This is a genomic window from Stenotrophomonas maltophilia (assembly GCF_013464485.1).
Classification (GTDB): domain Bacteria; phylum Pseudomonadota; class Gammaproteobacteria; order Xanthomonadales; family Xanthomonadaceae; genus Stenotrophomonas; species Stenotrophomonas maltophilia_AW.
On record NZ_RAUX01000052.1, the window covers coordinates 1 to 41479 of the forward strand.

Annotated in this window: 40 protein-coding genes; 17 read left to right on the forward strand and 23 right to left on the reverse strand. The window is 66.7% G+C overall.

Going from position 1 to position 41479, the window contains the following annotated elements; all coding sequences use genetic code 11:
* Positions 1-60 precede the first annotated feature (60 nt).
* From D7Y61_RS19845 to D7Y61_RS19860, 4 genes are all read left to right on the forward strand, one after another.
* Positions 61-909 (forward strand): MurR/RpiR family transcriptional regulator, encoded by an 849-nt coding sequence (locus tag D7Y61_RS19845; protein ID WP_180868787.1) that lies wholly within the window; start codon positions 61-63, stop codon positions 907-909.
* 13 nt (positions 910-922) lie between these two features.
* On the forward strand, positions 923-1702 hold the full coding sequence (locus D7Y61_RS19850; RefSeq protein WP_258010434.1) for a L,D-transpeptidase family protein: 780 nt from the start codon (positions 923-925) through the stop codon (positions 1700-1702).
* Complete coding sequence (locus D7Y61_RS19855) at positions 1699-3000, forward strand: APC family permease (RefSeq protein ID WP_180868789.1); 1302 nt, start codon at positions 1699-1701, stop codon at positions 2998-3000. The genes D7Y61_RS19850 and D7Y61_RS19855 overlap by 4 nt, the downstream gene beginning before the upstream one ends.
* Before the next feature lie 111 nt (positions 3001-3111).
* Positions 3112-3435: a hypothetical protein gene (locus D7Y61_RS19860; protein WP_180868791.1), complete on the forward strand. Its 324-nt coding sequence runs from the start codon at positions 3112-3114 to the stop codon at positions 3433-3435.
* Positions 3436-3537: 102 nt separating this feature from the next.
* Here D7Y61_RS19860 and yiaA read toward each other — a convergent pair whose 3' ends face one another.
* Positions 3538-3990, reverse strand: coding sequence for an inner membrane protein YiaA (gene yiaA, locus D7Y61_RS19865; protein WP_180868793.1), 453 nt, complete (start codon positions 3988-3990; stop codon positions 3538-3540).
* A 167-nt stretch (positions 3991-4157) separates the two neighbouring features.
* On the opposite strand from yiaA, the gene D7Y61_RS19870 reads away from it, so the two are divergent.
* Complete coding sequence (locus D7Y61_RS19870) at positions 4158-5327, forward strand: PQQ-dependent sugar dehydrogenase (protein ID WP_180868795.1); 1170 nt, start codon at positions 4158-4160, stop codon at positions 5325-5327.
* 46 nt (positions 5328-5373) lie between these two features.
* Here the strand turns inward: D7Y61_RS19870 and D7Y61_RS19875 are convergent, their stop codons facing one another.
* From D7Y61_RS19875 to folB, 4 genes are all read right to left on the reverse strand, one after another.
* Positions 5374-5907: a hypothetical protein gene (locus tag D7Y61_RS19875; RefSeq protein ID WP_180868797.1), complete on the reverse strand. Its 534-nt coding sequence runs from the start codon at positions 5905-5907 to the stop codon at positions 5374-5376.
* Positions 5908-6039: 132 nt separating this feature from the next.
* Entirely contained in the window at positions 6040-8214 is a 2175-nt protein-coding gene (locus D7Y61_RS19880) for a glycoside hydrolase family 3 N-terminal domain-containing protein (protein WP_180868799.1), read from the reverse strand.
* Between the two features lie 128 nt (positions 8215-8342).
* The gene (locus tag D7Y61_RS19885; protein ID WP_180868800.1) at positions 8343-9614 is read right to left on the reverse strand and encodes a mechanosensitive ion channel family protein; all 1272 of its coding nucleotides are present in this window, start codon (positions 9612-9614) and stop codon (positions 8343-8345) included.
* Between the two features lie 71 nt (positions 9615-9685).
* Positions 9686-10039: a dihydroneopterin aldolase gene (gene folB / locus D7Y61_RS19890; RefSeq protein WP_049426942.1), complete on the reverse strand. Its 354-nt coding sequence runs from the start codon at positions 10037-10039 to the stop codon at positions 9686-9688.
* A 365-nt stretch (positions 10040-10404) separates the two neighbouring features.
* Between folB and D7Y61_RS19895 the strand changes: the two genes are divergently transcribed.
* Positions 10405-11064: a hypothetical protein gene (locus tag D7Y61_RS19895; RefSeq protein ID WP_111111324.1), complete on the forward strand. Its 660-nt coding sequence runs from the start codon at positions 10405-10407 to the stop codon at positions 11062-11064.
* Positions 11065-11097: 33 nt separating this feature from the next.
* Here the strand turns inward: D7Y61_RS19895 and tsaD are convergent, their stop codons facing one another.
* Positions 11098-12123 (reverse strand): tRNA (adenosine(37)-N6)-threonylcarbamoyltransferase complex transferase subunit TsaD, encoded by a 1026-nt coding sequence (gene tsaD, locus D7Y61_RS19900; RefSeq protein ID WP_049444518.1) that lies wholly within the window; start codon positions 12121-12123, stop codon positions 11098-11100.
* 166 nt (positions 12124-12289) lie between these two features.
* On the opposite strand from tsaD, the gene rpsU reads away from it, so the two are divergent.
* Positions 12290-12505, forward strand: coding sequence for a 30S ribosomal protein S21 (rpsU, locus tag D7Y61_RS19905; protein WP_002808376.1), 216 nt, complete (start codon positions 12290-12292; stop codon positions 12503-12505).
* A gap of 133 nt (positions 12506-12638) precedes the next feature.
* Positions 12639-13085 (forward strand): GatB/YqeY domain-containing protein, encoded by a 447-nt coding sequence (locus tag D7Y61_RS19910; protein ID WP_180868802.1) that lies wholly within the window; start codon positions 12639-12641, stop codon positions 13083-13085.
* A 78-nt stretch (positions 13086-13163) separates the two neighbouring features.
* On the opposite strand, the gene D7Y61_RS19915 is transcribed toward D7Y61_RS19910, so the two are convergent.
* A complete protein-coding gene (locus D7Y61_RS19915) occupies positions 13164-14102 on the reverse strand; it encodes a hypothetical protein (RefSeq protein WP_258010435.1) in 939 nt (312 codons plus the stop codon).
* A gap of 213 nt (positions 14103-14315) precedes the next feature.
* Here D7Y61_RS19915 and D7Y61_RS19920 point away from each other — a divergent pair, with 213 nt between their 5' ends.
* Genes D7Y61_RS19920 through D7Y61_RS19935 form a run of 4 tightly spaced genes read left to right on the forward strand, consistent with a single transcriptional unit; the run spans position 14316 to position 18554 of the window.
* Entirely contained in the window at positions 14316-15227 is a 912-nt protein-coding gene (locus D7Y61_RS19920; RefSeq protein ID WP_180868804.1) for a YihY/virulence factor BrkB family protein, read from the forward strand.
* Positions 15228-15286: 59 nt separating this feature from the next.
* A complete protein-coding gene (gene dnaG, locus D7Y61_RS19925; protein ID WP_180868805.1) occupies positions 15287-17026 on the forward strand; it encodes a DNA primase in 1740 nt (579 codons plus the stop codon).
* 27 nt (positions 17027-17053) lie between these two features.
* Positions 17054-17554: a fused DSP-PTPase phosphatase/NAD kinase-like protein gene (locus D7Y61_RS19930; RefSeq protein ID WP_180868807.1), complete on the forward strand. Its 501-nt coding sequence runs from the start codon at positions 17054-17056 to the stop codon at positions 17552-17554.
* Between the two features lie 28 nt (positions 17555-17582).
* Positions 17583-18554 (forward strand): bile acid:sodium symporter family protein, encoded by a 972-nt coding sequence (locus tag D7Y61_RS19935; protein WP_180868809.1) that lies wholly within the window; start codon positions 17583-17585, stop codon positions 18552-18554.
* Between the two features lie 105 nt (positions 18555-18659).
* Here D7Y61_RS19935 and D7Y61_RS19940 read toward each other — a convergent pair whose 3' ends face one another.
* The 5 genes from D7Y61_RS19940 to D7Y61_RS19960 form a co-directional block, all read right to left on the reverse strand.
* A complete protein-coding gene (locus tag D7Y61_RS19940) occupies positions 18660-19481 on the reverse strand; it encodes a calcium-binding protein (RefSeq protein WP_180868810.1) in 822 nt (273 codons plus the stop codon).
* Between the two features lie 136 nt (positions 19482-19617).
* Entirely contained in the window at positions 19618-20511 is an 894-nt protein-coding gene (gene cyoE / locus D7Y61_RS19945) for a heme o synthase (protein WP_180868812.1), read from the reverse strand.
* Positions 20512-20515: 4 nt separating this feature from the next.
* Positions 20516-21679: a COX15/CtaA family protein gene (locus D7Y61_RS19950; RefSeq protein ID WP_180868814.1), complete on the reverse strand. Its 1164-nt coding sequence runs from the start codon at positions 21677-21679 to the stop codon at positions 20516-20518.
* Between the two features lie 10 nt (positions 21680-21689).
* The gene (locus D7Y61_RS19955; protein ID WP_180868816.1) at positions 21690-22259 is read right to left on the reverse strand and encodes a hypothetical protein; all 570 of its coding nucleotides are present in this window, start codon (positions 22257-22259) and stop codon (positions 21690-21692) included.
* 109 nt (positions 22260-22368) lie between these two features.
* A complete protein-coding gene (locus D7Y61_RS19960; protein WP_180868818.1) occupies positions 22369-23076 on the reverse strand; it encodes an SURF1 family protein in 708 nt (235 codons plus the stop codon).
* 57 nt (positions 23077-23133) lie between these two features.
* On the opposite strand from D7Y61_RS19960, the gene D7Y61_RS19965 reads away from it, so the two are divergent.
* Positions 23134-23352, forward strand: a complete 219-nt coding sequence (locus D7Y61_RS19965; RefSeq protein WP_099551637.1) for a twin transmembrane helix small protein — start codon at positions 23134-23136, stop codon at positions 23350-23352.
* Positions 23353-23372: 20 nt separating this feature from the next.
* Here D7Y61_RS19965 and D7Y61_RS19970 read toward each other — a convergent pair whose 3' ends face one another.
* The 6 genes from D7Y61_RS19970 to D7Y61_RS19995 all read right to left on the reverse strand — a co-directional run bounded on the left by D7Y61_RS19970 (position 23373) and on the right by D7Y61_RS19995 (position 28226).
* The gene (locus D7Y61_RS19970) at positions 23373-24248 is read right to left on the reverse strand and encodes a cytochrome c oxidase subunit 3 (protein ID WP_180868819.1); all 876 of its coding nucleotides are present in this window, start codon (positions 24246-24248) and stop codon (positions 23373-23375) included.
* Between the two features lie 13 nt (positions 24249-24261).
* A complete protein-coding gene (locus D7Y61_RS19975; protein ID WP_180868821.1) occupies positions 24262-24852 on the reverse strand; it encodes a cytochrome c oxidase assembly protein in 591 nt (196 codons plus the stop codon).
* The gene (locus tag D7Y61_RS22815) at positions 24849-25004 is read right to left on the reverse strand and encodes a hypothetical protein (RefSeq protein ID WP_258010436.1); all 156 of its coding nucleotides are present in this window, start codon (positions 25002-25004) and stop codon (positions 24849-24851) included. Before D7Y61_RS22815 ends, D7Y61_RS19975 begins: the two co-directional genes overlap by 4 nt.
* A 98-nt stretch (positions 25005-25102) precedes the next feature.
* A complete protein-coding gene (gene ctaD, locus D7Y61_RS19985; protein WP_057497455.1) occupies positions 25103-26710 on the reverse strand; it encodes a cytochrome c oxidase subunit I in 1608 nt (535 codons plus the stop codon).
* Positions 26711-26772: 62 nt separating this feature from the next.
* Positions 26773-27738 carry a cytochrome c oxidase subunit II gene (coxB, locus tag D7Y61_RS19990; protein WP_180868825.1) on the reverse strand — a complete coding sequence of 322 codons (966 nt, stop codon included), beginning with the start codon at positions 27736-27738 and terminating at the stop codon, positions 26773-26775.
* An 11-nt stretch (positions 27739-27749) separates the two neighbouring features.
* A complete protein-coding gene (locus tag D7Y61_RS19995; RefSeq protein WP_004153894.1) occupies positions 27750-28226 on the reverse strand; it encodes a DUF2244 domain-containing protein in 477 nt (158 codons plus the stop codon).
* Positions 28227-28500: 274 nt separating this feature from the next.
* On the opposite strand from D7Y61_RS19995, the gene putA reads away from it, so the two are divergent.
* On the forward strand, positions 28501-31719 hold the full coding sequence (putA, locus tag D7Y61_RS20000) for a bifunctional proline dehydrogenase/L-glutamate gamma-semialdehyde dehydrogenase PutA (RefSeq protein WP_180868827.1): 3219 nt from the start codon (positions 28501-28503) through the stop codon (positions 31717-31719).
* Positions 31720-31835: 116 nt separating this feature from the next.
* Here putA and D7Y61_RS20005 read toward each other — a convergent pair whose 3' ends face one another.
* From D7Y61_RS20005 to D7Y61_RS20015, 3 genes are all read right to left on the reverse strand, one after another.
* Entirely contained in the window at positions 31836-32909 is a 1074-nt protein-coding gene (locus D7Y61_RS20005) for an AAA family ATPase (protein ID WP_180868829.1), read from the reverse strand.
* Complete coding sequence (gene pnuC / locus D7Y61_RS20010) at positions 32896-33495, reverse strand: nicotinamide riboside transporter PnuC (protein WP_180868831.1); 600 nt, start codon at positions 33493-33495, stop codon at positions 32896-32898. Before pnuC ends, D7Y61_RS20005 begins: the two co-directional genes overlap by 14 nt.
* A gap of 111 nt (positions 33496-33606) precedes the next feature.
* Positions 33607-34956 (reverse strand): outer membrane protein transport protein, encoded by a 1350-nt coding sequence (locus tag D7Y61_RS20015; RefSeq protein WP_180868833.1) that lies wholly within the window; start codon positions 34954-34956, stop codon positions 33607-33609.
* A gap of 228 nt (positions 34957-35184) precedes the next feature.
* On the opposite strand from D7Y61_RS20015, the gene D7Y61_RS20020 reads away from it, so the two are divergent.
* Positions 35185-35877 carry a rhomboid family intramembrane serine protease gene (locus D7Y61_RS20020; RefSeq protein WP_004153881.1) on the forward strand — a complete coding sequence of 231 codons (693 nt, stop codon included), beginning with the start codon at positions 35185-35187 and terminating at the stop codon, positions 35875-35877.
* An 83-nt stretch (positions 35878-35960) separates the two neighbouring features.
* On the opposite strand, the gene D7Y61_RS20025 is transcribed toward D7Y61_RS20020, so the two are convergent.
* Both D7Y61_RS20025 and D7Y61_RS20030 read right to left on the reverse strand, forming a co-directional pair.
* Positions 35961-37409: a S41 family peptidase gene (locus D7Y61_RS20025; RefSeq protein WP_180868835.1), complete on the reverse strand. Its 1449-nt coding sequence runs from the start codon at positions 37407-37409 to the stop codon at positions 35961-35963.
* 108 nt (positions 37410-37517) lie between these two features.
* A complete protein-coding gene (locus tag D7Y61_RS20030) occupies positions 37518-38819 on the reverse strand; it encodes a peptidoglycan DD-metalloendopeptidase family protein (protein WP_180868837.1) in 1302 nt (433 codons plus the stop codon).
* 95 nt (positions 38820-38914) lie between these two features.
* On the opposite strand from D7Y61_RS20030, the gene D7Y61_RS20035 reads away from it, so the two are divergent.
* Complete coding sequence (locus tag D7Y61_RS20035) at positions 38915-39577, forward strand: hypothetical protein (RefSeq protein ID WP_180868838.1); 663 nt, start codon at positions 38915-38917, stop codon at positions 39575-39577.
* An 86-nt stretch (positions 39578-39663) separates the two neighbouring features.
* Positions 39664-41373 (forward strand): M28 family metallopeptidase, encoded by a 1710-nt coding sequence (locus D7Y61_RS20040; protein ID WP_180868840.1) that lies wholly within the window; start codon positions 39664-39666, stop codon positions 41371-41373.
* The last annotated feature ends 106 nt before the right edge of the window (positions 41374-41479 follow it).

Consider the following 41479-nt stretch of genomic DNA (forward strand, 5'->3'; position numbering starts at 1 on the left):
CCCCATAATTCGCTTTATGCGGCCAACCGCAACGCCTTTGCAGACCCCCGGACACCCCGCATGCCGCCCCTGCTGAAGATCCGCACCGAGCGCGGGCAGATGTCGGCCATCGAACGCCGCATTGCCGATTTCATCCTCGACAACGCCCACCTGCTGCGCGACTACTCCTCCCAGCAGCTGGCCAGCGCGCTGGGCATCAGCCAGTCCAGCGTGGTGAAGTTCAGCCAGAAGCTCGGCTTCAAGGGCTACCCGGACCTGAAGTATTCCATCGGCCAGGATGTCGCCCGCGCCGGTACCGATCCACAACAGGCACCCCGCGAACCCGACAGCGGCGATGATTACCTGCGCCTGGGCGACGCCCTGCGCCGCAGCAAGGCGCAGGCCGAAGAGGAAACCCGCCAGGCCAATCCGCGCGAAGAAATCGAGCGCATCGTGCAGCTGCTCGATGGCGCACCGAAACTGTTCGTCCATGGCCTGGGCGATGACGGCCTGTTCGCGCGCGAGTTCGCCATGCGGCTGTCGCTGCTCGGCCTGCTGGTGGTGCCGCATACTGACCCGATCCTGATGCTGGCCAACCTGTCGGCCGCGCGCCCGGGCGATGCGCTGCTGGTGTTCTCCGAGTTCGGCAACCTGCCACAGCTTTCGCAGCTGTCGCGCCAGTTCCAGGACATGGGGGGCAAGGTGATTTCCATCACCCGCCACACCGCCAACCCGCTGCGCGCGCATGCGGATGCGGCACTGGTGGTATGTGCGCACGATCGCACGCCGCAGGTGGCGCAGCTGCTGTACCGTAGCGCCATGCACGCCCTGCTCGATTTCCTGTTCGTGCTGCTCTGCCACACCAATCCGGATCGCCAGCAGCAGCTGGCGGTGAACCTGGAGCGGATCGACCACCTGCTGGATTCCTGACCGGAGCACCTGCATGAACCGCCTGTTCCATCGCGTCATCGCAGCCGGGCTGCTGGCCCTGCTGCCGCAGTTTCCAACCGCAGCCCTCAGTAAAAGGCTCCCTCCTCTGGTGCACAGCCAGCAGGTCGTGGTGGTGGTCACCGACAGCTGGGATGCCAGCCAAGGCAAGCTGCAGGCCTACACCCGGGACGCCAAGGGGTGGCAGCCGCACGGTCCGGCGTTCGACGTGGCGATCGGACGCACCGGCAGCGCCTGGGGGCTGGGGCTGACCGGCATGCCGGCGAACGGTCCGCAGAAGCGCGAAGGCGATGGCCGCAGCCCAGCCGGCGTCTTCGCGATCGGCAGCGCGTTCGGCTACGCAGGGAAGGCCGCCACCGGTCTGAACTACCAGCAGATGCAGCCCACACACTACTGCATGGACGTACCGGCCTCGCCGCAGTACAACCAGATTGTCGACGCACGCGAGGTCGGCGCTGAGGCAGTGAAGGGCTCCACTGAACCCATGCGGCTGGACCTGCACAACAAGGGGGATGTGCGCTACCGACAGGGTTTTGTGATCGCCCACAACGCCTTCAACGATCCAGGCTACGGCAGTTGCATCTTCGCCCATCTGTGGCGTCAGCCCGGTGAGGCCACCGCCGGCTGTACCGCCATGACCGCCGCTCACATGCGCACCCTGCTGGCCTGGCTGAGCGATGAAGCACAACCGCGGTTCGTGCTGCTGCCGCGCGCGCAGTACCACGAGTATCAGGGACCGTGGGAACTCCCCGAACTGACGGAAGCACTGCGTTGAGCACCCCGGACGAACCGCAGCTGCAGCGCGCGGTCAGCCGCTGGCAGATCGTCGGCCTGTCGATCAACGATGTGATCGGCAGCGGCATCTACCTGCTGCCGGCCGCCACCGTCGCCCTGCTCGGCCCGTTCAGCCTGTGGGGCGTGGTCGCCGCCGGCATCGTCGTCGCCCTGCTGGTGCTGTGCTACGCGCAGGCCGCCAGCTACTTCGATGAGCCCGGCGGCAGCTACCTGTACGCCCGCGAGGCGTTCGGGCGCTTCGCCGGTTTCGAGATCGGCTGGATGATCTGGCTGACCCGCATCAGTTCGGCCGCTGCGCTCAGCAACGCGCTGGCCGATGCAGTTGCGCGTTTCTGGCCGTGGGCCGGTGCCGGCCTGGGGCGCATCGCGGTGATCGTGGTGTCGCTGGGCTTCCTCACCGGCGTCAACATCATTGGCGTGCGCTCGGCCGCGCGGACCGGCGTGGTGCTGGTGATCGGCAAGATGCTGCCGCTGCTGCTGTTCGTGGCCATCGGCGCGTTCTACATCGACCCGCAGCTGGCCTTCTCCGGCCAGCGCCCGGACCCGCACGACCTGCAGCGCATGGGTGAAGCCGCGCTCCTGCTGCTGTACGCCTACGCCGGTTTCGAGAACATTCCGGCCGCAGCCGGCGAGTACCGCAATCCGCGCCGCGACATTCCGTTCGCGCTGATCACCATGATCATCACCGTCACCGTCATCTACGGCGCGGTGCAGGTGGTGGCACAAGGCACGCTGGCCGGCCTGTCCAGCTCGGCCACGCCGCTGGCCGATGCCGCCGCGGGCTTCGGTGGCGAAGCGCTGGCGCTGATCCTGACCGTCGGTGCCACCATCTCCATCCTCGGCACCAACAGCAACACGATGATGATGGGCCCGCGCTTCCTGTTCGCACTGGCCCGCGATGGCTACGGGCCGAAGATCCTGGCGCAGGTGCACCCGCGCTTCCATACCCCGGCCGCCTCGATCCTGTGCCAGGGCCTGATCGCACTTGGTCTGGCGCTGTCCGGTTCGTTCGTGCAGCTGGCGCTGTTGTCGATGACCACGCGGTTGTTCGCCTACATCGGTACGGCTGCTGCGGTGCTGGTGCTGGCCAAGCGCTTTGCCGATCGCCCAGGCGCGCTGAAGCTGCCCGGCGGACCGTTGATTCCGGTGCTGGCGCTGCTGCTGTGCCTGGCGCTGTTCGCCAGTGCCAGCTGGCAGAACATCGCCGCTGCGCTGGTGGCGTTCGCCATTGGTGCGGTGATCTACAAGCTGCCGCGCAAGGATGCCGACGCCGGGTGACCGGTAGCGCCGGGCCATGCCCGGCGGATTGATCTGGCGATCACGCTGCCGGACCGGGCCGTTAACCGCCACGCAGGCACGATCAGGCTTCGTCAACAACGGAGCCCTTCCATGGCTGAGTACCAGATCCCCGGCCGCGTACCGGACGACAGCACGCCGCGCGATGCGGTCAGCAACTACTGGCGCGAACGCTATACGGCCGAGCCGTACTACGACGACCAGCTGTTCTTCGAGGACTATGAACCGGCCTACCGCATCGGCCACGCCGCCCGCGCACAGGACATGATCCGCGCCTACGAACAGGTCGAAGCCGAGCTGGAATCGCGCTGGGCCAATGAACGTGGCCGCAGCCGGCTGGAATGGGCGCAGGCGCGCGGTGCTGTGCGCCGTGGCTGGGAAGACGCGCAGCTGGCGGATCCGCGGTTGAAGCGATAACGCCATGCACTTGTAGAGCCGAGCCTGCGCTCGGCTCAGTCGAGCATGGCTCGACTCTACAGAAATCCTGCGGGAGCCGAGCGCGGGCTCGGCTCTACAGAATCACTCCTGTTCCGGCAGCGGTGGCACGACCGTGCTGCGCTTGCTCTCACCACCACCTGCGGCGATCAGGTCGCGGGTGTTCTTCTGCACCGCCACTGCACCGAACAGCGACAGCGCGTAAGCCATGCCGTAGAAGCCCTTCTCGCTGGGTGCCAAGGTGGCGTTCCACAACCCGACCAGCAGCAGCGCCAATGCCGAAAGCAGCGCGAACCAGCACAGCCCGTAGTACAGCGCACTCACAGGAATGCCCTCGACACGATCGCGCACGCTCTTCTGCAGCGATACTGCGGCAAACAGGCCGAACAGCAACAGGGTGAGGTAATAGCCCTTCTCGTTGAGCGCCATTGCGGCGTTGAACAGGCCGATCAGGTAGGCCGCCGCGCCCAGCAGCAGGGCAACCCACGAGGCGGCGACGAAGGCGGTGGACGGCTTGTGCGGCATGGCAGTGTTCATTGCGGATCCTTGCAGGCAGGCGGGCATGCTTTGCCCGGGCGTGCCCACCCTAGACGATCCCGTCGCCCCCGCACAGGGGGCGCAGGACCTTCGGGCCACGACGATCACGGCTCCAGTGGTATACAAGGGACAGCCCGGCCATCCGCATCCCCGCCCTGGAGATACCCATGACCCGCACACCCCTGCTGCTCGCCCTCGGCCTGGTGCCGATCCTCGCCACTTCTGCCTGCAGCGCCGCCGACCCGGCCGCCAACGGCGCCCAGGCCGCCGCCCCAGCAGCCTCCACCGCGACCGACCAGCGCCCGTTCACCGCCACCGAGGTCAGCCGCTTCGACCAGCCGTGGGCGATGACCTTCCTGCCCGACGGCAGCCTGCTGGTCACTGAAAAGCGTGGCAAGCTGCAGCATCTGGACCTGGCCAGCGGCCAGAAGCATGAGATCATCGGCGTTCCGAAGGTCGCTTACGGTGGCCAGGGTGGCTTTGGCGACATCATCCTGCACCCTGATTTCGCCCGGAATCATGTCGTGTACGTCAGCTACGCCGAGGAAGGCACGCTGGACACCCGCGGTGCTGCCGTGGCCCGTGCCACGCTGGCGCTGGACGCCAGCGGTGGTGGCCAACTGAAGGACCTGAAGGTGATCTGGCGGCAGAGCCCAAAGGTCAGCGGTGAGGGCCACTACGGCCACCGCCTCGCCTTCGGCCCGGACGGCAAGCTGTGGATCAGCTCCAGTGAGCGGCAGAAGTTCGATCCGGCCCAGGACATGAGCGGCAACCTTGGCAAGATCATCCGTCTCAACGACGATGGCAGCCTGCCCGCCGACAACCCGTTCGCCTCGCAGGGCGGCGTGGCCGCGCAGGTCTGGTCATTGGGCCATCGCAACATCCTGGGCATGGCCTTCGATGCCAACGGCACGCTGTGGGCGCATGAGATGGGCCCGGCCGGCGGCGATGAGCTGAACCTGATCGTGCGTGGCGCCAACTACGGCTACCCGATCGTCTCCAACGGCGACCACTACGATGGCCGTCCGATTCCCGACCATGACACCCGTCCGGAGTTCGCCGCACCGAAGGTGACCTGGACGCCGGTGATCTCGCCGGCCGGCTTCGTGATCTACAGCGGCACCCTGTTCCCGCAGTGGAAGGGCAGCGGCTTCATCGGTGGGCTGTCGTCCACCTCGCTGGTGCGCGTGACGTTCGACGGTGACAGCGCGCGCGAAGCCGAGCGCTTCAATATGGGCGAGCGCATCCGCGAAGTGGAACAGGGCCCGGACGGCGCCCTGTGGCTGCTGGAAGACGGCAGCAAGGCGCGCCTGCTGAAGCTGACGCCGAAGGCCTGATCGGCACCTTTTTCCGGAACGGCCCCGCATGCGGGGCCGTTTCCGTTTACTGGATGGTGATGACCTTCACCTCGGTCTTCGTGCAGGCCTGGTCCAGGCACTGCCCGTTCAACCACACCTGTCCATCGCCAATCATCACGCCCTGCTGGTTGACGAAGACCTTGCCGAAGTCCTGTTCGGACACCGCCTTGACCACCGCCGGGGTGATGATCTTCTCGTAGCCGCGCTGGAACTCCCCCGGGCCGGTGATCTTCTTTCCACCGGCAATGTTCAGCGGGAAGTGCACTTCTTCCACCACGGCGGCGCGGTCACCACCCACCACGGCAGCCTTGAACGCGTTGAACACCGTTTCGTACTGCGCGGCATCGCCGAGCACCGCGTCGATGCGCGCACGCGCGTCCTCGGCAGGCACCTCCGCTGCGGGTGCCACCGGTGCGGAGGCAGCGGGTTCAGCGGCAGGCGTCGCCGCGGCATTGGCCTCCATCGGCGGCGGTGCATCCACCGCAGGCTCGGCCGGCGGCACCGGTTGCGAACACGCGGCCAGCATCAGGGCGGAAATCAACACGGCAATCGTGCGCATGCGCGGGCATCCATCGGTTCAAGAATGCCGATGGTAGCGCCCCCACAGTGACGGCAACAAAAAAGGGGACGGAGGGGATCAAGTCGTTTGTGGCACAAACGACTTGATCCCCTCCGTCCCCTTTTTCTTCGATCAGGCCTTCAGCAGTTCGAACTGCACGGCTTCACCGGCGGCGGAGGACGCGCAGACCCACAGGTCGAACTGACCCGGTTCGGCACGCAGCACGCCGTCGCGGCCGGTGAATTCCAACTGCTCGCGGGTCAGGGTGAACACCACTTCGGTCGACTCGCCCGGCTGCAGTGCCACCTTGCGGAAGTCCTTCAATTCGCGCACCGGACGCACGCGACTGGCCACGCGGTCGTGGATGTACAGCTGCACCACTTCCTCACCGGCCACATCGCCGCTGTTGGTCAGCGTGGTGGTGATGGTCAGGGTCTCGTCCCAGCCCAACTGCGCGGCGCTCAGCTGCGGCACGTCGTAGGCGAACGTGGTGTAGCCGATGCCATGGCCGAACGGGTACAGCGGCTCGTTCGGAATCTCGCGCCAGCGTGCCTTGAACTCCGACATGGTCGGCAGTTCCGGGCGGCCGGTGCGCGGGTGGTTGTAGAAGTACGGCTGCTGGCCGGACACCTGCGGGAAGCTGACCGGCAGGCGGCCGGAGGGGCTGTAGTCGCCGAACAGCACATCGGCCACGGCATGGCCGGTCTGCGTGCCCAGGTACCAGGTGATGGCCACGGCATGCGCGTTGCGCACCGCACCCTGCAGGGCCAGCGCGCGACCGTTGCGCAGCAGCACCACCAGCGGCTTGCCGGTCATCGCCACGGCCTCGGCCAGCGCCTGCTGTGCCGGCGGCAGAGTGATCTCCACGCGCGACTGCGCTTCACCGCTGTAACGCTGCGGCTCGCCCAGCGCCAGCACCACCACGTCGGCGCGCAGCGCGGCGGCCACGGCCGCTTCGGTGCCACCCGGAATCGCGGTTTCCAGATCACAGCCCGGCACGATCTCCAGCAGCGCTTCGTCGCCGATGGCGGCACGCACGCCGGTTTCCAGGTCCACGTAGCGCGGCTTGTCGCCGAACAGCGTCCAGCAACCTTCGATGTTCTCGCGGTCCTGCACGAACGGGCCGATCAGGGCGATCTTCTGCCCGGTCTTCTGCAGCGGCAGCACGTTGTCGCGGTTGTTCAGCAGCACGATCGAACGGCGTGCAGCATCGCGCGACAACTCGTCATGCGCGGCGATGTGCGAGGTATCCGCTTCGCGCGCCGGGTCCAGCGAGCGGTACGGGTCGTCGAACAGGCCGATGGTTTCCTTCAGCCACAGGATGCGGCGCACGCCTTCATCCAGCACGCTCATCGGCACCTCGCCGCTCTCGACCAGGCCCGGCAGGTGCTCGGCGTAGAAGCCGCTCTGCATGCTCAGGTCCAGGCCGGCGGTGAACGCCTTGGCGGTGGCGTCGCGGTCGTCGGCGGCATAGCCGTGCGCGACCAGTTCCATGTCGGCGGTGTAATCGGAGATCACCACACCCGGGAACTTCCACTCACCGCGCAGGATGTCGGTCAGCAGTTCGGCGTTGGCGCTGGCCGGCACGCCGTTGATGTCGTTGAACGAGGACATCACGGTGATCGCGCCCGCGTCGAAGGCGGCCTTGAACGGCGGCAGGTGCACGTCGCGCAGGGTCTGCGGCGAGATGTCCACCATGTTGTATTCCATGCCGGCCATCACCGCGCCATAGGCGGCGAAGTGCTTCGGCGTGGCCAGCAGCGAATCGGCGGCGCGCAGGTCGCTGCCCTGGAAGCCACGCACACGGGCGGCGGCGAACGCACAGCCCAGCACCACGTCCTCACCGGCACCTTCGGCGCCACGGCCCCAGCGCTGGTCGCGGGCGATATCCACGGCCGGCGCATAGGTCCAGTGCAGGCCGGCAGCGGTGGCTTCGACGGCGGTGGCGCGCGCGGTGCGCTCGGCCAGGTCCGGTTCGAAGCTGGCCGCTTCACCCAGCGGGATCGGGAACACGGTGCGCATGCCGTGGATGACGTCGGCAGCCAGGATCACCGGGATGCCCAGCCGGCTCTCCTCGGTGGCGACCTGCTGGATGCGGCGGCCCAGTTCGGCACCGACACCATTGAACAGCGAGCCGACCTTGCCCTCGCGCACCTGCTGCAGCACCTGGTCGGCATTGCGCACGTTGGCTTCCGGGTTCACGTCCGGGGCGAACGGGCGGACCATGTCCGCGAAGACACCCAGCTGGCCGACCTTTTCCTCGACGGTCATCTGGGCAATGAGGGATTCGATGCGATCGGAGGCCACCAGCAGTCCTTGATGAAAACGTTTACAAGCCCGGCATTCTAGCGATCCCGAGCCATTTGGCGAGAGGTTTCGTCATTCAGTTTCAGGCTCCAGCCGGATCCGTACGGTCCGGCCGGAGGCCTCGCAGCTTACTCCGAGCCGGCCAGCTGGCGCTGCCCGGCCATCAACATGGCATCGCTGGAGGCCTGGAACACGCGCAGGCCGAAGGCCGGCAGGATCGCCAGCAGGTGGTCGAAGATGTCCGACTGCACCGCCTCGTACTCGCCCCAGGCGGTGCTGCGGGTGAAGCAGTACAGCTCCAGCGGCAAGCCCTCGGTGGTCGGCTGCAGCTGCCGCACCAGCAGGGTCATGTCGGTATGGATGCCCGGGTGGCTGCGCAGGTAGCGCTCCACGTAGGCACGGAAGGTGCCCAGGTTGGTCACCCGGCGGCTGTTGACCTCGGCCACGCCCTGTTCGCGCAGGCGCCCGTTCCACTGCCCCAGCTCCTGTTCCTTGTCGTGCAAGTACTCGCGCAGCAGCGCGAACTCGCCGAGGAAGGCCAGGTCGCCCTCGTCCAGGAAGCCGACGCTGTGCTGGTCCAGGTACAGCGCGCGCTTGATGCGGCGGCCACCGGCCTCCTGCATGCCGCGCCAGTTCTTGAACGACTCGGTCACCAGCTTCTTGGTCGGGATGGTGGTGATGGTCTTGTCGAAGTTCTGCACGGTGACGGTGTGCAGCGCGATGTCGATGACATCGCCGTCGGCGTTCTGGCTGGGCATCTCGATCCAGTCGCCGATGCGCACGCGGCCATCGCCGCTGATCTGCACGCTGGCCACCAGCGACAGGATGGTGTCCTGGAAGATCAGCATCAGCACCGCGGTGGCCGCGCCCAGGCCGGTGACCAGATAGCGCAGGTCGACACCGGCCAGGGTGGCGACGATCGACAGGCCGGCGATCACGAAGATGACGATCTTGGCGACCTGCAGGTAGCCCTTGATCGGCTTGTTGCGGGCTTCGGGGCGACGTTCGTACAGGTCGTTGGCCGCATCCAGCGCATGCGAGATGGCCAGCACCACGGTCAGGATCGCCCAGGCCTGGCAGGCGCCGATGATGAAGCCCACCAGCCCTGGCGGCAGGTCCGGCACGATGCGGATGCCCGAGGCGATCACCTGGCTGGGCACCACATTGGACAGACGCGAGATCACCCGCATCAGGTGGCTGCCACGGCCGGTGTCAGCGCCCGGCAGGCGGTTGAGCAGACGTCGCAGCCCGCGCAGCAGGATGCGCTTGGTTACCCAGTTGGCCAGGCCGGCGGCGATCAGCAGCGCCGAGATCATCAACGCCAGGTAGGCGCCGGGATAGGGTTCCAGTGTGTTCTGCAGCTTTTCCAGCCACTGTACCGCCACCACCGCATCCACCATCAGTTGTCTCCTGTCTGTTTCGTTGTTGCCAAGGTTGCCGGCCAGCGGCCGGCACTACCGGGGTTACCGGGTCATTCCCGCGTGCGTTCGATGATCACGCCCACCGCGCGTGCGCCGCGCACCGCACCGGGCTTGCTCAGCTTCAGGCGCAGCCACTTCACGTCGAATTCGGTCAGCACAATCTGCGCGCAGCGCTCGGCCAGGGTCTCGACCAGGCCGAACTCCGACTCGCGCACGAACTGTTCCAGGCGCTTGCTCACCGCCTTGTAGTTCAGGGTGTGGGCAATGTCATCGGTGGCCGCGGGGCGACGGTTGTCGAAGCCCATTTCCAGGTCGAACACCAGATCCTGGCGGATCCGTCGCTCCCAATCGTAGATGCCGATCAGGGCGTCGATCGTCAGCCCCTCGATGAAAACCTTGTCCATTGCGCTTACCCGCCCGAATACAGGGGGCCATGGTAACGGCACGGCGGTGAGCCTGCCCGGAACGGACGGTGGATGACCGGCAGGGACGCGGCTCCGGAAAGAACAAAGGGCCCTGCTAGCGGGGCCCTTTGGTACTACCGTTTGTCCCCGGGGGGAGCTTTCTCGAGCCGCGAATCCCGGTGGCGCATGTGCCCAGACTAGTCAGTGAGCCAATAGCGGGTCAAGGCCAATCACGACAACGCAGCGGGAGGCATTCCTCCCAGCCGCAACGCGGAAAACCGGTCATGCGAACAAGGGGGTTGCCTGATGGTGATCGCCTCCCTCCGTGGCCAACATCGATCCTTCCTTCAACACCACGCACAACGATGGCTGCATACGATGCACTGAGGCGCGCGTTGTCAGCGGAGCGTCTGTCGACTTACGAAAGAATCGCATCGACCTGCAGCCCTGACGTCACTGCCGATTCCTTGTACGTCTGGAACATGCGGATGTGCGGTGCACTGATGATGCCCGTGCATCTCTGCGAAGTAGTCACCCGCAACGCGGCGGCCACGGTGCTCGCCCGGCAGCACGGCCCGCGCTGGCCCTGGAATGCGGCCTTCCGGCGCAGGCTGCCGACATCGTCATCCGCCTCGGCGAGAGCCGCGTTGGAACAGGTCGCCGGCCGCGCGACGGAGACACCCGAAATCGTCGCCAATCTGCCAATGGTGTTCTGGCAGCAGCTCTTCACCTGCCGCTTCGACGCCACATTATGGATACCTGCACTTGGTGGGGTTCTACGTCATGCGCCTTCGGCGCATCCCAGTGTCATCAGGAAAGCCATCCACGCAGACATTGGACGCATCCGCCACCTGCGCAACCGCATCGCCCACCACGAGCCGATTCTGGAACGTGACATCGGCGCTGACCTCGCCGCGATCGGGCGGCTGATCCACGCGCGCTGCCCGCACACGCTGGGCTGGCTGCAACGCCATGAGCGGGCGACGACGGTGCTGGCGGCGTCGCCGTTGGCGGGGCGTCGGTAGCACGTTCGCCGGGCGTGGCCCGGCGCCACCGGGTCAGACCGCCGGCAGGGTCGCCATGTCCCAGCGCGGGGTCACGTCCACCTTCGGTGGGCTGTGCTGGCCGGCCTGCAGGCGAAGCGCACCGGCGAAGGCGATCATCGCGCCGTTGTCGGTGCACAGTGCCGGCCGCGGGAAGCAGGCCCGGCCACCGAGTCGTTCGGCCATCTGCTTCAGGCGCGCGCGCAGGCGCGTGTTGGCACCTACGCCGCCGGCCACCACGATCACATTGGTCCCGGCCGCCTCCAGCGCGCGTTCGCACTTGATCGACAGGGTCTCGACCACCGCGTCTTCAAAGCCACGGGCGATGTCGGCGCGGGTCTGCTCGCTCTGGTCACTGTCACGCCAGGCCATCAGCACCTGGGTCTTCAGGCCGGAGAAACTGAAATCCAGCCCGGGGCGGTCGGTCATCGGCCGCGCGAAGCGGTACGCGCCCGGCGTCCCCTGCTCTGCCAGCCTGGCCAGCTGCGGGCCGCCCGGGTACGGCAGGCCCATCAGCTTGGCGGTCTTGTCGAAGGCCTCGCCGGCCGCATCATCCAGGGTCTCGCCCAGCAGGCGGTACTGGCCGATGGCGTCCACGGCCACCAGCTGGGTATGGCCACCGGACACCAGCAGCGCCACGAACGGCGCTTCCGGTGGGTCGTCTTCCATCAGCGGAGCCAGCAGGTGGCCTTCCATATGGTGTACGCCCACCGCCGGCACCTCCAGCGCCCAGGCCAGCGAGCGGGCCACGCCGGCACCCACCAGCAGCGCGCCGACCAGGCCGGGACCGGCCGTGTAGGCCACCCCGTCGATGTCGCCTACGCCGAGGCCGGCGTCGGCCAGAGTCTGGCGCACCAGCGGCAGCAGCTTGCGGACATGGTCGCGGCTGGCCAGTTCGGGCACTACACCGCCGTACTCGGCATGCAGGGCGATCTGGCTGTAGACCGCATGGGCGCGCAGGGCCGCGCTGCCGGCCAGGTCGGTGTCATACACCGCTACGCCGGTCTCATCACAGGAAGATTCGATGCCAAGGACTCGCATGCCTGCTATTATGACGCCCCTGCCGGTCCCTCGGGGACTGTGCAGAACCCTCTGCAATCGAACTACCGGCCCGTATTCAGGGTTGGCCGCTTGCAGTTTGTCGTTTCGCCGCTATAATGTGCGGCTCGCCGGGCGTGACCCGGTTCTACTGTGTCCCGGAGATTCCATGCCCAGCGTCAAAGTCCGCGAGAACGAGCCCTTCGAGTTTGCTCTTCGCCGCTTCAAGCGCACTTGCGAAAAGGCCGGTGTGCTGGCCGAAACCCGCAAGCGCGAGTTCTACGAAAAGCCGACCCAGGAGCGCAAGCGCAAGGCTGCCGCTGCTGTGAAGCGTCAGCTGCGCCGCTCGTCGCGCGACGTCACCAAGCGTCAGCGCCTGTACTGATCGGACGCATCTTCATTGCGGCGGGCCTGCCTGTCGCGATGGAGCCGAAGCCGGCACGCGCGAGCGTCGCCGGCTTTTTGCGTTTCCGGGCCCGGGCATCCGTCCTGCCCCACCTACCACCACGAGGTTCCTCATGAGCATGAAGCAGCAGCTCACCGAAGACATGAAGGCCGCCATGAAGGCGGGCGAGAAGCACAAGCTGGGCGTGATCCGCCTGATCAACGCCGCCATCAAGCAGCGCGAAGTGGATGAGCGCATCGAGCTGGACGACACCGCCGTGATCGCCGTGCTCGACAAGATGGTCAAGCAGCGCAAGGATTCGGTCAGCCAGTACGAAGCGGCCAAGCGCGAAGACCTGGCCGAGATCGAGCGTGCCGAGATCGTGGTCATCGAGGCCTACCTGCCGGCCAAGATGGGCGAAGCCGAAATCGTGGCTGCCATCCAGGCCGCCATCGCCGAGACCGGCGCCACCAGCCCGGCCGACATCGGCAAGCTGATGGGCGCACTGAAGCCCAAGCTGGCCGGCCAGGCCGACATGGGCCTGGTGTCCAAGCTGGTCAAGCAGCAGCTGGCCGGCTGAACACCGCCGCACCAGCCGCATGTGACAAGGCCCGCGAAATGCGGGCCTTGTCGTTTCAGTACGCGGTGGCGCTGTCGTTCAGACCTGGCGGCAGTTGCGCAGCGTCATCGAACTGCCTTCGACCGAACTGACCTCGCCCTCCAGCTTGGCCCAGTCGCGCTCGCGCAGCATGCTGAAGTTGGCGGCCTGGTCCGTCGCGAACTCGCAGCGGATGGTGTAGTTGTTGTTGTTGAAGGTGTCGTTCTGGCGGATCCGCAGCAGGCCGCGCTCCGGCGTCACCAGGTAGTTGATCGACCCCACTTCCCCCGGGCGGGTGGAGTAACTGTTCCGGTTGACCGTATACACCTGCCCATCGATGCGGTAACGGCGGCCGATGTACTTGGCGTACAGCGGCAGGAAGGTGGCCGAGCGATCGCCCAGGTCTTCCTTGTTGGTGGTGGTGCCCAGCATCAGGTCCTTGAAGCTGCCGGCAGCATTGTAGGCTGCCATCGTGCTGCGCACTTCCTTGCCCATCTTCTTGGACAGGTCCGGCGCGGCCACGTCTTCCGGCGCGGGCATCGGCTGCTTGGAGCGTGCCGCCGCGGCAAGCGCCTCGCCCTGGCTGCCGCCCTTCAGCTTGTCCAGCATGGCGCACATCGACTGCCGTGCGTCGTCCTGGCCGACGGTCTGGCCACGCGCCAGCTTGGTCGCCAACGTCACCCGGCCGGTGTGGTCGGCCGTACCGATCAGCACCAGCGGCGTACGCAGCCCCTTGGTCTGGATCAGGTACTGGTTGCCGGTGTTGCCTTCCACCAGCTGGCCACCCACTTCGAACTGATCCTCCGCACCGATCTGCCGCAGCTGGTCCAGCGCGCTCTGCACCTTCAGCCCCGGCACCGTGATGTCGGCCATGTACATCGCACCGTTGCGCGGATCCCCTACTGTCTTGAATGCCTTCTCACAGGCGGCCGATGCGGCGGCTGCCGAGCCGCTCACCGTCGCCAGCAACACCATCGTGGTGTAGACCATCCCTTTCATAACACGTCCTTCTGCAGAGAAATTGGAATGTCGCGGCCCTGCGCAGCGGCAGCCGGCCCCGGATACCGCGGCGGCAGCCCCCCTGCGCACCGTCGGTCCGGCGGAAGAATAGCGCGGACGCTCACGGAACGAAGTACTGAATAGGCACTTCACCCCGCGTGACGTCGTGATTTGCTAGAAAAACACTCTCCTGTCCGCCACCGTCGTCCGCTGATGCCGCATCCCCGCGCCTTTCTGCCTGCCGTTCGATCACACCTGGGAAAGCTGCAGGACAGCTTCCCCATGGCGGTCGCCAAGCGCTTCGTCGAGATCGACGTGCTGACCCAGGCCGCGTCGGTCTCCTTCTATGCCCTGCTGTCGATGGCCCCGCTGCTGGTCCTGCTGCTGTGGCTGACTGCCTCGCTGTACCCGCCCGCGCAGCAGGCGCTGATCGGCCAGATCAGCTCAGTGGCCGGCAGCAGCGTGGCCAGCGTGGCCGACACCGTGCTGCACAACGCCAACAGCCAGCCCAGCGTGGGTTCGCTGGCCGGGCTGTGGAGCACACTGCTGCTGTTTGTCGGTGCCACTGCCGTGTTCGCCCAGCTGCAGAACGCGCTGAACCGCATCTTCCACACCAGCGGGCAGCGCCTGGATGGCATCAAGGCGTGGCTGCGCAAGCGCGTGTTCTCGTTCGGCGTGGTGCTGGCGCTGGGCTTCCTGCTGATCCTGTCGATGACCGCCACCACCGCGCTGCAGGTGGTGTTCGCACAGCTGCCCTCGGTGCTGCCGGCGATCGGCTACCTGACCTCGCTGCTGCTGTACACGCTGGCCTTCGCCTTCCTCTACCACTACCTGCCCGACCGCCGCGTGGCCTGGCGCCAGGCCTTCATCGGCGGTGCCATCACCTCGGCGCTGTTCGCGCTGGGCCGCTACGGCATCGGCCTCTACATCGCCACCGTAGCCCCGGGCAGCGCCTACGGCTCGATGGGCGCGCTGGTGATCTCGCTGGTCTGGATCTACTACGCCACCGCGGTGTTCTTCGTCGGCGCGTTGATGACCGCGGTGATCGACGAACGCCTGTATGCGCGGGCGCAGCTGGCCCAGGACCGCACCGAAGAACCCGGCCCGGCCGTCGGCAGCGAGTAGACTAGGGAACCTGCCTTCCCTTCCTCGTGGCCCGATGGTCGCGCCCTGTCCTGTTGCCCATGGCCCGTATCCCCGACGCTTTCATCGACGACCTGCTCGCCCGCACCGACATTGTCGAGGTGGTGGGCAGCCGCGTGCCGTTGAAGCGCCAGGGCAAGGAGTACGCAGCGCGCTGCCCGTTCCATGACGAGCGCTCGGCCTCGTTCACGGTCTCGCCCACCAAGCAGTTCTATCACTGCTTCGGCTGTGGCGCGCACGGCACCGCGATCAGCTTCCTGATGAACTACGACCGCCTCGAATTCCTCGACGCGGTGGATGAGCTGGCCAAGCGCGCGGGCATGGACGTGCCGCGCAACGAGAACCCGCGCAGCCCCCAGCAACAGGACGACAGCCGCGAGCTGTATTCGGCGCTTGAGGCGGCCACCAGGTTCTTCCAGAACAATCTGGAAGGCAGCGACAAGGCGCGCAGCTATCTGGACGGGCGTGGCGTGGACGAAGAGAACCGCGCACGCTTCCAGATCGGCTACGCCCCGGATGGCTACAGCGGCCTGCGCGATGCGCTGGGCAAGGACGAGCGACGCATGAAGCTGCTCGACCGCGCCGGCCTGTTCTCCAAGAATGATCGCGGCCACGTCTACGACAAGTTCCGCGACCGGGTGATGTTCCCGATCTTCGACCGCCGTGGCCGGGTGATCGCCTTCGGCGGCCGCGTGTTCGAGAAGGACGACGGCCCCAAGTACCTCAACTCGCCCGAGACCGCGCTGTTCCACAAGGGCCGCGAACTGTACGGCCTGTGGCAGGTGCGCCAGGCCAACCAGAAGATCGAGCGGCTGATCGTGGTCGAGGGCTACATGGACGTGGTCTCGCTGTTCCAGTTCGGTGTCACCCAGGCGGTGGCGACGCTGGGCACGGCGACCACGCCGGACCATGCCGAGCTGTTGTTCCGCAACGCGCCGGACGTGTTCTTCTGCTTCGACGGCGACGCCGCCGGCCGCCGTGCCGGCTGGAAGGCGCTGGAGTCGGTGCTGCCGCGCATGAAGGATGGCCGCCAGGCCTTCTTCCTGTTCCTGCCCGATGGCGAGGATCCGGACACCATCGTGCGCAAGGAAGGCGCCGAGGCCTTCAACGAACGCCTGAAGCAGGCCACGCCGCTGTCGCAGTTCTTCTTCGACGAGCTCACCCGCGAGATCAACCTGGGTACGCTGGATGGAAAGGCCCGCCTGGCCGAGCGGGCCAAGCCGATGCTGGCGCAGATTCCCGATGGTGCCTTCGGCGATCTCATGAAACAGCAGCTGGGGCAGCTGACCGGGCTCGGCGGCAACGCCCAGGCGGCACGTTCGCCGATGCCACAGCGGCCGCCGGCGCGTACGATCCAGCCAGTGGCCAAGCGCAGCCTGGTGCGCGGTGCGATTGCCGTACTGCTGCAGCAACCGTCGCTGGCGCTGACGCTGGGCGGCAAGCACCACTTCCAGGGGCTGCGCTTGCCGGGCGTGGAGCTGTTGCTGGAGCTGCTGGGGCTGGTCGAACAGCGCCCGGACATCAGCACCGGCGCCCTGCTGGAGCATTTCGATGGCCGCGAGGAGCAGGCCTCGCTGCATACGCTGGCCGCACAGACACTGCCCGGCACCGAGGCCAGCTGGACCCAGGAACTGCACGACGCGGTGGCCCAGCTGGAGAAACAGCTGCTGGTGCAACGCCTGGAGGAGTTGTTGGCAAAGCAGCGCCAGCAGGGCTTGGACGATACTGACAAGTACGAACTGCGCGAGCTGCTGAAGGCCCGCGCCGGACTGCGCCTGTAGCGGCAGGACACTTTCACGGAGAGGACCATGCTGCTGCGCCTGACCTGCCTGCTGTTGTTGTCGCTCTGCTCGGCGCTGCCGGCCTGGGCGGCGGACCCCACCCTTGCTGAAGTCCGCCCCGGCCTGTACGCCGGTGGCCAGCCCTCCGCCGTGCAGCTGGGCGAACTGGCCGCACAGGGCGTGCGCACCGTGATCGATCTGCGCCAGCCCGGTGAGGACCGTGGCTTCGATGAGACGCACGTGGCCGAGTCATTGGGACTGCGTTATGTACGTATTCCGGTAGCCGGTGCCGAGGGACTGGATGCGGCCAACGTGCGTGCCGTGCACCAGGCCCTTCAGCAGAGCCAGGGGCCGGTACTGCTGCACTGTGCGTCCGGCAACCGCGCCGGCGCCGTGCTTGGCCTGGTCAACGCACGCTACGAGCACGCCAGCGCGGAACAGGCCCTGCAGCTCGGCCAGCGCGCCGGCCTGAAGTCGCTGGAAGCCGCCACCCGCCAGCGCCTGTCCACGCCTTCCACTTCGCCCTGACTCCACCGCACCAAGGACTCTGCCCACCATGACCCACTGGTGGTCGCGCCTGCGACCGGACAACTTCACCCTCGCCCTGCTGTGCACTGTCGGCCTGGCCTCGCTGCTGCCGATGAAGGGCGCCGCCGCCATCGTCCTCGACGATGTCACCACCGTTGCCATTGCCGCACTGTTCTTCCTGCACGGCGCGCGCCTGCCACGCGAGTCGATCATCGGCGGCATGCTGCACTGGCGGCTGCACCTGACCATCCTGGCCTGCACCTTCATCCTGTTCCCGCTGCTGGGGCTGATGTTCAAGCCGCTGTCGGGCTGGCTGCTGACCCCGGAGCTGTATCTGGGCGTGCTGTTCCTGTGCACCCTGCCCTCCACCGTGCAGTCGTCCATCGCCTTCACCTCGATGGCCCGTGGCAACGTGCCTGCGGCGGTGTGCAGCGCCTCGTTGTCGAGCATTCTCGGCGTGTTCCTGACCCCGCTGCTGTTGACCGCGCTGGCCGGCACCTCCGGCGGCGTGCACGATCCACTGCATGCGATCGGCGGCATCATGCTGCAGCTGCTGGTGCCGTTCGTGGCCGGCCACCTGCTGCGGCCGTGGATCGCTGGCTGGGTGGAGCGGCAGCGCGCGCTGCTGCGCTATACCGACCAGGCCACCATCCTGCTGGTGGTGTACTCGGCATTCGGCGAAGCGGTGACCGAAGGCCTGTGGAGCAAGACGCCGCTGCTATCGTTGCTGGCCGTAGCGGTGGTGGCCGCCGTGCTGCTGGGCATCGCGATGCCACTGATCACCTTCGTCGCCCGCCGCCTGCGTTTCAACCGCGAGGACGAGATCGCCATCGTGTTCTGCGGCTCGAAGAAGAGCCTGGCCACCGGCGTGCCGATCGCCAAGGTGCTGTTTGCTGGTGGCAGCCTCGGTGCGATCGTGCTGCCGGTGATGATCTATCACCAGATCCAGCTGATCGTCTGCGGCGTGATCGCGCAGCGGTATGCGCGGCGCAAGCCCTGACCCGACGGAGAAACATCCACGCATGGCGTGGAGCTGCTGTAGAGCCGAGCCCATGCTCGGCTGGTGGTTGAACGGCGCAGGTAGATCCACGCCATACGTGGATGATCACCAGACCGAATCGCTGTCCAGCAGCCGCGCCACGCTGAATCGCGGCAGCCATACCCTCAGGTCGTAGCTGCGGTCAGCACCGGTATCCACCCTGGGCGATGTCCCGGCATGACTCGGCAGCTGGCGCGCTTCGCAACGTCCAGGGGCGACACAGCCCCAGCCCTCCCCGCCACGCGCCTCGATACGCACGTTGTAAAGGTCCAGATCCTCCAGCAGTGCCGTCATCGGCGGGTGCGCAATCATCTTCGGCTGCGTACGCATGCCATGTACGTTGCCGGTCAGCACCAGCAACCGTGCATTGTTCGGCAATGCCTTTGCGCGCACGCGGACCTCTTCGGCCATCACCCGGTCGCGTGCCCCACTACCCGCCGTTTGGGCAGGCAGCAAGCGATCAAAACCGAATACCTGCACATCGCGCCCCCGGGTACGCAGCACGCGCGCCGCTTCAATCAGGTCGAGCATATCCTTGCTGCGACGGCCGTCATGCATGCGGCTGCGGACGCTCCAGTACGGCGTGCCACGCAATGCAGCGCGCGCCTTGGCCGTGCCGGAAGACGCCAGATAGGTCGCCAGCGCGGCGTTCTCGTCAGTCGGCAGCTCCAATGCCAACCGCACCGGTGTGCCATCGGCCGCGTAGGCCTCCATCAGTTCCCGAACCAGCACCGGCGTCTCACGCGTGCCATGGAACTCACCCAGTACCAGCAGGCGGTGATCACCGGCGTGCTGGCGGATCTGCGCAACGGTGTCGTCGGCATGCGCACTGAGGGCCATGCCCAGCGCCAGCAGCAGCGCGGCGGTCCAGCGGAAGATCGAATGCATCCCTGCTCGCTCCTTTCCTTGGGGTCAGGAACAGCAATGGCGACGCCGCTGGAAGAGATCAAGTGTAGAGCCGAGCCCACGCTCGGCTGCTCTTCCCCCCTCAGCCGAGCATGGGCTCGGCTCTACAGGTGGCGCCTTACAACCAGGGCAGGATCCAGTGGTCGACCAGCAGGAAGGCGAACAGCGCCATCAGGTACACGATGGAGTAGTGGAACATCTTCATCGAGAACAGTTCATCCGGCGGGTTGAGCATGCGCCAGGCGTACCAGAGGAACACGGCGTTGAGCACGATCGCGCCGCCCAGGTAGAACGCGCCGCTCATGCCCACCAGGTACGGCAGCAGGCAGACCAGCGCCAGCACCACCGAATACACCATGATCTGCTTGCGGGTGTGCACCACACCGTGGGTTACCGGCAGCATCGGGATTTCGGCCTTGGCGTAGTCCTCGCGGCGGAAGATCGCCAGCGCCCAGAAGTGCGGCGGGGTCCAGATGAAGATGATCAGCACCAGCAGCGACGAGTACGCCCAGTCCGACGAGCCCTGCATGCCGGTCACCGCGGCCCAGCCCAGCATCGGCGGCATCGCGCCGGCCAGGCCACCGATGACGATGTTCTGCGAGGTCGCGCGCTTCAGGTACACGGTGTAGATCACCGCGTAGCCGATCAGCGAGGCGAAGGTCAGCACCGCGGTGATCAGGTTCACCCACAGCACCAGGATGGTCATCGACAGCACGATCAGCACGCCGGCGAACACCAGCACCTGCCACGGCTTGACCTTGCCCACCACCAGCGGACGCCACGAGGTGCGCGCCATCTGCGCATCGATGTGCGCATCCAGCAGCTGGTTGATGGCGGCGGCGGCCGAAGCAGCCAGCCAGATGCCGAGGAAACCGAGCACGCCGGCGCGCACCTGGTCCCAGCTGGGTACGCCCGGAATGGCCAGGACCATGCCGACCAGGGCAGTGAAGACGATCAGGGCGACGACCTTGGGCTTGGTCAGGTCCCAGTACTGGCGGTAATTGGAAAACATGGAATCAGTCCGGGGCACGCAGGCGGGCCAGCAGGCTGACCAGCACGAACAACAGGGCAACGGCCACGCCGTTGTGGGCCACCGCCACTTCCAGCGGCAGCGCCAGCTTCACATTGAGGATGCCCAGGGTGACCTGCAGCACCAGCAGCGCGATCAGCGCGCTGGCCCAGCCACGCATGCTCGGCACCCGGAACAGGCGCACGCCCAGCCACAACAGGTAAGCGGCTACGACCACTGCGAACAGGCGGTGCGCCATCTGGATGGCGATGCGCGAGGCACCGTCCAGCACGCCGCCTTCGTAGTCCACGCCGATGCCGCGCCACAGGGTGAAACCCTCGACGAAGTTGTGCTGCGGCCACCACTGGTTGGCACAGCGCGGGAAGTTGTCCATCGACAAGCTGCCGCCGCCACAGGCCAGCGCCGCGTAGTTGGCGCTGACCCAGCCGCCCAGCGCGATCTGGGTGACCAGCACGGCCACACCGATGCGCAGCAGCCACTTCAGCTTCGGTGCTTCGGCCAGGGTGATCGGCATGTGCGTGGCGCGCCAGGCCATCCACACCAGCAGCGCGAACATCAGCATGCCGCCCAGCAGGTGACCCATCACCACGATGGGTTTGAGCAGCAGCGTCACCGTCCACATGCCCAGCAGGGCCTGGAAGATCACCACCGCCAGGGTCAGCAATGCAGCGCGCGCCAGGTCGATGTTGCTCCAGCGCAGCGCGGCGATCAGCAGGATCGCCTCGCCGATCAGGGCCAAAGCACTGGCGGTGCCATGCCAGCCCATCATGTACAGCGGTATGCCGGCGGCCACCAGCACGCAGGCGGTCACCACCGCCGTGCTTCCGAACCGGCGCTTACGCGTGGCCAGCAGGGCCAGGGTCAGGATCTCGATGCCCAGCGCGCCGGCCAGGAAGCGATGCACCTGCTCACGCCAGGCCTTGTGGGTTTCCAGCGGGCGGATCTCCGCCGCCGGGTGGCCGATGGTCTCTTCCACGTGCTGCGGCCAGGTGGCCTGGCCATAGCAGGTGGGCCAGTCCGGGCAGCTCAGGCCGGCATCGGACAGGCGTACGAAGGCGCCGAACATGATCGTGCTCGCGGTCATGATCATGGCGAACCACGCCAGGCGGTGGAAATTGCGATGCAGCGCCGGACGCGCGGAAAGGCTCATCAAACGGGACTCACTTCAGTTTCAGCAACGTGGCCATGTCCTTGCGCAGGCCGCCGAGGTCGGAGCCTGGTGCATGGCGCATGATCACGAAGCCGTTCGGATCGATCACGTAGACCGGCAGTCCCGCCGGATCATCGACGCCCGGCAACGCCGCGCGCAGGGCTGGCGACGAAGCCAGCGGCCGCAGCGCGGGCAGCGAGGCGATCGACGCCGGTGGCATACCCAGCCACAGGATCTCGACATTATCGGCGTTATGGCCGAACAGCTGCCACACCTTGCCCAGTCCCTGCGACAAAGTGACGCACTGTGCGTCGCAGGCACCGGCCGGCGCGACCAGCAGGCGCCAGGTGCGGGCCTCAGGGTTCCACGGATAGGGCTGGCCGTTGGCCAGCGTCGGAGCCTGCTGGCGCAGGTCCACCGGCGGTTTCAGCAGCTGGCCGGCATTGCGGTGCCCGGTGGGCTGCCAGCCAGAGAAGCGCAGCACGGCCGCCAGCGCCATCGCCCCGAAGAACACGGCAAACAGCAGTACCAGGGTCCGGCGGCCGGAGCCGCGCGCCTGCGGGGTGGTGGCGGTGTTCATGCGGGCATTTTCTCATGGTTGGGTGGAAGGAAGCGGTCGACGCTCTGGTAGCCCCCGACCTTGGTCGGGGGAGATGGTGCCGACCAAGGTCGGTACCCACCGGAGCCGGTCAACGCCGTCGCCTGCGCCACTCCAGCACCAGCGCCACCACCAGCACGGTCAAGGCCAGGCCGAACCACTGCACGGCGTAGCCCAGGTGGCGCTGCGGCGGCAGCGTGTTCGGCAGCAGGTCCAGGTCGCGCTCATCGCCGAAGGGCAGCGCCGGGTCCAGACGCAGTACGCGATCGGGAAGTGCCTGCACCTCCAGCGCGCGGGCCAGCCCTTCGGCCGGCAACCGGCTGGCCAGCCAGCGGCCCGCTTCACCCGTGGCGGAGAGTGCAGGGCCCAGTGCCAACCCGGCTGACGGCGGCGGCGCCAGCAGCCCGCGCACGGCCACCGGCGAAGGGGGCGCCGGCAGCTCCGGCAGGGTGCGATCCGGCGGCAGCGCGCGCCAGCCGAGATCGACCAGCAGCACGCTGCCCTCGTCACTGCGGAACGGGCGGTAGATCTTCACACCCGCGCGGCCGTGCCGGGTCTGGTTGTCCAGCAGCACCACACCGGGAAGGAAGCGACCGTGATCGGCCACGCCATGCAACGCGCCGGGCGCTGCGAGCGCCTGCGCCAACGACAGTACCTGCGCCGCAGCTGGACCTTGTGCATCCAACATTGCCTGTTTGGCATGCATGCGCTGCAGCTGCCACAGCCCCAATGCGGTGAAACCGGCCATTGCCAGCACCGCCAGCAGCCATCCGATCACGCGCGTGTGCTGGCGCATCATGACAAGTCCGCGCAAACGCGGTCAGATAGGCACATCCACCCTGCCCTCGAGCCGCGCATGAGTGATTCGCTGAAGACCCTGCTGGTAATCGCGTTTCTGATCGTCATCGTCTGGAATCTGGGCGCCGGCCTGTATTACCTGGTGGTCGACCGCGGCCAGACCAAGCGCACGGTCAACGCACTGACACGCCGCATCGCGGTGTCGGTGGCCTTGATCGTACTGGTGATCGTGAGCATCTACATGGGCTGGATCAAACCGCACGGCATCGGCGGCTGATGCCACCGATGCGCGGGTGATCAAAGCACGTAGACGAACATGAAGAGCATCAGCCAGACCACATCGACGAAGTGCCAGTACCACGCGGCGGCTTCGAAAGCGAAGTGGTTGTCGCGGGTGAAGTGGCCCTTGGCCGAACGCAGCCACATCACGATCAGCATGATCGTGCCCAGCAGCACGTGCGCGCCGTGGAAGCCGGTCAGCATGAAGAACGTCGAACCGTAGATGCCAGAACCCAGCGTAAGGTTCAGCTCCTTGTAGGCGTGGATGTACTCCTCCGCCTGCAGGGTGAGGAAGCCGAGGCCGAGCAGTACGGTCACGCCCAGCCAGATCAGCAGCTGGCGGCGGTTGCCGGCCTTCAGTGCGTGATGGGCAATGGTCAGGGTTACGCCGGAAGTGAGCAGGATCAGCGTGTTGATCAGCGGCAGGCCCCAGGCCGGGATGGTCTGGAAGGCGCCACCGATCGCGGCCGGGCCGTTGGTTGGCCATCCGGCGGAATAGCCCTGCCAGAGCAGCTCGTTGGTCATCACCCCGCGACCTTCACCGCTCAACCATGACAGGCCGAGATTGCGGGTATAGAACAGCGCGCCGAAGAAGGCACCGAAGAACATCACTTCGGAGAAGATGAACCAGATCATCCCCATCCGGAACGAGCCATCAACCTGCTGGTTGTAATTGCCCGCCTGCGATTCGCGCACCACGTCGCTGAACCACCAGAACAGGGTCAGCACCAGCATTGCGATGCCGATGTAGAACGTCCAGCGCCCCCAGCTGGCGTCGTTGAGCCAGCTGGCCACGCCCACCATGGTCACCATCATCGCGATGGAGCCTACGAACGGCCATTTGCTCTGGGCCGGGACGAAGTACACATTGGCGTCGGTCGGTGTCTGGGCCATGTCGGTATCCGGGTCAGGGTGCGGCGTGCGCGCCTTCCGAGGTGGCGGCCGGGGCCAGCCGATCGGACAACGCGTCGTTGCGGTAGAAGGTGTAGGACAAGGTGATCGTCTTGATTTCCGGCGGCAGGTCCGGATCGACGATGAAGCGCACCGGCATGTCGCGCTTCTCGCCTGCCTGCAGCGTCTGCGCGGTGAAACAGAAACATTCGGTCTTGCTGAAGAAGCCCGATGCGCGCGCCGGCGCAACCGAAGGCACTGCGCTGCCGACCACCGCCTGCTGGCTGTCGTTGCGGGCGAAGTACAACGCTTCGTTGAGTTCGCCTGGCACCACGTCCATGGTCAGCTGCTCGGGATGGAACGACCACGGCAGCCGCGAATTGACGCCGCCATCGAACTCCACGCGCACAGTGCGCTTGCCTGCCGCGGCGCCGGTACTGGCTTCGCTGCCGGGGCCGCGCTCCAGGCGCACACCGAACACCTTCTCGCAGGCGATGCGGTACAGCGGCACCAGCGAGAAGGTCAGCAGGAACACCGCCACCGCCACACCGATCAGGCGCGGCAGCCCGGCGCTGCGTGACGGGGTGCTGGCCGGCGCCTCGCTCATCGGCCGATCACCCCGCTGAGGATGAAACCGGCGTAGACCAGTACGGCGATGGCGCCGACCCACAGTGCGGTGCGCCTGGCGCGTTGGCGCTGCTGCTCGATGCCGTGGCTCTGGCTGTCGCTCTGGTAGAGCCGACTGTTAGTCGGCTGCACTTCACGAGTCGACTGACAGTCGACTCTACCGAAGGCTTCAGCCGAGCATGGCTCGGCTCTACACGGGGCAATCGGGGTCTCGTTATGCATGCCCCACCTCAATGCGTGATGTCGTCATGGGCCAGATCCCCCGGGCGGATGGTCGGCGGCGTGGTGAAGGTGTGCGCCGGTGCCGGTGACGGCAGCGTCCACTCCAGGCCACGCGCGCCCTCCCAGCTGCGGGCTTCGGCCTTTTCACCATTGCGCAGCGACGACAGCAGGATCGCCGCCATCATGAACGGCGTGGCGAACATGCCGAACGCACCGATCGAGCTGATCAGGTTCCAGTCGGCGAACGCCACGCTGTAATCGGGAATGCGGCGCGGCATGCCGGCCAGGCCGAGGAAGTGCTGGGGGAAGAACAGCAGGTTGACGAACACGATCGACCACCAGAAGTGCACCTTGGCCCACTTCTCGCTGTACATGCGCCCGGTCCACTTCGGCCACCAGTAGTACACCGCGGCGATCAACGCGAACACCGCACCGGTCACCAGCACGTAGTGGAAGTGGGCCACCACGAAGTAGGTGTCGTGGTACTGGAAGTCCGCTGCCACGATGGCCAGCATCAGCCCGGAGAAACCACCAATGGTGAACAGGATGACGAAGGCCACCGACCACAGCATCGGCGCCTCGAAGGTGAGCGAGCCGCGCCACATCGTGCTGACCCAGTTGAACACCTTCACGCCGGTTGGGATCGAGATCAGCATGGTGGCGAACATGAAGTAGATCTCGCCGCCCAGTGGCATGCCCACGGTGAACATGTGGTGGGCCCAGACGATGAACGACAGGAACGCGATCGCGGCAGTGGCGTACACCATCGCCTGGTAGCCGAACAGCGGCTTGCGGCTGAAGGTCGGGATGATCTCGCTGACCACGCCGAAGGCGGGCAGGATCATGATGTAGACCTCGGGGTGCCCGAAGAACCAGAAAATGTGCTGGTACATCACCGGGTCACCGCCACCGGCGGCATTGAAGAAGCTGGTGCCGAAGAACTTGTCGGTCAGCAGCATGGTGACCGCACCGGCCAGCACCGGCATCACCGCGATCAGCAGGAACGCGGTGATCAGCCAGGCCCAGCAGAAGATCGGCATCTTCAGCAGGTCGATGCCCGGCGCGCGCATGTTCAGCACGGTGGCGATGATGTTGATCGCGCCCATGATCGAGCTGATGCCGGCCACGTGGATGGCAAACACGCTGAAGGCGACGTTGTAGCCACCCTGCAGCGACAGCGGCGGGTACAGGGTCCAGCCACCGGCCGGTGCACCACCGGGCAGGAACAGGGTCAGCAGCAGCAGGCTGAAGGCGACCGGCAGCAGCCAGAACGACCAGTTGTTCATGCGCGGCAGCGCCATGTCCGGCGCGCCGATCTGCAGCGGGATCATCCAGTTGGCCAGGCCGACGAAGGCCGGCATCACGCCACCGAAGATCATCACCAGTGCATGCACGGTGGTCATCTGGTTGAAGAATTCGGGCTTGACGAACTGCAGGCCCGGCTGCGCCAGTTCGGCACGGATCACCACGCTCATCGCCGCACCGATGATGAACATGATGAAGCTGAACCCCAGGTACAGCGTGCCGATGTCCTTGTGGTTGGTCGAGAAGAACCAACGCTCGAAGAAGCTCTGGTGGTGATGGTGATCGTCGTGCCCAACTGCCGAGTGCGCCATTGCAAAACACCTCTCAGAATCGGTTGTCACCGCGGCCGCAGCAGGCGGCCACGGGCGTTACATCACGCGCCGCTGGCTGCGGTGGCAGGTGCGCTGCCGGCTTCAGCGGCGGCAGGGGCAGCCGGCGCTTCGCCCGCCGGTGCAGCCGGTGCAGTCGGTTCGGCCGGTGCCGCAGGCGTTGCCGGCGTGGCCGGTGGCGCCGGCTTGCGCTGCGCCAGCCACTGCTTGAACTCCTCCTTGGACACCGCCTCGACCACGATCGGCATGAAACCGTGGTCCTTGCCGCACAGTTCGGCGCACTGGCCGCGGTACACGCCGGGCTGCTCGATGCTGGTCCAGGCTTCATTGATGAAGCCGGGGATGGCGTCCTGCTTCCAGCCCAGCGCCGGCACCCACCAGGCGTGGATCACGTCGTCGGAGGTGATGACGAAGCGGACCTTGGTATCAACCGGCAGCACCAGGCGGTTGTCGACATCCAGCAGGTAGTGCGGATGGCTTTCGCGGGTCGGCACGACGCCACTCTGCCGCACGCGGTCGGACTCGCGGTCCAGGCGGCTGGTGAAGGTGACGTTCTCGCCAAGGTATTCGTACTTCCACATCCACTGGTAGCCGGTGACCTTCACCGTCATCTCGGCATCGCGGGTGTCGTACATCTTGATCAGGTTGGCCGTGGCCGGCCATGCCATCACGATCAGGATGATCACCGGGATGACCGTCCAGATCACCTCGGCCTTGGTGTTGTGGCTGAAGGTGGCGGCGACCGCACCCTTGGATTTGCGGAACTTGAACATGGCGTAGGCCATCGCGCCGAACACGATGACGCCGATCACCGTGCAGATGATCAGCGAGAGATTGTTCGACTCCCAGGCCAGGCGCGAGGTCTGGGTCACCCCCTTGCCCATGTTCAGCTGCCACGGTTTCGGATCGGCCGCCTGGGCCCAGGCCAACGCCGGCATCAGTCCCCCGGTCGCCAGCATCGCGGCGACCGCGTTCACGCACTTCGTGCCCCACCTGCTGCTTTGCTTCATTGCCTAGACCCTTAGCGTCGTCGGTTGCCGCCATCGCTGGCGGCGAGCAAGCTTTCAAGTGTCTCTGCGAGCGTCTGACGTTCGGCCGGCGCGAGGAAACTCCCCACCTCCACCTGCCGGCCGCTGGATGCCAGCCGGACCCTCTCGTCGTCGGTGAGCAGGCGCACCCAGTGGGGGTGGGCCCGGAACACCGGCGATCCACCGGGTACGGGGATGACCTCCACGTACGCCGGCACTACCCGGATCTCCTCCTGCCGTTCACCGCTGCGCCACAAGGCACGCAGCGCCGCCGCCAGCACCAGGCTGTACAGCAGCGCGAACAGGGGGGCGAATGCATTGCCGGCCAACCACCCGAGGGCGGACACCAGCCACATCGCACCCGACAACACGGTGAACAACAGGACGAACTGCCGGGCATCGAGCGCCCGTGGGGGACGCAGCCGCAGCTGCGTACCTGACCCATCCGGAGCTGGAAGCACCTCGATCATGTCGCAACCGCGTTCCTGCCGCGGGAAACGTCTCGATGGTAGCCCTGCCCTCTCGCCGGTAGCAAGGGTGCATTCACACTTTTTCCGATGCTGCAACACAGCATGAGGTCGGCGGCACGAATGACGAATTCAGCACAAAATTGCCCAGGTTTGCTGAACACGCCGAATCCACCATGGCTAGGGGCTATCAGCCCTTCATGAAGGTGTCTGCTGGGCACTTCCGAAGGGCGCAAAAATGATTAAAATCGCCAAGTTTTCCACTGGCCGGACCGGCATGAACGCACCCTCCTCCTCCCCTGCCGCCAGCGACGCCCCGCGTCCCGGCGCGCTGCTGTCGCCGGAACTGCCGGCGCCCCCCAACCCGTTCCGCCAGGCCATCACCGATGCCTGGTTGAAGGACGAGGCCAGCCACGTGCGCGAGCTGCTGGCGCAGGCCCGCCTGCCCGCCGAGGAACAGGCCAAGGTGCAGGCGCTGGCCGCCGACCTGGTCGGCCGCGTGCGCGTGCGCGCCAAGGACCAGGGCGCAATCGAAGCCTTCATGCGCCAGTACGATCTGGGCAGCGAGGAAGGCGTGCTGCTGATGTGCGTGGCCGAGGCGCTGCTGCGCATTCCGGACCAGGACACCACCGACAAACTGATCCGCGACAAGCTGGCCGATGCCGACTGGGAAAAGCACCTGGGCGGCAGCGACTCGGTGCTCGTCAACGCCTCCACCTGGGGCCTGATGCTGACCGGCAAGCTGGTGCAGATGAACGATGCCACCCGCGCCGATGCCCCCAGCGCGTTCAAGCGCCTGGTCGGCCGCGTCGGTGAGCCGGTGGTGCGCCTGGCCGTGCGCCAGGCGATGAAGATCATGGGCCACCAGTTCGTGATGGGCCGCACCATCAGCGAAGCGCTGTCGCGCTCGCACAAGGGCGACAACGCCAGCTACCGCTACTCGTTCGACATGCTGGGCGAAGGCGCGCTGACCATGAAGGACGCGCTGCGCTACCTGGAAGACTACCGTCGTGCGATCCACGCCATCGGCGGCGATCACAAGGCACGCGGCGGCCGTCCGGACGGCGACGTCAACAACGCGCCGGGCATCTCGATCAAGCTGTCGGCGCTGTACCCGCGTTACGAGCACGCCAAGCGCGAGCGCGTACTGAAGGATCTGGTGCCGGGCGTGCTGGAACTGGCACAGCTGGCCAAGAGCTACGGCATCGGCTGCACTGTCGACGCTGAAGAATCCGACCGCCTGGAACTGTCGCTGGACATCATCGAGCAGGTGTTCTCCGACGCATCGCTGGCCGGCTGGGATGGCTTCGGTGTGGTCGTGCAGGCCTACCAGAAGCGTACCCCGTACACGATCGACCACCTGGCCGACATGGCGCGCCGCGCCGGTCGCCGCCTGCAGGTGCGTCTGGTCAAGGGCGCCTACTGGGATGCCGAGATCAAGCGCGCGCAGATCGAAGGCTATCCGGGCTACCCGGTGTTCACCCGCAAGCAGAACACCGACGTCTCCTACCTGGCCTGCGCCAAGCGTCTGTTCACCCATGCCGATGCGATCTACCCGATGTTCGCCACGCACAACGCGCACACCATCGCCGCAGTGCGCAGCATCGCCAACGGCGGCGTATACGAGCACCAGAAGCTGCACGGCATGGGCGATGACCTGTACGCCGAAGTGGTGCCGGCCGACCGCCTGGGCCTGCCGTGCCGCGTGTATGCGCCAGTCGGTTCGCACGAAGACCTGCTGCCGTACCTGGTGCGCCGCCTGCTGGAAAACGGCGCCAACTCCAGCTTCGTCAACCGCATCACCGACGAGCGCGTGCCGATTGCCGACCTGATCCGCGATCCGGTCGAGATGGTGTCCTCGTTCGCCTCGATCCCCCACCCGAAGATCCCGCTGCCGGTTGACCTGCTGCGCAGCCAGAACCACGACAGGAAGAATTCCATGGGCGCCAACCTCGCCAACGACAACGAACTGCGCGCCCTGGCCGAGCAGATCAACGCGGCAGTGAAGCCCTGGCAGGCCGCCCCGCTGGTGCCGGGTGCCACCCCGGCCGGCGCCGCGCTGCCGGTGACCAACCCGGCCGATACCCGCGAAGTGGTCGGCCAGTGGCAGGCCGTCGATGCTGCCACCGTGCAGAAGGCGCTGGCCAATGCCGTGGCCGCGCAGCCGGCCTGGAACCGCACTCCGGCCGCCAGCCGCGCCGCCATCCTCGAGCACGCCGCCGACCAGCTGGAAGCGCGCATGCCGGAGTTCATGGCGCTGTGCGTGAAGGAAGCCGGCAAGAGCCTGCCCGACAGCATTGCCGAAGTGCGCGAAGCGGTGGACTTCCTGCGCTACTACGCCAAGCAGGCGCGCGAGCAGTTCAGCCACGCCGAGAAGCTGCCCAGCCCGACCGGTGAATCCAACGAGCTGCAGCTGCATGGCCGCGGCGTGTTCGTCTGCATCAGCCCGTGGAACTTCCCGCTGGCGATCTTCTTGGGCCAGGTGGCCGCCGCACTGGCCGCCGGCAACAGCGTCATTGCCAAGCCGGCCGAGCAGACCAACCTGATCGGCTACTACGCGGTGAAGCTGCTGCACGACGCCGGCGTGCCGGCCGAAGTGGTGCAGTACCTGCCGGGCGACGGGGCCACCGTTGGTGCCGCGCTGACCGCCGACCCGCGCGTGGCCGGCGTGGCCTTCACCGGCTCCACCGAGACCGCCCGTGCGATCAACCGCGCCATGGCCGCACGTGACGCCGCCATCGGCGTGCTGATCGCCGAGACCGGCGGCCAGAATGCCTTCATCGCCGATTCCTCGGCGCTGCCGGAACAGCTGGTCAAGGACGCGATCGGTTCGGCGTTCACCTCCGCCGGCCAGCGCTGCTCGGCCGCGCGCGTGCTGTTCGTGCAGGACGACATCGCCGACAAGGTGATGACCATGCTGGCCGGTGCGATGAAGGAACTGAAGGTCGGCAACCCGGGCCTGCTGTCCACCGACGTCGGCCCGGTGATCGATGCCGACGCGCTGAAGATCCTGCAGGACCACGCAGAGCGCATGGACCGCGAAGCACGCCTGATCGCCGCCGCCGAACTGTCCGCCGAAGCGGCCAACGGCACCTTCTTCGCACCGCGTGCGTATGAACTGAAGGATCTGGGCCAGCTGCACAAGGAAATCTTCGGGCCGGTCCTGCACGTGATCCGCTGGAAGGGCGACCAGCTGGATGCGGTGATCGACCAGATCAACGCCACCGGCTACGGCCTGACCCTGGGCGTGCATTCGCGCATCGACGAAACCGTCGACCGCATCAGCAACGGCGTCCACGTCGGCAACGTCTACGTCAACCGCAACCAGATCGGTGCGGTGGTGGGCGTGCAGCCGTTCGGCGGCCAGGGCCTGTCCGGCACCGGCCCGAAGGCCGGCGGCCCGCACTACCTGCTGCGCTTCGCCACCGAGAAGACGGTGACGGTGAACACCACCGCCGCCGGTGGCAATGCTTCGCTGCTGACCCTGGGCGACTGATCACCCGGTTGATGCATTGAACGAAAAACCCCGCGGAAGCGGGGTTTTTTGTGCTTCTTCCTGTAGAGCCGAGCCCACGCCCGGCTTTCCCGGCGTAGCCGAGCGTGGGCCCGGTTCTACAGCGGCAGGACGACACTGAACCGGCTGTCCGCACGCATGGCCAACTCGTGCTGCACCCTCGCGATGCGCGCTTCCAGGTCGCCTTCCAGCGGCACATATTCGACACCCTCGGCCTGCAACTGCGCCAGATACCACGCATGCTGCTGCGCCCGGAACGCCTCACCCACGCGCGTGCCATCCTGGTCGAACGGGATATCCGGTGCGCACAGGAACAGCAGGTCGTAGCGTCGTTGTGCCGCCTGCCGCAGCGGTTCCGGTACCGTACCGAACATCCAGCCGCTGTAGCCCAGCGTCACCAGCGGCGTGGTATCGCAGAACAGCCAGCGATGCGCGCGCCGCGCGGCCTCGTCTTCGTGCTGCGGCTGTGTCATTGCGATGTGCAGCAGATCTTCGGGCAGCAGTTCACCGCCCCGCTGCTCCCACAGCGCACGGCCATACTCCGGCACCCAGGCCGTCTGCAGGCGCTCGGCCAGCACACGCGCCAGCGTGGTCTTGCCGCTGGATTCGCCACCGATGAAGGCCACGCGCTGCACATAGCCGGCATACACCTCCGGCGCGAGTCCATGGCGATGGGCATGTGGATCGGCGCGCAGCTGCGTGCCGCAGGGCTGGTCGAGCTCACGCGCGCGCGACAAACGGTCGTGGCGCACCGGCGCGCCAAAGTGCGCCGCCAGCGCCTGCGCAAAGCCATCGCCGTAATCCTCGCCGGTGAATACCGCCTGCACCGGTCCACCCAACAGGTGCTGGCACAGCCAGGCGGTGAACGCGCGCTGCACCCACTCGCTGTCGCTGTCCTGTGGCAACACGCAGGGTGGCAGACCGTGCTTGACGCACATGGCGGCAAGCCGCGCGTCATCCAGCACCACCACCGTCGCCTGCGGGAAGCGCGCACGCAGCCAGCGCTCGCGACGTGCGGCGCTGTAGCCGGCGAAGCCCGGCTGCGACCAGCCGACCACCAGCAACTGCCGGCAGCGCGCGGCGGCGAAGTCGATCAGACGCTCATGGCCGCGGTGCAGGGGGCAGAACTTGCCCACCACCAGGCCGCGCTCGGCGCGCTCAGGCAGCGGCATCGGCCGCCGGGACCTCGGCGCGCATCAGGTTGCGCCAGTGGCGCAATGCCACCAGTGCATTGATCCAGAAGCCCACGTACAGGATCGAAGTCAGGTGCAGGCCACGGCTGTAGTACAGGGGCACCGCAACGGTGTTGACCAGCAGCCACACCCACCACGATTCCAGCTTGCGCCGCATCATCAGGATCTGCGCGATCACACTCAGCACCAGCACTGCCGAATCGATGTAGGGCGCGTAGGCGTTGGTCAAGCGGGTCAGCATCCAGCCATAGCCGAAGGTCGCCAGCACCGCCAGCGGTGCCAGCCAGGCCCAGGCACGCGCTCGCAGCGTGGTGATGGGTAGCGGCGCACCGTGATCGCCGCGCAGCCACTGCCACCAGCCCAGCACGCTGATGGCGATGAAGAAGAACTGCAGCACCATGTCCGCGTACAGGTGTGATCGCTCGAACACGGCGGCAAACAGCGTGCAGCCGACGATACCCAGCCACCAGGTGTGCACGTTGTTGCGCCCGGCCAGCAGGATCGAGCCGGCGACGGCGATGTTGGCGGCCAGCTCCAGCTGGAAGTTCGGGTCGGACAGGTTCATCGCGCTATTGTCATCGATCCGCGCGCTACGTTGGCAACCCGGTGGATTCCGGAAAAGAAAGGCCCCGCTTGCGCGGGGCCTTCCGTTTACTGCGTCAGGCCGAGGCCTGGATCAGAACTTGTACTGGAACGAAGCGGCCAGCACGTCGCCACGGACCTTGTACTTGCCCGACAGGGAGTTGCCCTGGTTGGCAGTGGTCGCACGCACGTTCACGTTCGGATCGCTGGTGAACAGGTGGGTGTAGCCAAAGTTGTACTCGGTGTTTGCCGACGGGGTCCAGCCCACGCCCAGCGACAGCCACTTGCGGCTGGTGTCCGGCACGCGGACGTCGCGGTGGGCGTCGGTGGTCGGGGTCTGGTCCAGCGCAACACCACCGCGCAGGGTGACGGTCTCGCTCAGCTTGTAGTCGGCGCCCAGCGACACGAAGGTGGTGTCACGGTAGCCGAACTCCAGCACCGAATCCGCCTGCGGCGAAGCGTAGTCGACGGTGACGCTGTCAAAGGCGGTCGACCAGGCGGTACGGGTCACGTCGCCCATCACGGTCCAGCGGTCGTTGACCTTGTGGGTCACGCTCAGGGTGGCCGAGGCCGGCATGGTCACCGTGGCCTTGCCGCTGGTGTCCATGAACCAGCCGCGGGTACGCGGCGAGTTGGTCAGCAGCGAACGGGCGCGGTCGGCGCCGCTGAAGGTCGCATCACCACCGGTGATCTTGTGCTCGACCTTGGAACGGTAGCTCAGGCCGATGTGGGTGTTCTCGTCGATCGAGAACAGGCCACCAACGGTCCAGCCCACGGCATTGTTGTCACCCTCGATCTTCAGGGTGCCATCCGCGCTGCCCGGGGCGAAGCCCGGAGCACCTGCGCCGGCCAGGATGCTGCCGTAGTCGACGGCGTTGCTCAGCTCGATGGTCAGGTGCTCGACGAACACCGACGCGCCGAAGGACACGTACGGGTTGACGTCATACGACGCGGCGAAGCCGAGGTCGATGGCCTTCAGATCGGTCTTCAGGCCGCTGTAACGACCGACCCAACCGTTGTCGTATTCGGTCTTGAAGCCGAACGGTGCGGTCAGCGACACACCGAAGTGGGCCTTCTCGCCAACCGGCATGTGGAAGTACGCGGCCGGAACCGGAGCGATCATGCCGGCGTCGCCGCCGTCACCACCGGTCTGCGGACGGCCTGCCGCATTGCGGCCCTGGCCCTTGAACTCGGCCTTGAAGCTGATGGCGCTCAGGTCACCCTGGACCAGGGTGCCATCAAGCTGGCGCATGCCGGCCGGGTTGACAGCGATGATGGAGGCGTCGCCTTCGGCGCTGCCGGAGCCGGCGAACGCGCGGCCCAGGCCCTTGGCGCTGTTTTCCTTCAGCTGGAAGGCGGCGGCATTGGCATCGGCAGCGGCCAGCGCACCGGCAACGCCGACGGCCAGCAGGGTCAGTCGGGCAATGGTGGAAGCGGTTTGCATCGTAGTTCTCTCTCTCCGGTAAGCGGTGATGGTGCTCTGAGTGCGCCTGCGCCCGGCAGGCCGTGGGGCCTTTCGGAGCGCGCCGGATTCCCCTCCCGACATACGACGCCGTATGCGAGTATTACCCAGAGCTGTTAATGAAACAATAACAGCGCAGGCGGTTTTTTCGTCTCAAAAGCTGAACAGGACAATCCCCGCCGCAAGCGGCCTCACGCTAGGCTAGTGCCCATGTTCGTCTCCCTCCCGTCGCGCAAGAAGGCGGCCCTGCGCTGGGCCACGCCCGTGCTGTTTGCGGCATTGTGGCTGGCGTTCCTGTGGTCGATCTCGCGTCCGGACGATGCCCGCGGCAGCCTCTGGCTGGATTGGGGCGCCCTGTCCACCGGCCTGACCCACCCGCTCGACTGGTGGGCGACCCTGCAGGACGGCAGCGTGCTGCGCCTGTTCACCGCCCTGTTCCTGCACGCGGACTGGTCGCACCTGCTGGGCAATCTGGTGTTCCTGCTGATCTTCGGCCTGCCCGCCGAACGGGTGCTGGGGCCGTGGCGGTTGCTGCTGCTGTTCCTGGTCGGCGGTGCGGTGTCCAACCTGGTGGCGATCTACACCATGGGCAGCCCGGACCAGATCATCATCGGTGCCAGTGGCGCGGTGTCGGCGCTGATCGGTGCCTATCTGGCCCTGTTCCCGGGGGCGCGGCTGGGCGTGGTCATTCCGCTCGGCCTGTTCCTGGAGTTCGTGCGTGCCCCGGCCTACCTGCTGATTGGTGTCTGGGCGGCGCTGCAGGTGGTGTTCGCCCATATCGGCCCCAGCTTCGGCATGGTGGCCTGGTGGGCGCACATCGGCGGCTTCGTGTTCGGTCTGCTGTACGGCGTGTATGTGCGCGCCGCGATCGCGCGCCGGCTGCGCAAGCGGCACGGCTTCTGATCCCTGATGGTGCTGGTCACTGGCCGGCTCCACGCTCGCCCGCTCGTTCGTAGCGCAGTCGAGCATGGCCCGACTCTACAGAATCAGGGCTTGGCCGGGACAGGTGCGGGCTTGGCTTCGGGCTTGGCTTCGGGCTTGGCTTCTACCTTCGCTTCCGGCTTCACCGCAGCCGATTTCGCTGCCTTGGCTGCGTCCGCCTTGGCGGCTTCTGCCTTCAGGCGGGCCGCCACCGAGCCGGGGGTCTTCAGCTCGGCCAATGCGTCACTGATCGGGCCATCGCCCGGCAGCACCGCACCGGCGTGGTAGCCCTCGGTACCTTCGTCATCGCCCCGCAGATGGCCGGGCAGGGTCGCTTCGCTGTAGTCGCTCAGGCTGGCCGGCAGTGCATCGTCCGCCGGCGTCGCGGCCGGCTTCAGTTCAACCTCCGGCACGATGCCGGTGGCCTGGATAGACTTGCCGCTGGGGGTGAAATAGCGCGCGGTGGTCAGCTTCACCGAGTCACCGTTGTCCAGCGGCAGTACGGTCTGCACCGAGCCCTTGCCGAAGGTGCGGCTGCCGATCACGCGCGCACGCTTGTTGTCGCGCAGCGCACCGGCCAGCACTTCCGATGCACTGGCCGAACCGGCATCCACCAGCACCATCACCGGCGCGCCCTTCAACAGATCGCCCGGAGTGGCGTCGAAGCGTGCATCGCTGATGCTGATTCGGCCACGGGTGCTGACGATGTTGCCCTTGTCGAGCAGGTCGTCGGCCACCTGCACGGCAGCGGTCAGCAGGCCACCCGGATTGCTGCGCAGGTCCAGCACCAGGCCCTTGAGGTTGCCGCCGGACTGCTTCTGCAGCTGCTGCACATGCTTCTGGAAGTCCGAACCGGTATCGGCCTGGAAGGTGCTCAGGCGGATGTAGCCATAGCCCGGTTCCAGCAGGCGGCTCTTCACGCTGGTCACGCGGATGGTCTGCCGGGTGAGGCTGACATCGAACGGCTTGGGCCTGCCTTCACGCACGATGGTCAGCACCACCTTGCTGCCGGCTGGGCCGCGCAGCGGTTCGCTGGCATCGATGGCGCTGATCGGCTTGCCGTCGATGGCGATGATCAGGTCGCCGGCGAGGATGCCGGCCTTGGCCGCCGGCGTGTCGTCGATGGGCGAGATCACCTTCATGCTGGCGTTGTCGGGCTGCTGCTGCAGCTCCACGCCGATGCCTTCGTAGGCGCCGCTGGCCTGCTCGTCGAAGGCCTGCGCATCTTCCTTGTTGAAATAGGTACTGTGCGGGTCGAGGTCGAGCAGCAGGCCACGCACCGCCGACTGCATCAGCTTCTTGTCATCGACCGGATCGACGTAGGCGGCTCGTACAGCGTTGTAGACAGCCACGAAGCGGCGGATGTCCTCCAGCGGCACTTTCGAGGTGACCGCCTCCTCGCTGTTCGCTGCCTGCCCGCTGGTTTCCTGGCTCGGGACGGGCGCGGTCTGCTGCGCCCAGGACAGCGCTGGCAACAGGGCCAGCAAGAGGGTGGCGGTACGGGCTGCGCGCATGGATCACTCCTGTCGACGGTGGCATCGTGCCCAAGGCACATGCACCGATTATGCGCGAAGCACAGCTAAATTCCCGTTGAATCCGCCGTGTGCCCGATGGTGCTGGATTCAGCGCCGCTGCAGCCAGCTGTCGGGATTCACCGGCTGCCCGCCACGACGCAGCTCGAAGTACAGCGCGGTGACACCCTGGCCACCGGAATTGCCGACCTTGGCCACCGCATCGCCACGGCTCACCCGCGCACCGGCATCCTTGAGCAGGGTGTCGTTGTGGGCGTACAGGCTCATGTAGCCGTTGCCGTGGTCGACGATCAGGATCATGCCGTAGCCGGTCATCCAGTCGGAGAACACCACGGTGCCATCGGCCACGGCGGTGACGGTACTGCCGGCCGGCGCACCGATCAGCACGCCACTGCTGGTACGACCATCAGGCAGCTTGCCGCCATAGCGGGCCAGCAGGTTGCCGGACAGCGGCCAGCCCAGGCCACCGACCTTCGGTGCCGGCGCCGACGCCACCGCAGGCGGGACCTTGGTCGGCGGCGGTGGTGGACGTCCCTGTGCGGCGGCTTGGCGCGCGGCGCGTTCGGCGGCCGCCTTCTCTGCCGCCGCACGCCGTGCAGCAGCACGGCGCTCGGCCTCGGCACGGGCCGCAGCAGCGCGCAGGTTGGCCAGCAGCGTTTCCAGTGCCTTGGCATCCTGGCCCAGCGCCTGTTCCTTCTCGCGCCGGTCCTTGAAGCGTTCGTCCAGCGAGGCCACAGTCTGCGCGCGGTCACGGCGGTCGGCCGCCAGCGTGGCGGCCTGCTGCTTCTGGTCGCGCTGTGCGCCCTGAAGCTTCTGCTGGCGTTCGGCAATCTGCGACTGCAGCGCTTCCAGTTCCTTCAGGTCGGCGGTCAACGTGGTGATGCGCTGTGCGCGCTCACGTTGCAGATAGCGGTGATAGGCCAGGGCACGGTTGGCATCGGCCACCGTGTCCTGCGACAGCAGCAGCTTCAGCGGAGCGTGATTGCCCAGCTGATAGGCCGCACGCAGCAGGCCCGCCAGCTCCCGGTGCTGCTGCGCCAGGTTGGACTGCAGGGTGCTGCGGCGCTGTTCGGCTTCCGCCAGGGCCCTGCCCTGCTCGCGCAGGGCGGATTCGGTCTGCGCCAGTACACGGCCACTGCGGGCCACCTTCTCGTCGGCTTCGCGCAGCTGCTGCGAGGCCTGGCCACGCTGGCCCTCGATCTGCCGGCGCTCCTGCGCCACGCCCTTCAGCTCACTGCGCAGTTTCTGCAGCTTGCGCTCGGTCTCGCGCGTGGTCTGCGCGGCACCTGGCAGCGGCAACGCCAGTGCCAAGGCCAGACCCAGCAGCAGGCAACGCCCGCCGCGGGCAGCAGCGATGTGATGTCGGCGTGATGGGAAGGCATTGTCGCGCAAGGGCTTTCCAGTGACTTCAGGCAGTTGCAGGGGTTACCGGGGAATGGTGACATCTCCGCACGCGGCCTGCCAGCCGCACATCCATCGAGGTCCCCATGAAAGCTCTCTCCATTCCGCTGCTGTTGGGCGTACTGCTGGTCACCGGGCCGGTGGCAGCACAGGAAAACATCAGCAAGGTCAACGGCAGCATCAGCGCCGAACCCGGCCAGCGCTACGGCAAGCTGGACACCGTCAACGGCGGCATCCGCGTCGGCGAAGGCGTCGAGACCGGGAGCATCGACACCGTCAACGGCGGGGTGAAGGTCGCCGATCGCGCGCGCACCGGCAAGATCGAAACGGTCAACGGCGGTGTCCGCCTGGGCCGTGAAGTGATCGCCCATGGCAACGTCAGCACCGTCAACGGCAGCATCTTCAGCGATCGCGGCAGCCAGATCGAAGGCGGCGTTGAAACCGTGAACGGTGGCATCGGGCTGGTCGAAAGCCGCGTCGGCAACGACGTGGAAACCGTCAACGGTGACATCACTGTGGGCATCGGTTCACAGGTCAAGGGCGGTGTGCACGTGCGCAAGCCGAACTTCAGCGTCTCGCTGACCGCCAGCCGCAAGCCACGCGTGATCATCGGCCCGAATGCCGTGGTCGACGGCCCGTTGCAGTTCGAGCGCGAGGTGGTGCTGTACGTGCACCGCACAGCCCGCATCGGCCCGGTCACCGGCGCCGAGCCGATCCCGTTCGACACCGAAACCGCTCCGGCGGACTGAGCACACCGCGCCCCTCGGTTCGGTGATACTCGCTGTTACCGGTCGTACACGAGGTGCGGCCGCCCTTTGTTTTCCAGGAATCGACGATGCCCCGCAAACTCCTCCTGTGCCTGGCCGCTGCGGCCGCGCTCAGTGCCTGCAAAGGCGAAGACACTCCGGCGCCCGCGCCGGCCACCGACACTGCCGCTGCCAAGCCGGCGGCTCATGCATTCTCTCCGGAGATCAATGCCGGCGACTTCGCCGAGATGGTCAAGACGCTCGCTTCGGATGAGTTCGAAGGCCGCGCTCCGGGCAGCAAGGGCGAGGAACTGACGGTCAACTACATCCGCGACCAGATGCAGCGCATCGGCCTGCAGCCGGGCAACGGTGACAGCTGGTTCCAGGATGTGCCGATGACCGAGACCACGGCCGACGAATCGACCGTGCTGAAGATCACCCAGGGCGGCAAGACCACCGAGCTGAAGTTCGGCACCGACATGGTGGTGGGTACCCGTACCGGCCAGGCCGAGGTGAAGGTGGATGCCAGCGACCTGGTGTTCGTCGGCTACGGCGTCGACGCGCCGGAGCAGAAGTGGAACGACTACGCGGGCCAGGACTGGAAGGGCAAGACGGTCGTGATGTTCGTCAACGATCCGGGCTTCCACGTCGATGACGCGAAGCTGTTCGACGGCAAGCGCATGACCTACTACGGCCGCTGGACCTACAAGTTCGAGGAGGCTGCGCGCAAGGGCGCCGCGGCCGCGCTGATCGTGCACGACACCGCCGGCGCTTCCTATGGCTGGGATGTGGTGAAGAACTCCTGGGCGGGCCCGCAGTACGACCTGCCGGCCAAGGATGACCCGGAAGCCCGCATTCCAGTGCAGGGCTGGCTGAGTGCCGACGCCGCCAAGACGCTGTTCGCCGGTGCCGGGCTGGACCTGGCGCAGGCCTACAAGGACGCCAGCAAGCGTGGCTTCAAGCCGGTGCCGCTGAAGGCCACCGCTGCGGTCGACCTGAAGAGCCAGATCGCGCAGAAGCAGTCGCGCAACGTGGTGGGCGTGCTGCCGGGCAGCAAGCGTGCCGACGAGGCCGTGCTGTACATGGCGCACTGGGATCACCTGGGCAAGCATGAAGGTGAGACCGGCGACAACATCTACAACGGTGCGGTCGACAACGCGACCGGCGTCGCCGGCATCCTCGAAGTGGCCGGAGCGATGGCCCAGCAGGAGCCGAAGCCGGAGCGCTCGGTGGTGTTCCTGGCGGTGACCCTGGAAGAATCCGGCCTGCTGGGTTCGAAGTACTACGTGGCCCATCCGACCTTCCCGCTGGACAAGATCGCCGGCGTGATCAACATCGACGCGATGTCGGTGGCCGGCCGTGCCAAGGACGTGACCGTCACCGGCTTCGGCAGCTCCGAGCTGGAGGATATCCTCAAGCCGCTGGCCGCAGCCCAGGACCGTACGCTGCACGGTGAGACCTCGGTGCAGAGTGGCTTCTACTTCCGTTCCGACCACTTCAACTTCGCCAAGGCCGGTGTGCCGGCCCTGTACGCGGATGGCGGCGAGGATCTGCGCGAGGGTGGCGTGGAAGCAGGCCGCAAGGCCGCCGCCGACTACGGCGCCAACCGTTACCACGGCCCGAAGGACGAGTTCGATGCGTCCACCTGGAAGCTGGACGGTACCGTCGAAGACCTGCAGCTGATGTACGGCGTCGGCAAGGAACTGGCCGGTGGCGATCGTTGGCCCAACTGGTACGAAGGCAACCCGTTCAAGGCGGCCCGCGATACGATGATGAAGGACAAGGCTGCGGCCAAGTAGAGTCGGGCGTTGCTCGACTGATCCGCCTGCGACGTCCCCCCGCTTTCAGTAGCGGAGCTGTTTGGAGCCCGGCTTTATCGTAGCGGTTTCACCGCCAGCTGTTGGG

Bases quoted from the DNA above. Each gene is read 5' to 3' on its own strand.
- D7Y61_RS19845 (WP_180868787.1), top strand. From the start codon at position 61: ATGCCGCCCCTGCTGAAGATCCGCACCGAGCGCGGGCAGATGTCGGCC.
- D7Y61_RS19850 (WP_258010434.1), top strand. From the start codon at position 923: ATGAACCGCCTGTTCCATCGCGTCATCGCAGCCGGGCTGCTGGCCCTG.
- D7Y61_RS19860 (WP_180868791.1), top strand. From the start codon at position 3,112: ATGGCTGAGTACCAGATCCCCGGCCGCGTACCGGACGACAGCACGCCG.
- yiaA (WP_180868793.1), bottom strand. From the start codon at position 3,990: ATGAACACTGCCATGCCGCACAAGCCGTCCACCGCCTTCGTCGCCGCC.
- D7Y61_RS19870 (WP_180868795.1), top strand. From the start codon at position 4,158: ATGACCCGCACACCCCTGCTGCTCGCCCTCGGCCTGGTGCCGATCCTC.
- D7Y61_RS19875 (WP_180868797.1), bottom strand. From the start codon at position 5,907: ATGCGCACGATTGCCGTGTTGATTTCCGCCCTGATGCTGGCCGCGTGT.
- D7Y61_RS19885 (WP_180868800.1), bottom strand. From the start codon at position 9,614: ATGGTGGATGCGGTGGTGGCGGTACAGTGGCTGGAAAAGCTGCAGAAC.
- folB (WP_049426942.1), bottom strand. From the start codon at position 10,039: ATGGACAAGGTTTTCATCGAGGGGCTGACGATCGACGCCCTGATCGGC.
- D7Y61_RS19895 (WP_111111324.1), top strand. From the start codon at position 10,405: ATGGCTGCATACGATGCACTGAGGCGCGCGTTGTCAGCGGAGCGTCTG.
- tsaD (WP_049444518.1), bottom strand. From the start codon at position 12,123: ATGCGAGTCCTTGGCATCGAATCTTCCTGTGATGAGACCGGCGTAGCG.
- rpsU (WP_002808376.1), top strand. From the start codon at position 12,290: ATGCCCAGCGTCAAAGTCCGCGAGAACGAGCCCTTCGAGTTTGCTCTT.
- D7Y61_RS19910 (WP_180868802.1), top strand. From the start codon at position 12,639: ATGAGCATGAAGCAGCAGCTCACCGAAGACATGAAGGCCGCCATGAAG.
- D7Y61_RS19915 (WP_258010435.1), bottom strand. From the start codon at position 14,102: ATGAAAGGGATGGTCTACACCACGATGGTGTTGCTGGCGACGGTGAGC.
- D7Y61_RS19920 (WP_180868804.1), top strand. From the start codon at position 14,316: ATGCCGCATCCCCGCGCCTTTCTGCCTGCCGTTCGATCACACCTGGGA.
- dnaG (WP_180868805.1), top strand. From the start codon at position 15,287: ATGGCCCGTATCCCCGACGCTTTCATCGACGACCTGCTCGCCCGCACC.
- D7Y61_RS19930 (WP_180868807.1), top strand. From the start codon at position 17,054: ATGCTGCTGCGCCTGACCTGCCTGCTGTTGTTGTCGCTCTGCTCGGCG.
- D7Y61_RS19935 (WP_180868809.1), top strand. From the start codon at position 17,583: ATGACCCACTGGTGGTCGCGCCTGCGACCGGACAACTTCACCCTCGCC.
- D7Y61_RS19940 (WP_180868810.1), bottom strand. From the start codon at position 19,481: ATGCATTCGATCTTCCGCTGGACCGCCGCGCTGCTGCTGGCGCTGGGC.
- cyoE (WP_180868812.1), bottom strand. From the start codon at position 20,511: ATGTTTTCCAATTACCGCCAGTACTGGGACCTGACCAAGCCCAAGGTC.
- D7Y61_RS19950 (WP_180868814.1), bottom strand. From the start codon at position 21,679: ATGAGCCTTTCCGCGCGTCCGGCGCTGCATCGCAATTTCCACCGCCTG.
- D7Y61_RS19955 (WP_180868816.1), bottom strand. From the start codon at position 22,259: ATGAACACCGCCACCACCCCGCAGGCGCGCGGCTCCGGCCGCCGGACC.
- D7Y61_RS19960 (WP_180868818.1), bottom strand. From the start codon at position 23,076: ATGATGCGCCAGCACACGCGCGTGATCGGATGGCTGCTGGCGGTGCTG.
- D7Y61_RS19965 (WP_099551637.1), top strand. From the start codon at position 23,134: ATGAGTGATTCGCTGAAGACCCTGCTGGTAATCGCGTTTCTGATCGTC.
- D7Y61_RS19970 (WP_180868819.1), bottom strand. From the start codon at position 24,248: ATGGCCCAGACACCGACCGACGCCAATGTGTACTTCGTCCCGGCCCAG.
- D7Y61_RS19975 (WP_180868821.1), bottom strand. From the start codon at position 24,852: ATGAGCGAGGCGCCGGCCAGCACCCCGTCACGCAGCGCCGGGCTGCCG.
- ctaD (WP_057497455.1), bottom strand. From the start codon at position 26,710: ATGGCGCACTCGGCAGTTGGGCACGACGATCACCATCACCACCAGAGC.
- coxB (WP_180868825.1), bottom strand. From the start codon at position 27,738: ATGAAGCAAAGCAGCAGGTGGGGCACGAAGTGCGTGAACGCGGTCGCC.
- D7Y61_RS19995 (WP_004153894.1), bottom strand. From the start codon at position 28,226: ATGATCGAGGTGCTTCCAGCTCCGGATGGGTCAGGTACGCAGCTGCGG.
- putA (WP_180868827.1), top strand. From the start codon at position 28,501: ATGAACGCACCCTCCTCCTCCCCTGCCGCCAGCGACGCCCCGCGTCCC.
- D7Y61_RS20005 (WP_180868829.1), bottom strand. From the start codon at position 32,909: ATGCCGCTGCCTGAGCGCGCCGAGCGCGGCCTGGTGGTGGGCAAGTTC.
- pnuC (WP_180868831.1), bottom strand. From the start codon at position 33,495: ATGAACCTGTCCGACCCGAACTTCCAGCTGGAGCTGGCCGCCAACATC.
- D7Y61_RS20015 (WP_180868833.1), bottom strand. From the start codon at position 34,956: ATGCAAACCGCTTCCACCATTGCCCGACTGACCCTGCTGGCCGTCGGC.
- D7Y61_RS20020 (WP_004153881.1), top strand. From the start codon at position 35,185: ATGTTCGTCTCCCTCCCGTCGCGCAAGAAGGCGGCCCTGCGCTGGGCC.
- D7Y61_RS20025 (WP_180868835.1), bottom strand. From the start codon at position 37,409: ATGCGCGCAGCCCGTACCGCCACCCTCTTGCTGGCCCTGTTGCCAGCG.
- D7Y61_RS20035 (WP_180868838.1), top strand. From the start codon at position 38,915: ATGAAAGCTCTCTCCATTCCGCTGCTGTTGGGCGTACTGCTGGTCACC.
- D7Y61_RS20040 (WP_180868840.1), top strand. From the start codon at position 39,664: ATGCCCCGCAAACTCCTCCTGTGCCTGGCCGCTGCGGCCGCGCTCAGT.